Source organism: Pseudomonas orientalis (assembly GCF_001439815.1).
GTDB lineage: Bacteria > Pseudomonadota > Gammaproteobacteria > Pseudomonadales > Pseudomonadaceae > Aquipseudomonas > Aquipseudomonas orientalis.
The window spans coordinates 112,515-169,200 of sequence record NZ_JYLM01000008.1 but is presented as its reverse complement, the minus strand read 5'-3'; the positions used below and the strand labels follow the sequence as shown (position 1 = coordinate 169,200).

The following is a 56,686-nucleotide window of genomic DNA, read 5'->3' as shown; positions in this document are numbered from 1 at the left end:
GAGTTATCAACATGGTCAAAGCAACTTCCGCATCAACCGACACCCGTGCAGACTTCCTCAGCGAAGACGCCCTGCTCCACCGTCGTGCCATCGACTACTACCTCAAGGCCTCCGCCCCGGATGCGCCGATTTTTATCCTGAATGACAACCTGAGCTTCGAAGACGCCCTGGCCCATGCGGCGAGTTGTTGCATTGCGCGGTGGAGACGGCCCACGCGTCGGGTGAGGTGATGAAGGCGCCGCAGCGGGCGGTGATGCATTTGGTGGAGATGGCGAAGGGGGTGGTGGATCAGGCGTTGGAGTGTGCGCAGGCTCGATAGGCGCCGCATAACTAAATGTGGGAGGGGGCTTGCCCCCGATTGCGGTGTATCAGCCAGCTTATTTGTAGCTGGCCCACCGCTATCGGGGGCAAGCTCCCTCCCACATTTGGATCGTTGGTGTTCTTGAGAGTGTGGCGGGTTCAGAACCCGCGATGTTTCTTCAGGTGCTCATTGATCTTCGCGGCAGGCACTTTCTGCAAGGTGCACAACAGGTCGTGGGACAGTTCGCGCAGGCCGTGGGTCTGGCGCAGTTCCCGCGCCAGGTGCGCCGTCAGGTTGGCGGCCATCTCGGCATCCGCCAGCGCCCGGTGAGCCTGGCCGGTGTGGGGCAGTTGGGCGTAGCTGTTGAGGGTGCCGAGCTTGTGGTTCGGTGCCGCCGGCATGAGGCGGCGGGCCAGCAGCAGGGAGCAGGCGAATTTCTGCAGGCGGGTGCGGCGGATCAGGCCCAGTTCAAAGTCCCAGAACTTCTGATCGAACGCGGCGTTGTGCGCCATCAGCGGCGTGGTGCCGACGAACTCATTGACCTCGTTCATCACCCGCTCGGCCGGTGGCGCGTTGCGCAGCATGGCGTTGCTGATGCCGGTGAGTTGCTCGATAAAGCCTGGCACGCGCACGCCGGCATTCATCAGGCTCTGGTAGCGGTCGACAATGTGCCCGCGCTCAAGGATGACCACGCCAATTTCCGTGGCCCGGCAGTGGCTGCTCGGGGTGATGCCGGTGGTTTCAAAGTCGATGACCGCTATACGTTCCAAACCTGTTCCAACTCCGTTCAACGTTCTATTTGAGCAACAACGCGCCTTCGATCGGCACATAGCGGCTGGCGGCGCGTATCAGCGAGTTGGCGGTCAGCCCCGGCACGCCGTAGGCCACCGCTTGCACGCCATGTTTGTGGATGATGCGCTCGAGCAGCATGTCGAAATCTCCGTCGCCGGAAGCCAGCACCACTTCGTCGACGTGGTCGGCGGCGTCCATGATGTCGAGGGTGATGCCCACGTCCCAGTCGCCCTTGGCCGAACCGTCGCTGCGCTGGATATAGGGCTTGAGCTTCACGGTAAAGCCGAGGTTGCGCAGGATCTGCTGGAACTGCTGCTGCTTGCTGTCGCCACGGTCGATGGCGTAGGCGTACGCCTCGACGATCTGCCCATGAGCGCTGATATCAGCCCACAGCGCCGCGTAGTTGAAGTGGCAGCCGTAGGCCTGGCGCACGGTGTAATAGAGGTTTTGCACATCGGCGAACACTGCAATTTTCTTCACCGCACTTCCTCACTGACCGCCAGGCGCCAGCGCCCGGAAAGGTTGCCAGTATGCCAGCCATGGGGAGGTTTCCGGGAAAAAATCAGACCGGGGCGACGCAGCGCCCCGGGTCGAGCGGGTCAGACGAAGGAATCGTCGTCGTCAAAGGCGGAGGAGTCGTCGGAGTAATCACTGTCGGCCACGCTGTCCGTGTTATTGCCGCCCCAGTTGTCATTACCGGCGAACTTCTGGTCATCGTTGCCCCAACCACCTTGATCACTGGCCGGCGCCGGTTGTTCGATGATCTCTTCCACCACCTGCGGTTGCTGGTTGTGATGAAACAGGCTGCTGATGCCCTCGGCGAGCAATACACCACCGGCCACACCGGCCGCTGTTTTCATCGCCCCACCGAGGAACCCGCTGCCGGCTGGCGCGGCGGCAGCCGATTGTGGCGGCGCTTGATAATTTTGCTGCGGCGCCGGCTGATTGAACGATGGCCGCGCCGGCTCACGCCAACCGCCGCCCGAATTACCCGGCGCAGGCTGCGCATCGCGTGAACCACCGCCAAAGATGCTCGACAGGAAACCACCGCCGCTGGCCGGCGCCGCGGGTGCGGACGTGGACTTGGCGCGCTGCAATTCTTCCTGCAATTGCTGGATCTGCTGGGCCTGCTGCTTGTTCTGCGCATCCAAACTCTGCAGCGCATGCTCCTGCACCAGCAACGACTGGGTCATGTAATAGCCGGCGGCCGGTTGGCGAGTCATGTGTTCCTTGATCCGCGCTTCGGCCTGGGCGTCGCGGGGGGCTGAGTCCGTCTCGGCTTGCTGCAACCGTGAAAACAGTCCATCGATCAGGGTTTGTTCTTCGCTGTTCATGGCGACCTCGTTAGATTGCCGGTAAAAATCAGGGTCCCGCCTGACATCAGGCAAGGTACGCCCTAGTTATGGGGCTGTTACCAATTGTTTCAATGGTCTTTACTCAAGGTTTACGTTTGCTTGCGCAGGCCGGCTATCGGTTAAAGTGTGCCCCTGCTTTTCGGCCTGTGATGACTCTGATGAATCCGTTAGACGTGCTGCGCGACTCCTTCCGCTTTACCCTGCGCAACCTGGGCGCCATCGTCCAGCTGTGCCTGCCGCTGGTGATCCTCGAAGCCCTGTTGCAACAGGTGCTCGACCACATGCTGGGCCCGGAGGCCTTCAGCGGTTACAGCGTGGTGGTGGGATTGCTGGTGTATCCGTTGTACACCGGCGCCCTGATCCTGTTCCTCGACGCCCGCACCCGGGGCGAATCGCCACGTACCCGGGATGTGTGGGCCCTGGCCCTGGCCATGTGGCCGCGCTTCGCCCTGTTGACCGCCATGAGCACGCTGCTGATTCTGCTCGGGCTGTCGTTGTATTTCCTGCCGGGCCTGTGGCTGATGGTGGTCCTGGCGTTTGCCGAGTACCTGCTGGTATTGCGCGGCCTGTCGGCGCTTGAAGCGATGAAGGAAAGCCTGCGCCTGACCCGTGGGCATTTCTGGCGCATCCTGGTGTGTCTGCTGTGCGTGATGACCCCGCTGTGGCTGCTCAAGGGCGCCAGCGTGGCGGCGTATCCCGAACCCGCGCCGCTGCTGGGGCTGTTGATGGACAGCGCCCACAGTTTCCTGCAACTGTTTACCAGTGTGGTGCTGTTCCGTTTATTCATGTTGATCGGTGGCGACGCCGACGCGCGGTGATATGCTCCGTGCCTCTTCTGAAACGCACATAAGCCGAGCCGATGACCCGTTTATTGCGCATCACCCTGTTGAGCCTGCTAATGATTGCAGGCCTGTTGGCGGCCCTGATCTACAGCCTGACCTGGCGCCCGGCCGACAAGGAAACCCTGCCGGTCAGTTGCGTGGCGCCGCGCGCGCCGACCCTGCTGCCGGGGCAGGCGCTCAAGGTGATGACCTGGAACGTGCAATACCTGGCCGGCAAGAACTACGTGTTCTGGTACGACCCCCCCGACGGCAGCGGCCCGGATGAACGCCCCACGGTCGAGGACATGGCCTTCAGCCTCGACGAAGTGGCGCGGGTGATCCGCGACGAACAGCCTGACCTTCTGCTGTTGCAGGAAATCGACGAAGGCGCCAAGCCCTCCCATTACCAGGATCAGCTCGCGCTGTTGCAGGAGCGGCTGGTCGACCTCTACCCCTGCAGCACCCAGGCATTCGACTGGAAAGCCGACTTTGTACCCAGCCTGCCCATCTTCGGCAGCGTCGGACGCAAGCTGGCCACCCTCAGCCGCTACCAGATCGAACACGCCGAGCGCCTGCAACTGCCCACGGCGGATGCCAACGTCATCAGCCGCCAGTTCCAGCCCAGGCCCGCCCTGTTGCTGACTTACCTGCCGTTGAGCGACGGTGGGCAACTGGCGGTGCTCAACACACGCCTGGACGGCGGCATGCCTGGGCGCAGTGCGGTGCAGGAACAGGTGAAGGCCACCGTGAAGTTACTGGATAAACTGGAAGGCCGTGGCACGCCCTGGTTGATCGGCGGGGATTTCAACCTGCTGCCGCTGGGCCAGTTCCTGCGCCTGGATGCGCAAAAACGCGGCCAGTATTCGCCGGACAGTGAGTTGCACCTGTTGTGGGACAAATACCCGATGATCCCGAGCAACAGTGAATCCAGCGGCATCGACCGCAAGCAATGGCTGACGCACTTCCCCAATGATCCAAGCCTTGAGGGGCCGGACCGGACGCTGGATTACCTGTTCTACAGCGCGCGGATCAAGCGGGTGGAGGCCAAGGTCAGGCAGGAAGATACCTTGCGCATCTCCAACCATTTGCCGGTCATCGCCCGGTTCCTGCTGCCGGCCGCGCAATAAAATGTGGGAGGGGGCTTGCTCCCGATGGCAGTGTGTCAGTCAGTACAGCGGTTACTGATACACCGCTATCGGGGGCAAGCCCCCTCCCACAGGGGATTTCCATTGTGGCTATTTTCGGGGTTTGATCCTGGCGGTTGCTTCGGCCACCAGTGGGTCATCCGGCCAGTAGTGCTTGGGGTAGCGCCCCTTCAAATCCTTCTTCACCTCGGCATAGGTGCTGCGCCAGAAGTTGGCCAGGTCCTGCGTGACCTGCACCGGCCGCCGCGCAGGCGACAGCAGGTGCAACTTGACCACCTGGCGCCCGCCGGCAATGCGTGGCGTGTCCGCCAGCCCGAATAACTCCTGCAAGCGCACCGCCAGGATCGGCGGGTGTTCGCTGTAGTCCAGGCGTACCGATGAACCCGACGGCACTTTCACGTGCTGCGGCGCCAGCTCTTCCAGGCGTTGGGGCAGCGGCCAGGGCAACAGGTTGTGCAGGTAGCTGGAAATATCCAGGTTGGCGAAATGGCTCAGGCGCGAGACTTTGCCCAGGTAGGGCATCAGCCAGTGCTCCAGGCCGGCCAGCAAAGCGCTGTCGCTGACGTCGGGCCATTCGCTGGTGTTGCCGGCATCCAGCTGGCGCAGCAACAGCACGCGCGCCTGCCATTGGCGCAGTTCCGGGGTCCAGGGCAACAGCTCCAGGCCTTTACGGCGCACCAGGTTGACCAGTGCCTGACTGCGCGCGGCCTCGTCAAGACCTGTGAGCGGTTCACGGCTGAGCACCAGCTCACCGACCTTGCGCTGGCGTTCGGCGCGCAGCACGCCTTCGCGTTCATCCCAATCCAGCTGGTCGACGTTGCGCACTTGCTCGGCCAGCACCGTGTCGAACAGCGCCGGATCGAAATCCGCCGCCAGGTAGATGCGTTCTTCGCGCTGGCCCTGACGGCTGCCCAGGTCGGCGATCACCAGCCAGGCTTGTTTCATCAAGCTGTCGGCTTCGGCAAACAGCGCGGCGCGCCCATTGGCCAGCCGGTATTCGGCGCCACCGGGGCGACGCTGTTGGGCGACGCGGTCCGGATAAGCCAGTGCCAGCAAGGCGCCGAGCCAGCGCGGGTGATCGGGGTCGGCCACCGGTTGGCTGGCCTTGCCTCTCAGATAACCACGATACTGGCGCGCCAACTGCCTGGCCCGCTGCACCCCGCCTTGGGTGCCGCGCGCACGCTCTTCGCCGGACAACAGCGCCAGGCGACTGTGCAAATCGGCGCCGCCGCCGCGCAGGATATCGCGCTCACCCAACAAGGCGGCGACATCACAGGCCATGGCCGCGAGCCCCAGGTCCTGCCCGCGCAACAGCAAGTGGGCGATACGCGGATGGGCCGGCAATTGGGCCATCTTCCGGCCATGGGCGGTGAGCTTGTCGTCATCCAAGGCGCCGAGGCGCACCAGCAGATCCTGGGCCTGGGCGTAGGCGGCGGTCGGTGGCACATCGAGCCATACCAGTTGCGCGGGCGTCACGCCCCAGCGCGCCAGTTGCAAGGCCAGGCCCGCGAGGTCGGCGGCGAGGATTTCCGCACTGCCGTAGGCGGCCAACCCGTCGTGCTGGTCCTCGGACCACAAGCGATAACACACCCCCGGCTCCAGACGCCCTGCCCGGCCGGCACGCTGGGTGGCGCTGGCGCGGGAGATGCGCTGGGTGTCGAGGCGGGTCATGCCGCTGCCGGGGTCGAAGCGCGGCACCCGCGCCAGCCCGGCATCGATCACCACGCGCACGCCGTTGATGGTCAGGCTGGTCTCGGCAATGTTGGTGGCCAGCACCACTTTGCGTTGACCGACGGGCGCAGGGTCGATGGCGGCGCGCTGGGCATTGAGGTCGAGTTCACCGTGCAGCGGGCACAGCAGCACATCGGGCTGATGACCCAAGGCGTCGGACAGTTGCTGATGGACCCGGCGAATCTCCGCCTGCCCCGGCAGGAACACCAGCACGCTGCCGGTTTCGTCATGCAGGGCTTCAAGAATCGTATTCACCACCCGCGGCTCGATGAATTCCCCGGTCTGGTACGGCCGCCCCCAGCGCATCTGCACCGGGAACATGCGCCCTTCGCTACGCAGGATCGGCGCATTGTCCAGCAGACCGGCCAGGCGCTCGCCTTCGAGGGTGGCAGACATCAGCAGGATTTTCAGTGGCTGCTCGTCACGAAACAGCTCGCGGCCGTTGAGGCTCAGGGCCAGCGCCAGGTCGGCGTCGAGGCTGCGCTCGTGGAATTCGTCAAAGATCAGCAGGCCCACGCCGTCCAGCGCCGGATCGTCTTGCAGGCGACGGGTGAGAATGCCTTCGGTGACCACTTCGATACGCGTGTTGGGGCCGACTTTGCTGTCGAGGCGAATGCGGTAGCCGACGGTTTCACCGACCTTTTCACCCAGCTCGCTGGCCAGGCGTTCGGCAGCGGCCCGCGCGGCGAGGCGCCGGGGTTCGAGCATCAGGATGGTCTGCCCGGCCAGCCACGGTTCGTTCAACAAGGCCAGGGGCACACGGGTGGTTTTACCGGCGCCGGGCGGCGCTTCCAGCACGGCTTCATGGCGAATCGCCAAGGCGTCACGCAGGGCGGGTAAAACATCATCAATCGGCAACGAATTCATACTGGCTCCAAAGCAGAGCGGCGAGTATAACGGCGAACTGCCGGAGGCTGACGCGGGTCTTAAAAACACCCAATGTCCAGACTGTGAATGCAGTCGAGTGTGGGCTGGCTTGCCTGCGATGGCGGCGCTTCAGGGAAGACAGCGGTGACTGTCACACCGCTATCGCAGGCAAGCCAGCCACATTGGATCATCGGCGTCTGGCACATCTGGCTTATAGTCACCCTTACTATGTTCAGGAGACTTTTTCATGCGTATCGCTTCCCGTGTCATCGGCGGCGTCTTGGCCGTCACCCTGCTGAGCCAACTCACCGCCTGCGGTTCGATTTTCTATCCGGATCGGCGCGGCCAGATCGACGGCAAGATCGACCCGGCGATTGCCGTGCTCGATGCGGTCGGCCTGCTGTTCTATGTAATCCCGGGCCTGATCGCGTTTGGCGTCGACTTCGCCACGGGCGCGATCTATTTCGAACCGGGCAAGACCGCCCAGGTCGCGCCGGAAAAACTGCACGAAGCCATCGGCGCCGACGGCAAGGTCGATAACGTCAAGCTGCAGAGCATCATCCAGAAGGAAACCGGCCGCACCTTGCCGCTGGACGACCCGCGCCTGATCCAGTTCAAGGGCAGCGTGCAACAACTGGCGTCCCTGGGCCTGCAACCCGCCGCATAAGGACAGCCCATGACCAGCAGTCCCGAACACGCCAGGCTTCTGCGCCTGGCCACCCGCGCCTCGGTGGGCGTGGCCTGCGCGCTGATCGTCACCAAGGCCATCGCCTGGTGGTTCAGTGGCTCGGTGGCCATGCTCGCCGGGTTGACCGACTCGCTGCTCGACGGCGTGACCTCGTTGCTCAATCTGCTGGCGGTGCACTACGCCCTGCGCCCCGCCGATGATGATCACCGTTACGGTCACGGCAAGGCGGAGTCGCTGTCGGGGATGGCCCAGGCGCTGTTTATCGGCGCCAGTGCGGTGTTGATCGCGTTCCAGGCCTATCAACGCCTGCAGCACCCGGAACCGGTGGGCGCGCCCTGGCTGAGCATTGGCGTGATCTTGTTCTCATTGGTGCTGACCGTGGCGTTGTTGATGCTGCAACACCGGGTGATCCGCGAAACCGGCTCCAACGCGGTGCGCGCCGATTCGCTGCATTACCGCTCCGACCTGATGCTCAACGCCAGCATCCTGGTGGCGTTGGTGCTCGCCGGTTTTGGCTGGCATCAGGTGGACGCCTGGTTCGGCCTGGGGATCGCTGCCTACATCCTGTGGAGCGCCATCCAGATTGCCCGCGAGAGCTTTGCCGTGCTGATGGACGAGGAACTGCCGGCCGATATCAGCCAGCACATGCTGGACCTGGCCCGTGGCGTACCCGGCGTACTGGGTGCCCATGACCTGCGCACGCGAGTGTCCGGCAACCACTGGTTCGTGCAGTTGCACCTGGAATTGCCGGGAGAATTGACGTTGTCCGTGGCCCACGGCATCAGCGACCAGGCCGCCGATGCCATTCACCAGGCCTACCCGAAGGCCGAGGTGCTGGTGCACGCCGACCCGCTGGAAGTGGTCACCGGCGCCAGAGCCTAATACTGGACCTGATAGCCACGACCGCTCAGGCAGTTGCCCTGGGCCTGGCGGTAGGTTTGCACAACGGCAGGGTCGGGGGCGTAGGTGGCGGCCTGCGGGTCGAAGCCGCTTTGCTGCGCGGCCCAGCGATAACAATCGTAACCGTCCTGCTGTACCTGAGCCGGCGACTGCCCATTGGCAGGGTAGGCCACCACGTTATAGCCGTTGCCTTGCGGCGCAGGCGGAGGCACAGGCACTTGCGCCGGCGGTTCCACCACCACGTATTGCTGGGTGTTCTGTTCGTAGGCGTAGTAGGCGCCAGCCGCCAGAAACAATAGCGAACCGCCCACCCAGACTTCACGCGCGTAGTCCGGCAAATACTGCACACGGATACCATACGGCGGCCTCACCACCACATAGCGCGGGCCTTGCGGACGGTACCAGTAGCCGCCGGAGAAAAAGTAATCCTGGCCGCGATACGGCACGCGGTAATTGCGCTCCGGGAAGCGGTCGACGATATAGCCTGGGCGATACTGCGGGCCCGGGCCCCAGCCGTTGCCATGCCCGTCGGGGCGGCCAGGCCAGCGGTTATCCCAACGGTTATCATTGGGATGACCATTGTAGCCGGGGCGCGAACCCGGACCGCCAGCCTCCCAGTGCCGGTTGTCGTCATTGCGCCGGGGAATGTCGCGGTAGTAACCCTGGCGCGATTCCTGGGTCTGGCGCACGGTATCGGGCCGGCCCTGGATCGGCAGGTTGTTCGACGGCTGCGGTTGTGGCCGCCCCGGTTCATTGACCGGCGGTCGCCCTTGCCATTGATCGCCGCCATTGTGGCCGCCGCGATCAACCTGCGGGGCCTGCGGGCGCGGCTGGTTACTCTCCGGGCGACCTGCGCCTTCCGGCCCCCGCTCATGCTGGCCACCGCCCTGTGGCCGCGGCCCCTGGCCCGGTGAGTTATCGCGCTCGTCGGCCATTACCTGCGTGCTGACGCTGACCACCAGCAAACCAACACCTGCCATACGCCAGATGCGCTTCATGCTTTTCCTCACTGCGGGTTAGGGCTTGTTCATGAGACTGGGAAAGCCTCGCCCGGTTCTGAGACAGGTTATCAGTCACGAGAACTATTTTCTTGAACGCAAAAGAAAAGGGGTGACCCGTCGGCCACCCCTTAAGAATTTCGTCCTGGCTCAACGCTTTTGACGTTGGCTCACCTCACGCTGTCTTGTGGACAGTGTGCAGCCTGGAGGCCGGCTCAACCCTGCTGGGGTGGCGGCCGCAGCGGGCCTGATTGGGCGGGCTGCAGTGGACTGTTGTCCAGGCGGTGATTCTGTTGATAAAGATACAGGCACCCGCCCGACGGATGATTGCGAAGATTGCGTCAATAAACAGTGCTTGCGCAATTTTTAACCCTTCATGGATAATTCACCGCAATAGTTACGACAAAGGCTAACCCAATGAGCAAGCTTGACCGATACGACCTGAGTATTTTGGCGGAATTGCAGCGTGACGCGCGGATCTCCAACCAGGAGTTGGCCGAGCGTATCGGCCTGTCGCCTTCGCCCTGCTCGCGCCGGGTCAAGCAATTGGAAGACGACGGCTACATCGCCCGCCAGGTCGCGCTGCTCGACCGCAAGATGCTTGGCCTGAGCCTCACGGCCTATGTGCTGATCGGTATGGACCGGCATACACCGGAACGTTTCGAGAATTTCGAAGCGGCCATCCGCACCTTGCCCCAGGTGCTGGAATGCAGCCTGGTGACCGGGATGGACGCCGACTATCAGTTGAAGGTGGTGGTGCCGGACATGGATCACTACCAGAAGCTGTTGCTGGGGCATCTGACCCGGATTGAAGGCGTGACCAGCGTGCGTTCCAGCTTTGTGCTCAACCAGGTGCTCAACAGCACCGAACTGCCCCTGACCCACCTGCGCACTTAAGATCAATGAAGGTCAAATGTGGGAGGGGGCTTGCTTGTTGTAGGAGCGAGCTTGCTCGCGAAAAACTCACAGGCACCGCGTTCATTCAGAAAGCACGCGTTGTCGTTGACGTTTTTCGCGAGCAAGCTCGCTCCTACAGAATCAGGGAAAGCCCTCCTACCACATTTGGATTGCACTTCGATCCAGGTCAATGTTGTGCCGGTGACGCTGCCGTATACTTCCCGCCTGCCTTTGTAGGAAGCGCCCATGAACAACATCGACCCCGCCCTGTTCGAAGAATGGATGATGACCGGCCTGGTCACCCTGCTGATTATCTTCATGGGCTTTATCGTCTGGGACCTGGCGAAGAAATCCAAGGCCGGGCGCTTTGGCTCGTTCATTCTGTTTTTCGTGCTGGGCCTGGGCGTGGCCGCGTTCATCATCAAGAGCGTGGTGATTGGGCTGATCGAGTCCGGCGCCTTATAAACGTGCCGGCACGGCCTTCCATTGGCCCTGATCGAGGCCGTCGATCGACCAGTCACCAATCCGCACGCGCACCAGGCGCAACGTCGGCAAGCCCACTGCCGCGGTCATGCGCCGCACCTGGCGATTACGCCCTTCACGAATCACCAGCTCCAGCCAGTGAGTGGGCACGATTTTGCGAAAGCGCACGGGCGGGTTGCGCGGCCATAATTCGGGTTCTTCCAACTGCCGCGCCTCGGCGGGCAAGGTCATGCCGTCGTTGAGCTCCACGCCGTCGCGCAGGCGTTGCAGTTGTTCTTCGGTCGGTTCGCCTTCGACTTGCACCCAGTAGGTTTTTGCCAGCTTGTGTTTGGGATCGGCAATGCGCGCCTGCAACTGGCCATCATTGGTCAGCAACAACAGACCTTCGCTGTCACGGTCCAGGCGGCCGGCCGGGTAGATACCGGGGATATCGATAAAATCCTTGAGGGTCGCGCGCCCGCCTTCGTCACTGAACTGGGTCAGCACATCGAAAGGCTTGTTGAACAGGATCAGCTTCGGCTCGGCCGGCGGCGCCTTGGCGACACGGCGCGGGCCTGCATGCGGGGGTTTCACGCCGGGGCGGCGCGCATCGGGACGGGTGGGACGGGACATGGCAACGGGACATCTAACGGTCAGGACCGACAATGCTAGTGGCCTGACCGCTAAATGACCATCCCCACCGCTTAGCGGAACGGCGGTTCGTCGAAGCTGCGCAGTTTGCGCGAGTGCAGCGAGTTGAGTTCGGTGCGCAGCAGGTCGACGGCCTCGATGCCGATCTTCAAGTGCTGGCTGACGGCGCGCTCGTAGAACGCGTTGGCCGAACCCGGCAGCTTGATCTCGCTGTGCAGCGGCTTGTCCGACACACACAACAACGTGCCGTACGGCACACGCAACCGGTAACCCTGGGCGGCAATGGTGCCGCTTTCCATGTCCACCGCCACGGCGCGGGACAGGTTGATCAGCGGCCGTTCCTGGGCCCAGCGCAGTTCCCAGTTGCGGTCGTCGTAGGTCAATACGGTGCCGGTGCGCAGGCGTTTTTTCAGTTCGTCGCCTTTTTCGCCGGTGACTTTAGCCGCTGCTTGCTGAAGCGCCAGTTGCACTTCGGCCAGGGCCGGGATCGGGATGTTCGGCGGTACCACGCGGTCGAGAATCCCGTCGCGACGCATATAGGCGTGGGCCAGTACGTAGTCGCCGATGGTCTGGGATTGGCGCAGGCCGCCGCAGTGCCCGATCATCAGCCAGCAATGCGGGCGCAGCACGGCCAGGTGGTCGGTGATGTTCTTGGCGTTGGAGGGGCCCACGCCGATATTCACCAGGGTCACGCCATGGCCGTCAGTGGCCTGCAGGTGATAGGCCGGCATCTGGTAGCGATGCCAGACCACGCCCGCGGCAATCGCCGACGCTTCGCCGTGGTCCATGCTCTTGTCGATCACCACGTTGCCCGGCAGCACCATGCGGATAAAGCGTGGGTCGCTGCGCAGTTGCTCCAGGCCGTGCACGATGAACTGGTCAACATAGCGGTGATAGTTGGTCAGCAGAATCCACGGCTGCACATGGCGCCAGTCGCTGCCGGTGTAGTGCACCAGGCGGCGCAGGGAAAAGTCCACGCGCGCCGCGTCGAACAGGGCCAGGGGCAGCGGGTCGGTGTTTTCCCAGTCATAGAGACCGTCGGCGATGCCATCGGTGGCGGCGGACAAGTCGGTGCTGGGGAACACGCGGGCCAGGGTCGCGGCGGTTACGCCGGAACCGGCCAGTTCGTCGCCCTGCTCCACCACATACGGGTACGGAATGTTCTGCTGGCTGACGCCCACTTCCACCGTCACAGTGAAGTCGTGCATCAGCGGCACCAGTTGCTCCAGCAGGTACTTACGGAAAGCCGCCGGATGGGTGACGGTAACGCTGTAGGTCCCCGGCAGTTGCACCTTGGCATAGGCCCGGGTGGTCTGTGGGACTTCGCCGTGGCAATGGTAGGTCAGGCGCAGTTCCGGATAGCGAAACAGCGCGCGTTGTTCGGCGTCGGGTTCGACGCGGTCCTTGAGGTATTGCTTGAGGGCTTGATTGAGCGCGCCAGTCGCACGCTCATGCAGGGCCGCCAGCCGATCCACGGCTTCTTCAGCGGTTTGAACGACAACAAAAGCTTCGGTCACGGTAAGCATCCTGTGTTCTGGACTTGCAGGCCTTTATCTTGCCTGTATCCAGGCTTCACTGAAACAGTCGGATTGGAATGCTGTTAATAATGTGGGAGGGGGCTTGCCCCCGATAGCTGAGTATCAGCCACCAGATGTATTGGCTGACACACCGCTATCGGGGGCAAGCCCCCTCCCACACTTGACCGCGTTTATTCAAGGAGATGGCGGGGTTGAACGGGCGACAAGCGCTTCCACATCCACCCCACGCGGCAAGGCGCCGTAGACCCGACCGGACGACGCCCCCAACCGACTGGCCACAAACCCATCGCTGACCGCCGCATTACCGGCCTCCAGCAGCAGCTTGGCCTGCAACGCCAGGGCGATATCCTCGGTGAGCTGGCGGGCGCGGTATTGAATATCCTGGGTGTCCATAAACGCTGACTTCAACTGTTCGATGTGCCGCGCCAATTGCCGGTCCCCATGCCCGTCACCCAGCTCGACAAACAACGCCTCCAGCACACCCGGTTCCTTGGACAATGCCCGCAGCACGTCCAGGCATTGCACGTTGCCGGAACCTTCCCACGTCGAATTCACCGGTGCCTCACGGTACAGACGCGGCAGGATGCTGTCCTCGACATAACCCGCACCGCCCATGCATTCAGCGGCTTCGTTGATCATGGCCGGCGCCCGTTTGCAGATCCAATACTTGCCCACCGCCGTCACCAGCCGGGCGAACTTGGCTTCCTGCTCATCCTCCAGGTGATCCAGCGCCCGGCCCATGCGCAGGCTCAAGGCCAGGGCCGCCTCGCTCTCCAGGGCCAGGTCGGCGAGCACGTTCTGCATCAGCGGTTGTTCGCTCAGCACGCGGCCACCGACCGAGCGATGGGCGCAGTGATGGCTCGCCTGGGTCAATGCCTGGCGCATCAACGCGCTGGAACCGACCATGCAATCGAAGCGGGTCATGGCGACCATCTCGATGATGGTCGGCACGCCGCGCCCCTCTTCACCGATCATCCAGGCCAGGGCGCCGCGAAACTCCACTTCACTGGAGGCGTTGGAGCAATTGCCGAGTTTGTTCTTCAACCGCTGGATGTAGAACTCGTTGCGCGTGTCATCCGGGCGATGCCGGGGCAACAGAAAACAACTCAGGCCCTTGTCGGTCTGGGCCAGGGTGAGGAACCCGTCGCACATCGGCGCCGAGCAGAACCATTTGTGGCCGACCAGTTCATAGCCCTGCCCCGGACCGCCCGCTCCCACCGGGTAGGCGCGGGTGGTGTTGGCGCGCACGTCGGTGCCGCCCTGTTTTTCGGTCATGGCCATGCCGATTGTGGCACCGCTCTTGTGGGCAATGCCGACATTGCGCGGGTCGTATTGGGTGCTGAGAATCTTCGGCAGCCAGAGGTCCGCCAGCTCGGGTTGCAGGCGCAGGGCCGGGACGCAGGCGAAGGTCATGGTCAGCGGGCAACCGCTGCCGGCTTCGGCCTGGGTGTGCAGATAAGTCATGGCGGCGCGCGCCACGTGGGCGCCGGATTGCGGATCGGTCCACGGCAGCGACGGCAGGCCATGCTCGACGGCGGTGCGCAGCAGTTCGTGGTAGGCCGGGTGAAACTCCACCAGGTCAATCCGGTGACCATAACGGTCATGGCTGCTGAACAGCGGCTTGTTCTGATTGGCCAGGAAGCCGGCTTCCATCAGCGGCCCGCCGGCCAATGCACCATAGGCATCGATACGCGACTCGGCCCAGCCGGCGCCAAAGCGACGCGCCCACTCTTGCAGGGGCAGGTCGATGCGATACAGGTTGGTACCGTCCAGGGACGGGGGCTGGTTGGTGACGTCGTGGGTTTCGGCAAACCGGTGCAGGTTCATGACGGGCCTCCTGGAAAAAGGCCACGTCATCGAGGCCTTGATTTCAGTTAAGCACCGTCACCGGCGTTAAAAAAGTGGCATACGCGCCGAATGCACGGCGCTTTCGCCCTCTTGCGGACACAGCACAAGGCGCTCCAGCGTGGCCTGCAAGGCTTCGAAACGCACCGGCTTGGCCAGGTGCTCGCTCATGCCGATGCCATGGCAGCGCTCACGGTCTGTGACATTAAGTGCAGCGCTCATGCCAATCACCGGTAACTCACCGCAGCCCGGCAAGGCACGAATCTGGCAGCACAACGAGAAGCCGCCCTCAGGCACATCCAATATCACCGCATCGAACCTGTGCTCCTGCAAGGTCGTCAGTGCAGCCGGGCCGCCATCCACGGCTTTGACCCGGTAACCCAGTTTGAGCAGCATGCCCCGCACCGCCAGTTGCACCACGCTGTTGTCGTCCACCAGCAGCACCGTGCACTCCTGCGGCGCGCGTTGTGCAGGACGCGACTGCCCGGCCGGCTTGGGCTCCGGCGGCATCGGCTTGACGTCCACTTCCAGCTGGAAGCGACTGCCCTTGCGTGGCTCCGAATGGTGGGTGAGACGCCCGCCCACCAACTCGATCAACTGCCGGCAAATCGCCAGGCCGATGCCCAATCCACCGTACTCGCGGGTCATCGAACCGTCGAGCTGGAAGAAGCGTTGGTACAGCGTGGCTTCGTCAAGGAAGGCGAAGCCGATACCGGTGTCGGTCACGATAAAGCTCAGGTGCAAGCCGCCATCGGCTTGGGGGATGCCCACCACGCGCAGGCGCACCGCGCCGTGGTGGGTGAATTTGAAGGCGTTGTCCAGCAGGCAATCCAGGCACTGAATCAGTTTGTCGGCGTCGCCGATCACGCGGTCCGGCACGGCATCGGCGACGTCAATGGAAAACTCCAGGCCCTTGGCCTGGGCGCTGGGGGTGAACTGTTGGCGCAAGGTTTCCAGCGCGCCGCGCAGGCCGAAGGCCTGGGGCTGCGCAACCAGGCGGCCGGCCTGCAATTCGGTCAGGGTGAGAATGCCGTTGACCATGCGCATCATGTCCCGCGCCGAACCGGCGGCGGTTTGCTGGTACTGCGCCAGGTCGTCGCCCAGGGATTCGGTTTGCATCAGTTCAAGGGAGCCGATCACGCCGTTCATCGGCGTGCGTAACTCATGGGTCAAGGTGGCGAGAAATTCATCCTTGAGCCGGTTGCTGCGGGCCAGTTGCTGGTTGAGCACTTCGAGCTTCTGGCTGGCATCGAACAGGATCTGCGCCTGCTGCTCGCGCATACCGTTGATGCGGTCGGCCAGGGCCAGGGACAGCAGCGCGACTTCAATGGCCGAGCCGATCTGGCTGGCATACATCGTGAGAAAGACGTTGGGCAAGTAGCCCAGCACCATCAGCGTATTGACCACGCCTCCGAGTAAAAACGCCGACCAGGCAATGATGAAATAACGCGCCATGCGCTGGCCGCAATACCAGGCTTTGATCGCGGTCACGAAGATGGTCACGGTGAATACCAATGCCAGGCCGGTGGCCAGGCGCAGGGCCACCGCGTAGCTGGTCAACAGCGCCAGCGCCATGACCAGCCCGCCACAGGCGGCCAGCGCCAGCAGGATGCGGTCGAGCCAGCGGCTGTGTTGCGCGGTGTGCAGGAAACTGCGCGCGAACAGGCTGCCGAACAAGGCGGCCGCGCCGATCAGAAACGGCACCGCCGCATTCGCCCACCACGGGTTGTTCGGCCAGAAGTATTCCACCGCCACGCCATTGACCGAGAGTTGGTACAGGCCAAACGAGGCGATGTAGAGGATGTAATAAAGGTAGCTGGTGTCGCGCACGCTCAAATAAATGAACAGGTTGTAAATCAGCATACCCAGCAACACGCCGTAGATAGCACCCAGTACATACAGGCGCAGCGGCTGCTCTTCCATATAGGCGGTGCCGGCCCAGAGGGTCAACGGCGCCTGGATCGAGCCCTGGCTTTGCAAGCGCAGGTAGACCGTCTGCCGCTGGTCGGGCACGAAGTTGAGCTTGAACAGGTAGTTGCTCTGGCGCACCTCGCGGCTGGAAAACGGTAACGCGCTGCCGGTGCGGGTGGTGAGGCGATAAGTGCCGGTGCCGTCGTTCTGGTACAGATCCAGGCGATTGAGCGGCGGGTAAGCCAGCTCCAGAAACCAGCTGCGCGGGGAGCGCGGGTCAACGGCGGTGTAATGCAGGTTGACCTTCAGCCAGAACACCGAGTGCGAATAACCGGCATTGAGGGTGGCTTTGTCATGGGTCTTGAATTGAGCGGCGTAGGCCGGGGAGCTGACATCGGCAATGGTGAGGGCGCCGGTGGGGTCTTCGAGCACTTGCATGACCCGGCCCAACGGCAGGCTTCGGGTGCTCTGATTGAACTCGACGGCGCCCGCCAGCAGCGGCAGCCCGCACAATAATAAAATCAGCAAATAGCGCATAGAGCCCCAGCGTGGCCTGACCGGTTATGGCAAAAAGCTCCCCCATTCCTTTTGAGAAGACGTACACCGGCAATACAGTAAGGTGTTTGGATCCACTCTAGCATAGCCGGTAAAGGCCATTGGACACCATTGGAACTATTTTTCGGATGGCCCTGGAACGTGGCTTTCAGCGTATTTGCAGGCCTTTTTCCGCCACCGCAAAAGCGTCTGCCCAGGGCACTATTCACCTATCGTCGGACGGCCACGCAAAAAGCGTTTGGTGGTAAGCTCGCGCTCCATGAATATCTACAGCTCTCGCCCCGTTGTTCTCTGTCTCTCCGGCCATGATCCCAGTGGTGGCGCCGGCTTGCAGGCAGATATAGAAGCCCTGCTCGCCCAAGGCTGCCACGCCGCCACGGCCGTCACCGCGCTTACCGTGCAGAACACGGTCAATGTCAGTGACTTTCGTGTGCTCGACCGCGAGTGGGTGCTGGCCCAGGCCAATGCCGTGCTCGGCGACTCCGAAGTCGCGGCGGTCAAGCTGGGCATGCTGGGTTCTACCGCCATGGTCGACACCGTGGTCGAACTGCTGCAGGCGCACCCGCACCTGCCGGTGGTCTGCGACCCGGTGCTGCGCGCCGGCGGCGGTGGCAGCCTGGGCAAGGATGAAGTCGGCTATGCGATGCGCGAGCGGCTGTTGCCCCTGGCGCTGATCGCTACGCCCAACCTGCCCGAGGCGCGCATCCTTGCCGAACTGCCCGAAGGCAGCGCCGACGAATGCGCTGAAAAGCTGTTGCCCTACATCAAGCACCTGCTGATAACCGGTGGCCACGGCGATGAGCACGAAGTGCACAATCGCCTGTACAGCCGCGACGGCAGCCGCCATACCTATACGTGCCAGCGTTTGCCCGGCAGCTATCACGGCTCGGGTTGCACCCTGGCCAGCACCCTCGCCGGGCGAATCGCCCAGGGCGAAGGGTTGGTGAGCGCGGTGCAGTCGGCGCTCAACTACACCTGGCGCACCCTGCGTGACGCCGAACGACTCGGTCAGGGCCAGTTCGTGCCTCGCCGTCTGCCGCTGGATTTCTGCTCTTAATACCGAGAGGCCTGCCCGATGAAACTACGTGGCCTTTACGCCATTACCGACAGCCAACTGTTGGCCGGCAAATTCCTCGCCTACGTCGAAGCGGCGTTGGACGGCGGCGTGACATTGCTGCAGTACCGCGACAAGAGCAGCGACGAAGCGCGCCGTCTGCGCGAGGCGCAAAAACTGCGGGAGCTGTGCTCGCGCTACAAGACCCAGTTGATCATCAACGATGACGCCGAACTGGCCGCGCGCCTGGGCGTGGGCGTGCACCTGGGCCAGACCGACGGCCCGCTGACCCCGGCCCGGGCGCTGCTCGGCTCCAAAGCGATCATCGGCGCCACCTGCCACAGCCAGATCGAACTGGCCGAACAGGCCGCGAAGGAAGGCGCCAGTTACGTCGCCTTCGGCCGCTTTTTCAATTCCACGACCAAACCCGGCGCCCCGGCCGCCAGCGTTGAAATGCTGGCCGATGCGCGCAAACGCCTGCACCTGCCCATCTGCGTGATCGGCGGCGTCACCCTGGAAAACGCCGAACCGCTGGTGGCCCACGGGGCCGACCTGCTCGCCGTGGTGCACGGCCTGTTCGGCGCCGACAGCACCCAGGAAGTCACGCGCCGTGCCCGTGCTTTCAATGCCCTTTTCAAGATTTGATTTCAGAGAGACTCCCACCATGTCCCGTTCCGAAACCCTGTTTGCCGATGCCCAGAAACACATCCCCGGCGGTGTGAACTCCCCCGTGCGTGCGTTCAAGAGCGTGGGCGGCACGCCGTTGTTCTTCAAGCATGCCGAAGGCGCTTATGTCACCGACGAAGATGACAAGCGCTACGTCGACTACGTCGGCTCCTGGGGCCCGATGATCCTCGGTCACAGCCATCCGGACGTGCTGGACGCCGTCCGCCAGCAATTGCAGCATGGCTTGTCCTACGGTGCGCCGACCGCGATGGAAACCGAGATGGCTGACCTTGTCTGCTCGATCGTGCCGTCGATGGAAATGGTGCGCATGGTCAGCTCCGGCACCGAAGCCACCATGAGCGCAATCCGCCTGGCCCGTGGTTTCACCGGTCGCGACAGCATCATCAAGTTCGAAGGTTGCTACCACGGCCATTCCGACAGCCTGCTGGTAAAAGCCGGTTCCGGCGCGCTGACCCAGGGCGTACCGAGTTCGGCCGGCGTGCCGGCGGCGTTCGCCAAACATACGCTGACCCTGCCGTTCAACGACATCGCCGCCGTCGAGCAGATGCTCGCTGAAGTCGGCCAGGACGTTGCCTGCATCATCGTCGAGCCGGTCGCCGGCAACATGAATTGCGTGCCACCGGCCCCGGGTTTCCTCGAAGGTCTGCGCGAGCAGTGTGACAAACACGGCGTGGTGCTGATTTTTGACGAAGTGATGACCGGCTTCCGCGTCGCCCTCGGTGGCGCCCAGGCGCACTACAGCGTCACGCCGGACCTGAGCACCTTCGGCAAGATCATCGGCGGCGGCATGCCGGTGGGCTGCTTCGGCGGCAAGCGCGAGATCATGCAGCACATCGCCCCGCTGGGCCCGGTCTACCAGGCCGGCACGCTGTCGGGTAACCCGCTGGCGATGGCGGCCGGCCTGACCACCCTGCGCCTGATCAGCCGCCCGGGCTTCCATGCCGAGCTGACCGACTACACCACCCGCCTGCTGGACGGCTTGCAAGTGCGCGCCGACGCCGCCGGTATCCCGTTCGTTACCACCCAGGCCGGCGGCATGTTCGGCCTGTACTTCAGCGGCGCCGACGACATCGTCACCTTTGATGACGTCATGGGCAGCGATGCCGACCTGTTCAAGCGCTTCTTCCACCTGATGCTCGAAGGCGGCGTGTACCTGGCGCCGAGTGCCTTTGAAGCGGGCTTCACGTCGATCGCCCATGGCGAGGCCGAGCTGAAGCTGACCCTGGATGCTGCCGAGCGTGCCTTCGCGGCCCTGAAATAAATGACGGCAAACACCTGACGCTGCCCGTGTCGGCGTCAGGTTTGCTACTTTGCCTACAGAGATTTCCCGGTTTTTTGAAGAATTGCCCTGCAATCCGGCAGATAACTTGCCCAAGCAGCAGAAAAACGAGTAAAGACTTTGTAAGCAGAGGCCTGCTTATTTCATAATGCGCGCTTATTGGACTCCCCGAGGGTCCGCGCGCCCCGTCAGAGGTAAGTCGATTCCCATGAAACGCACCGGCCGCACCCTGGTTCTGGGCTGCCTGTTGCTCCTTCAGCCGCTGCTGGCGCATGCCCAAGCAGGCGGCAACTCGTTGTTAATCCCAGCGATGGGTCGTTGCACCCTCAATACCCAGCCGGACACCCAGGCCGAAGCCCTGAGCGCGTGCCAGAAACAGGCTGACGAAGGGGATGCGCAAGCGCAATACGAGTTGGGCGAGTACTACCACGACAGCAAGAACCCCGCCGTCGACCTCAACAAAGCGTTGAGCTACTTCGAAAAAGCTTCGCTGCAGGGCCACGCCCAGGCGCAATTCCAGCTCGGCAACATGTTCTTCCGCGGCGAAGGTGTGCCGGCCAATAACGTGCAGGCCTACATCGTGCTGAAAATGGCAGCAGTCAACGGCGCCGAAGACGCCCTGGACACCGCCGACGAAGTCGCCGAGCACATGCAGCGCGATGAACTGGAAGTGGCCACCCAGGTGCTGGGGCAGATCTTCCGCAATTACCTGCAGGAACTGCAGAGTGCCGATGGGCGCTCACCCTTCTCCCCCCTGCCCTGATCACGGCGATAACAGGTAGCCCTGTCGATACGCGGTGGGCCCCGCCACATGGGCGATCGGCATACCGGCGCTCGCCATTCGGCGCACTGAGCGCACATACAAAAGCCCTTCACGCTCGCAAACCACCGGGGTCACGCCATCGGTGATCGGATCAATGATATGCGCCAGCGCTTGTCCCGCTTTGAGGTAATCGCCCACCTGCGCGCAAAATACAATCAGGCCTCCCACCGGACTCACCACCGGCTCGACCCCGGCCAAGGGTGTCGGCGGGTTCAGCAACGCCGGCGGTGGTGGCGCGGGGCCGTCAATGGCCCCGCGCAGCGTCAGGTAGTTGATCAATGCCTGACTGTCCTGGCGGGCCAGCCCATCATCCACATCGGCCACCCCGCGCAGCTCCACCGTCGCGGCAAATCCCGGCGCCGCCAATCGCCCCGGGAAACGCGCCTGCATCTGTGCCCAGAACAGGGTGTAGCAATCGTCGAACGAGTGACCGCCCGCGTCTTCGCTCATAAAACAGGCTTGCGCGCCCAGGTACCGCGCCAGCGGCTCCACTTGCGGCCAGGCGTGCGGCGCCAGGTACAGGTGCTGGACCGCCTCGAAATCACAGTGCAGGTCCAGCACCACATCGGCGTCACAGGCCAGCGCTTGCAAGACCAAGCGCATCGACTGCAGTTGCGTGGCCGGTACCTCGTCGGCAAGGGTTTGCCGCAGGGTCGAACGGATCAACTGCAGATTATGTGCAGGGTCTTCGCTCAGCCAATCCTGCACCTGATCCGCGACCTGCCGGCCGACATCGATAAAGAAGCGGTTAAAGTTCTCTCGACTGTCGTTATCGAAGCGCCCCTGTGGCACGTCCATCAACACTTGCTCCAACCCCAGCGGATTGGCCACCGGCACCAGCACCACTTCCCAGCGCAGCGCCCCGACCGCTTCCAGATGCGCCAGCCGCTGTTTCAGATGCCAGCACACCAGCATACCCGGCAGTTCATCGGCATGCAGGGATGCCTGGATATACACCTTGCCCTGTGCACCGGCCGGGCCGTAGTGAAAACTATGGATCTGCCGTGCCGTGCCGGGCACAGCCGTCAACAACCCGTGAATGTGCGTCTGCATAGCGCCTCCTATCGGCCCGCATCGAGAAAGCTCAGCCAACGCCGTTCAGCCAGGCGAAACAGGCCGACCAGAGCAAATGTGATGCACAGGTACAGGACCGCGGCCAGGCCGAAAGATTGGAAGGTGAGAAAGGTGGCAGCATTGGCATCCCGCGCGACTTTGAGTATGTCCGGCACCGTGGCGGTGAACGCCAGGGTGGTGGAATGCAGCATGAAAATCACTTCATTGCTGTAGTACGGCAGCGATCGGCGCAGGGCCGAAGGCATGATCAGGTGCACGTACAGTTTCCACCCGTCAAAGCCCAGGGACCGCGCGGCCTCGATTTCCCCGCGAGGCATCGCGCGAATGGCGCCCGCCAGGATTTCTGTGGTGTAGGCGGCGGTATTCAGGGCGAATGCAAGCAGGGTGCAGTTGAGTGCTTCGCGGAAAAACGCATCCAGCACCGGCTGCTCGCGCACGGCGGCCAGGCTGTAGATCCCGGTGTAGAAAATCAGCAACTGGATATACAGCGGTGTGCCGCGAAACACGTAGGTAAAACCCTGCACCGGCCAGCGCAGCCAGCGCCGGGCAGAGGTCCTGGCGATGGACAATGGCAACGCCAGCAGCAGGCCCAGGCATAACGAAGCGCTGGTCAGCCACAGGGTCATGGCCAGGCCGGTGATCTGCCGGCCATCGGAATAAATCAACGGCCGCCAGTATTCCTGGATGAGCTCGATCATCGTGATGACTCCTGCACACCGCCGGCGTAGCGACGCGCCAGCCAAGCCAGTACCAGGTTTGAAACACTGCTGAGCAGCAGGTACACCAGCGCCGCCAGCAACAGAAAGGCCAGCAGTTGCTGACTGCTCTTGCCCGCCACCTGAGCGACTTTCACCAGGTCCGCCAAGCCGATGATCGACACCAGCGCGGTGGCCTTGAGCAAGACCAGCCAGTTATTGCCCAGCCCCGGCAGGGCGAAGCGCATCATTTGCGGGAAGATCACATGCACGAAACTCTGGCCGAAGGTCAGCCCAAGGGCCTTGGCCGCCTGGAACTGGCCGCGCGGTACAGCCAGCAAGGCGCCGCGAAAGGTTTCGGTGAAATAGGCGCCGTAGATAAACCCCAGCGTCAGCACGCCCGCGCTGAAAGGGTCGATGTCGATGTACGCCCAGCCCAACCCGGCGGTCAGACGGCTCAAGCCGGTTTGCAGCCCGTAGAAAATCAACAGCATCAATAAGAGGTCCGGCACACCGCGTATCAACGTGGTATAGAGCTGCGCGCACAAACGCCACGTGCGCACCCCGGACAGCTTGGCCCCTGCACCGAGCAGGCCGAGGACAAGCCCCAGCAGCAACGACAACAGCGCCAGTTGCAGGGTGACCCAGACACCGTGCAATAACATCGGCGCAAAACCGCCCAGGGCTGCGGCGAATTGGGAGAAGGTCGGTAGCATGCTTTTGCCCTCGCTGGCCTTGAGGGCGGTTATTGACCGCTGAACATGTTCACGCCGGGAAAATACTGCTCTTGCAACCGGGCGTAGGTGCCATCGGCATGCAGGGCAGCCAGCGCCTTGTCCAGCAGGGCTTTCAAGCCATGGTTGCCCTTGGCGATGCCAATGCCACTCTTGGACGGCATCAGCGCGCTTTCAATGATCGGCCCCAGCACGAACCCGGCGCCCTGGGGTGAACGCAAAAATCCGCTCTGCGCTTGCTGCGCATCCTGCAGCGACGCCTGCAAACGACCGGTCAGCAGGTCGGCATACACCTGTTCCTGATCGGCGTAAGCCACCACCTTCATGCCTTGGCCGGCGAGTACTTCAAGGGCATACACCTCTTGGGTACTGCCCTGCAGATAACCGACGGCCGTGCCTTTGGAGAGCTCGGTGCCAGGACGGAACACCATGGCGGTAGGGCTGGAAAAGACTTCGGAGGAGAAATCAATGACCTTTTGCCGCGCGGCAGTGATGGTCATTGACGCCAGGATGGCGTCGATCTTGCCCGCGTTCAGGCTGGGCACCATGCCATCAAAATCACTTTCAACCCACTGGCAGCGCACATTCAAATGCGCGCAAATGGCATTACCGATATCGATTTCAAAGCCGGTCAAAGTACCCGTACTGTCTTTATACGCAAAGGGCGCGTAGTTGGGATCGGCCGCAAAACGAATCACTTTATAGTCGTTGGCCAAAAGCGATGTATTGAATAAAAACGTGGCAATTAACAGCAGGAGTATTTTTTTCATTATTGTAGTCCTCGTTATAGTTGAAACAGCTGAACTTACTGCACCTCAATCAATGGAATTTCTCGCTTTACTGTTAACGACCCCGCAGGCGCATCGAACTCGCGGGCGATTCGATGGCCTGAATACACCGCTGCCGCAATCGTGCCGGGCGCCACGCAGTCGCCGATCAGCGCCAGCGTGCTGATACCCGCCGCCTGTAACCGTTCGGGTGTGTTATTCAATGCCTGATACAACGCCTGTTCAGGCGCTCGAGAGGTCACCAGCAGCACGGATGCGGCGCCAATGAACCGTGTGCGCCCGGTGTAGACACAGCCCGTCATCATCCCTTCCGGCATGGCCCGGACCAACGTATGGGACGGCAGCAGGGTGACATTCAACTCCATCAAACGGCGCTGGATACGATGCTGCTCAAGGGTGTTATGGGTCCAGGCCGCCACATCCGCCGCCGGGGTGACGAAGATCACCTCCACGCCTCGCGCCACCAGGTGTTCGGCCAGCACGCTGCCCATGTAATAGTGGTCATCATCGAACAGCAGCACCGGCGAAGCCGGCAGCACGCCCGCCATCAGGTCGTCCGGCGTCAGCACCGGCAGGCACTCCAGGCCCGGCAATGCCTGGCGCAAGGCGCGCCCCAGGCCGTCACGTCGCCACTGTGAGCCGGTGGCGATAAAGACATGCTCGGCGGCGAAATCCAGCACATCTTCGGCCTGCAAGTGACTTTCCCGATAAATCTCCACCGAAGGCAGCCGGCTCAAGGCGTCCAGCCGATAATCGATGACCCGCGCCCAACTCGCCAACCCCGGCAGCCGCGCTTCCAGCGCGACACGCCCGCCCAGGGTGCGCAGGCTGTCGACGAGCGCCACGTCCATCCCGCGCGTGCCGAGGATCCGCGCGCACTCAAGCCCTGCGGGCCCGGCGCCGACCACCAGCGCCCGACCGGGCCGGTGTGCGTGCTCGACCGACTCGGGATGCCAGCCACGCCGCCACTCCTCGCCCATGGTCGGGTTCTGCGTGCAACGCAACGGCGTGCTGGTGTGGTCGCCGCTGACACACACATTGCAGCCGATACACTCGCGAATCTCCTCGGCGCGCCCTTGATCGATCTTGTTCGGCAAAAACGGATCGGCAATCGAAGGACGCGCGGCACCGATCAGGTCCAGCACGCCACGGCGTACCAGGGACACCATGGTGTCCGGCGAAGTGAAGCGCCCGACGCCAACCACCGGCTTGCGGGTCAGCGCCTTGAGTCCCAACAGGAAAGCCTCCTGATAGCCTTCGCCGGCAAAGCGCGCCGTCACGCTGTCGTTGGACCAGTCGGCGACATTGACGTCCCACAGGTCCGGCAGGTCCGCCAGCATCGAGAAGATGTCGGCACCTTCGCCCTCGCGGCTGAGGCCGTCGGCCGTCTGCTCATCCACCGCCAGGCGGACCGCTACGGCACAGCGGTCGCCCACCGCATCGCGGGTGTCTTCGATCAGTTCGCGCAACAGTCGCACGCGATTTTCCAGCACTCCGCCGTACTCATCCGTGCGCCGGTTATTGCGCGGCGTGAGGAAATGGAACGGTATGCTCAGGTCGTGCCCGGCATACACATAGATGATGTCAAAACCGGCCTCACGTGCGCGCAGGGCTGCCGCCCGATGCAGGGCGCGCAACTGCTGGATGTCGGCACGGCTCATGGCCCGGGCCTGCACCGGGTCATAACTGCGCACGGGCGTATTGGACGGCGCCCAGGGAATTTCGCGGCTGTATCGGTTGGGCGCGGAGTAACCGTTGAACGCCAGCTCTACGCCGGCCAACGAACCGTGCCGGTGCACCGCCTCGCACATCCTCGCCAGCGCCGGAATGTCGCGCTCATCCCATAACCGCGCCTCGATATACGGAGAGAACTCGCTCAGCGGGCTGATTTCACACTCTTCGGTGCACACCACACCCCAGCCGCCCTCGGCCTTTATCCCGCGCATGCGGGCCATGGCCGAGGGATGCACATGGCCCATGCCATTGCAGTGGGGAACTTGATAAAAGCGATTACGGGTACGAACCGGGCCTATTTGTACCGGCTCAAACAGAATGTCATAGCGAGGATCGCGCACAGGGCTACTCCCGAACAGGTAAGTTCGTTAATGACGGCGTGATAAAAACTCGGTGCTAATGAATGGCGTGATTCAACGGAATTGAATCGGGGGAATTTTGAGGTTTGCTTGGAGGCTTATTTATTATTGATATAGTCATGACGCCCTCTCCGAATAAACAAAATTTGCTATTTTTCAAACAAAATGTCTATGCACAAGAGGGCAGTTTCGGAAATGCCCTACAAATTAGTTGAGCGTCACTTCTCCGGCATCGGCATCGGAAACGGCATCACATTGCTGGTGCCGCGCGCCTCGCTGATCTTCGGCGTGCCCAGGCGCTCGACTTCATCGATGCGCACGATCGAATGCATCGGCACAAAGCTGCGCACCACGCCTTCGAACTGGGCCTTGAGCTTTTCTTCGCCCGGGTCGACGACCAATTGGGTACGCTCGCCAAAGACGAACTCTTCCACCTCCAGGAAGCCCCACAGATCACTTTGATAGATCTGCTTGGCGTACATTTCGAACACCTGGCCCTGGTTGAGGAAAATCACCTTGTAGATTGGAGCTTCACGTTTGGTCATGGCGGGCGAGCAACACATCGCGGATATAAAAGAGGGCGCGAACTATAGCATGGCACCCGATGCACAGCGCTAGGAACCAATGGGCATGCCCCCTATAATGCGCGGTTCTTTACCACCAGTTGACGATTCCCATGGCCAAGAAGCTTTACATCGAAACCCACGGTTGCCAGATGAACGAGTACGACAGCTCGCGCATGGTCGATCTGCTGGGCGAACACCAGGCCCTGGAAGTCACCGCCCGCGCCGAAGATGCCGACGTGATCCTGCTCAATACCTGCTCGATCCGCGAGCGGGCCCAGGACCGTGTGTACTCGCAGCTGGGCCGCTGGCGAGAATTGAAACTGGCCAACCCGGACATGGTGATCGCCGTCGGCGGCTGCGTGGCCAGCCAGGAAGGCGCCGCGATCCGCGACCGCGCGCCCTATGTCGACGTGGTCTTCGGCCCGCAGACCCTGCACCGCCTGCCGGAAATGATCGACGCCGCGCGCCTCACCAGGCTGCCGCAAGTGGACGTGTCGTTCCCCGAAATCGAAAAATTCGACCATTTGCCCGAGCCGCGCATCGATGGCCCAAGTGCCTATGTGTCGGTGATGGAAGGCTGCAGCAAGTACTGCACCTTCTGCGTAGTGCCCTACACCCGTGGCGAAGAAGTCAGCCGGCCGTTTGACGATGTGCTGGCGGAAATCATCCACCTGGCCGAAAACGGCGTGCGTGAAGTGACCCTGCTGGGCCAGAACGTCAACGGTTACCGTGGCCAGACCGACGACGGGCGCCTGGCGGACCTGGCGGAGTTGATCCGCGTGGTTGCCGCCGTCGATGGCATCGAGCGTATCCGCTACACCACGTCGCACCCGCTGGAGTTTTCCGACAGCCTGATCCAGGCCCACGCCGAGGTGCCGGAGCTGGTCAAGCACCTGCACTTGCCGGTGCAGTCGGGCTCGGACCGCATCCTGTCGGCGATGAAGCGCAACCACACGGCGCTGGAGTACAAATCCAAGCTGCGCAAATTGCGCGCTGCAGTACCGGGCATCTGCATCAGTTCGGACTTTATCGTCGGTTTCCCCGGCGAAACCGAGAAAGATTTCCAGCAGACCATGAAACTGATTGAAGACGTCGGTTTCGACTTCTCCTACTCGTTCGTCTACAGCCAACGCCCGGGCACCCCAGCGGCGGACCTGCCGGACGAAACCCCGGAGGCCTTGAAAAAAGAACGCTTGAATGCGCTGCAACATCGGTTGAATCAGCAGGGTTTCGAGATCAGCCGACAAATGGTCGGCTCGATCCAGCGCATCCTGGTGACCGATTACTCCAAGAAAGACCCCGGCGAACTGCAGGGCCGTACCGAGAACAACCGGATCGTCAACTTCCGCTGCGACAACCCGACCCTGATCGGCCAGTTTGCCGATGTTCACATCGATGCGGCGCAACCGCACTCGCTGCGCGGCTCGCTGGTGCAATAAATACGGGAGGGGCCTTGCCCCCTGTAGGAGCGAGCTTGCTCGCGAAAAACCTCAACGATAACGCGTGTTACCTGAATAAACGCGGCGCCTGTTGGTTTCTCGCGAGCAAGCTCGCTCCTACACTGGTTAGTATTGGAGCTTGCTCCCTCCTCTCACATTGGATCCATGCAACATTCCGATGACGTAAGTGCTTTCGTACCCGCGCCACTGGCGTTATTCTCTGTTTTACCTCAACAGCCAAAGGGCGGCTAAAAGCGACCTTGAACGCACCTACCGTAGAACCCCATCGTTTTCTCCTCGAGCCGTTTGAGGCTCGCCGTTTCGCCAACCTGTGCGGACAGTTCGACGAGCACCTGCGCCTGATCGAACAACGCCTGAGCATCGAGATCCGCAACCGCGGCAATCAGTTCGAGCTCATTGGTGAACCCCAACACACCACGTCTGCGGAAAACCTGCTGCGTCGCCTCTACCGCGAAACCAAGGGCAGTGAGCTGTCGCCGGAAACGGTGCACCTGTACCTGCAGGAATCCGCCGTGGAAGACCTGGCCAACAACCCGGTGGCCGAAGCCAGCGTGGCCCTGCGTACCAAAAAAGGCATGATTCGCCCGCGCGGCTTGAATCAGCAGAAGTACGTCAAGGAAATCCTCGGCAACGACATCAACTTCGGCATCGGCCCGGCCGGCACCGGCAAGACCTACCTGGCCGTGGCCTGTGCGGTGGATGCCCTGGAGCGCGAACAGGTTCGCCGCATCCTGCTGGTGCGCCCGGCGGTCGAAGCGGGTGAAAAACTCGGCTTCCTGCCCGGCGACCTGGCCCAGAAGATCGACCCGTACCTGCGCCCGCTCTACGACGCACTCTACGAGATGCTCGGCTTTGAATACGTGGCCAAGCTGATCGAGCGCCAGGTGATCGAGATTGCCCCGCTGGCCTACATGCGCGGTCGCACCTTGAACAATAGCTTCATCATCCTCGACGAGAGCCAGAACACCACGGTCGAGCAGATGAAGATGTTCCTCACCCGTATCGGTTTCGGCTCCACGGCCGTGATCACCGGTGACGTCACCCAGGTCGACCTGCCCAAGGGCACCAAGTCGGGCCTGGCCCAGGTGATCGAGGTGCTCAAGGACGTACCGGGTATCAGCTTCACACACTTCATGCCCAAGGACGTGGTGCGCCATCCGCTGGTGCAGCGCATTGTCGAAGCCTATGAGCGCTTCGATCATCGCGACGACGCACCGACCAGGGACACGCGCCGCGATGCTTGAGCTTGACCTGCAGCTGGCCACCGAAGCATCCGTCCCCAGCGAAGCGCAGTTTCGCCAATGGTGTGCGTTGGCCTTGCGCCAGCGCACTGCCGACTCGGAACTGACCATCCGTCTGGTGGATGAGCCCGAAGGCCGAGCGCTGAACCACACCTGGCGTCAAAAGGATTACGCGACCAACGTGCTGTCCTTTCCCGCCGACGTACCGGACGAGCTGCTGGATATCCCGCTGCTGGGCGACCTGGTGGTCTGCGTCGAGGTGGTGGAACGCGAAGCGCGCGAACAAGGCAAGGAACTTGAGGCCCACTGGGCCCATCTAGTCATCCACGGCTGCTTGCATCTCTTGGGTTACGACCATATAGACGATGACGAAGCCGAGGAAATGGAAGCACTGGAACGAACGTTGCTTGCGGAACTGGGTCACCCTGACCCTTACGCAGACGACGAAAACTGATCAACACACAACTGTCATATCAAAGGATTTAGAGTAATCGCTATGAGCGAAGACCGATCGAGCAACGGGCAAAAGTCATGGCTGGGTAAACTGACCCAGGCTTTTGCCCACGAGCCGAAAAACCGCCAGGAGCTGCTGGAGCTGCTGCGCGAGGCCCACCAGAACAAGTTGCTGGACAGCGAAGCGCTGGCCATCGTCGAAGGTGCCATCCAGGTGGCTGACCTGCAAGTACGCGACATCATGGTGCCGCGCTCGCAAATGATCAGCATCAGGGCGACCCAGACCCCACGGGAATTTCTCCCGGCCGTGATCGACTCGGCGCACTCGCGCTACCCGGTGATCGGCGAAAGCCATGACGACGTCATGGGCGTCCTGCTCGCCAAGGACCTGCTGCCGCTGATCCTCAAGGAAAACGGCGACAGCTTTAACATCAAGGACCTGCTGCGTCCGGCCACCTTCGTGCCTGAATCCAAGCGCCTGAACGTGCTGCTGCGCGAGTTCCGCGCCAACCACAATCACATGGCCATTGTGATCGACGAATACGGCGGTGTGGCGGGCCTGGTGACTATTGAAGACGTGCTGGAACAGATCGTCGGCGACATCGAAGACGAACACGACGTCGAAGAAGACAGCTACATCAAGCCACTGCCCAGCGGTGACTTCCTGATCAAGGCCTTGACGCCCATCGAGAACTTCAACGAGTTCTTCGACAGCGAGTTTTCCGACGATGAATTCGACACCGTCGGCGGCCTGGTGATGAGCGCGTTCGGGCACCTGCCCAAGCGTAACGAAACCACCGAGATCGGCGCGTATCGCTTTCGCATCCTGAATGCCGACAGCCGTCGCATCCACTTGATCCGCCTGACACCTATTGCCCGTTAAGGACTGAAATGCGCCGTCTGATCGCACCCGGCTGGCCCGGTAACCTGCTGGCCGTGGTGGCCGGCGCCATCACTACCCTGGCGCTGGCGCCGTTCGATATCTGGCCGCTGGCGCTGGTGGCGGCCGGTCTGTTCTATATCGGCCTGCGTGAGCTGACACCGCGCCAGGCCCTGGGCCGGGGCTGGTGTTTCGGTTTCGGCCTGTTTGGCGCCGGCACCAGCTGGATCTATTACAGCATCCACCACTTCGGCGGCGCGTCGGTGCTGCTGGCGGGTTTCCTGATGCTGCTGTTCACCGCCGCCATCGCCTGGTTTTTCGCCCTGCCCGCCTGGTTGTGGGCGCGCTGGCTGCGCCGCAATGAAGCGCCGTTGGCCGATGCGCTGACCTTTGCAGCATTGTGGGTCGGCCAGGAAGCCTTTCGCGGCTGGTTCCTCACTGGTTTCCCGTGGCTGTATTCGGGCTACAGTCAACTCGACGGTCCGCTGACCGGCCTCGCGCCGCTGGGCGGGATGTGGCTGATTTCGTTCGCCCTGGCGCTGACGGCAGCCCTTTTGTGCAACCTGCCGCGCCTGCTGGCGGGCAAGCGCAACAGCTTTATCGCGGCCGGCCTGGTGCTGCTCGTCGCGCCGTGGGCCATCGGCCTGGCGCTCAAGCATCATGCCTGGACCTCGCCCTCCGGCCCGCCCTTGAGCGTGGCCGCCATCCAGGGCAACGTCGAACAAAGCGTGAAGTGGGACCCCGAGCAACTCAATGCGCAACTGGCGCTGTACCGCGACATGAGTCTGAGCTCCAAACGCGTCGACCTGCTGGTGTGGCCGGAAACCGCCGTACCGGTACTCAAGGAATCGGTCGAAGGCTACCTGGGCATGATGGGCAAGTTCGCCGCCGAGCGTAATAGCGCACTGATCACCGGGGTACCGATTCGCGAAGAGGTGCGCCATGAGAAGCGTTACTTCAATGGCATCACCGTGGTCGGCGAAGGTGACGGCACCTACCTCAAGCAAAAGCTGGTGCCTTTCGGTGAGTACGTACCGTTGCAGGATATGCTGCGCGGGCTGATCGCCTTCTTCGACCTGCCGATGTCGGACTTCGCCCGGGGGCCTTCCGACCAGCCGATGCTTCAGGCCAAGGGTTACCAGATTGCGCCGTTCATCTGTTATGAAGTGGTGTACCCGGAATTCGCCGCCGGCCTGTCGGCCCAGAGCGACCTGCTGCTGACGATCAGCAACGACACCTGGTTCGGCCGCTCGATCGGCCCACTGCAGCACCTGCAGATGGCGCAGATGCGTGCCCTTGAAGCCGGCCGGTGGATGATCCGCGCCACCAACAACGGCGTGACCGGCCTGATCAACCCGTTCGGGCAGATCACCGCACAGATCCCGCAGTTCGAGCGCGGCATTCTCTATGGCGAGGTGGTGCCGATGCACAACCTGACGCCTTACCTGCAATGGCGGTCGTGGCCGTTGATCATCGTGTGTCTGCTGCTGTTCGGCTGGGCGCTGCTGGCCGCCCGGATGGCCAAAACCGTCTAATTGAGCAAACACAAAACAATGTGGGAGGGGGCTTGCCCCCGATTGCAGTGTGTCAGTATCAGATGTACTGACTGACACTCTGCTATCGGGGGCAAGCCCCCTCCCACATTTGTCCTGCGGTGTTACCTGTAGAACAACCGATACCCCATCTGCCCCACCGCCTCATTGATCAACTGCCCGCTCTGCCACACCGACTTGACCTCCGGCATCCACCCGCCGAGCGGTCGACCGTGATCCACGCCCAGAAAGCCCACCGGCCCGGGCACCACGGTGAAGCCGGCCTTCTCGAAACTCCACACCGAACGCGGCATGTGCCAGGCCTGGGTCACTACCACCACGCGCTTGATGCCCTGGGGCAACAGAATCTCGGCGCTCATCTGCGCGTTTTCCCAGGTGGTGCGGCTGCGTTCTTCCTTCCAACGCACCGTGACGCCGAAGTCATCCTGCATCGACACCGCCATCAGCTCTGCCTCGCTGGGCGGCGTGCCGTAGTGCAGACCACCGCTGGTCAGCACCGGCAATCCGGATGCCTTGGCCAGACGCGCCGCGTAACGCTCACGCTCCAGGCCGATGCCGGTGGGCTGGTCGGAGCCCCACGCTATGTCGCCACGCTCACGACCGGAGCCCAGCACCACAATCGCATCGGCGCGCTGGGCCAGGTTTGCCCAGTCCTCGCGGGCCAACGGCGGCGCGGTCTCCAGGGCGCGTGCGCCCCACTGCACCATCACCGGCAGGCTGATCAACCACATCCCGCCCAACCCCAAGGCAAAGCAACACCCGGCCAGGCGCGGGCGACTGCGGCGAAACCACCAGGCAAGCGCCAGCAACAGCAGGAAAATACCGGGCGGCAACAACAATTGTTTAATGAAATAACGAAAAGGCATCGGGCATCTCCAAAGATGCCCGAAGCCTAGATGCAACGGGGTTCAGCAACAATCCTTACCAGCCTGTTTTGTAAAGATTAACGGTAACGCGGGGGTCATTTGCACCGTATGGACCGGACATTTTCCCGGCCGCGACTGGCCGCCAAGTCCTTCAACCAAATCACCTTGGCCGAACGAGACGGCTCGTGGACCGGCGGGGAAGCCGGCCCGTGAGCGGCGCGTTGGTGGTGCAATTCCAGATAGCGCCTGATCAGTTCAAGCTCTGCCTGGCTCAAGCCTCGCAACTCCAGTTCCAGAGGCCGTTCATCACGCAATCGGCCTGCGGTTCTTGCGGCATCCAGTGCCCGACCCAAACGGTCGATCAGTCCTTCGTATAACTGCGGTTTCGTCAAAGTTCGCTGCGATTCAGCCATCCCCTCACCTCATTGAAGAAATACTTGCTCCCCAATAAACAGCGTAGCCCCCGTGGCCGCGCCTGCCCGGTGCCGCGACAGACGGCCTGGCCTGCGCAATCAGGGTTTCCCTCGATAGAGTGGGGTCATGTATGCTACGGCGCTTCCTGTAACTCCACTTCCCGCAGGGTTTGGGCATGGACGCGCCGCTTTCCGGTGTCGCTCAACCTGAACGTTGCACCGAAGAGGATTAGGCCACCCCCTATTCAGTTCAAAAGTAGCCATGCACGAACACTACCAGCCCCGTGAAATAGAAAATGCCGCACAAACCTTCTGGGACGAGCAAAAGTCCTTTGAAGTCAGCGAACAGCCAGGCAAGGAGACGTTCTATTGCCTGTCGATGTTCCCTTACCCCAGCGGCAAGCTACACATGGGGCACGTGCGTAACTACACCATCGGCGACGTGATTTCCCGCTACCAGCGCATGCTCGGCAAGAATGTTCTGCAACCCATGGGTTGGGACGCCTTCGGCATGCCGGCGGAAAACGCCGCGATGAAAAACAACGTGGCGCCCGCCAAGTGGACCTACGAAAACATCGCCTACATGAAAACCCAGCTGCGCAGCCTGGGCCTGGCGGTGGACTGGTCCCGCGAAGTGACCACCTGCAAGCCGGACTACTATCGCTGGGAACAATGGCTGTTCACTCGCCTGTTCGAAAAAGGCGTGATCTACAAAAAGAGCGGCACCGTGAACTGGGACCCGGTCGACCAGACCGTACTGGCCAACGAACAGGTGATCGACGGTCGCGGCTGGCGCTCCGGCGCGCTGATCGAAAAACGCGAAATCCCGATGTACTACTTCAAGATCACCGCCTATGCGGATGAACTCTTGTCGAGCCTCGACGATTTGCCGGGCTGGCCTGAACAGGTCAAGACCATGCAGCGCAACTGGATCGGCAAATCCAAGGGCATGGAAGTGCAGTTCCCGTACAACGTCGACTCGATCGGCGAAGCGGGCGCACTCAAAGTCTTCACGACCCGTCCGGACACCCTGATGGGCGCGACCTATGTCGCGGTGGCCGCCGAACATCCGCTGGCCACCCAGGCCGCACAGAACAACCCTGAGCTGCAGGCGTTCATCGCTGAGTGCAAGGGCGGCAGCGTGGCCGAAGCCGACGTCGCCACCCAGGAGAAAAAAGGCCTGCCGACCGGGCTGTTCGTCGAGCACCCGTTGACGGGCGAGAAATTGCCGGTCTGGGTCGCCAACTATGTGCTGATGCATTACGGCGATGGCGCTGTAATGGCAGTACCGGCTCACGACGAGCGCGACTTCGAATTCGCCACCAAGTACGACCTGCCGATCAAGTCGGTGGTGCGCACCAGCGCGGGCGACACCAGCCCGGCCCCGTGGCAGGACGCCTATGGCGAGCACGGCGAGCTGATCAACTCCGGCGAGTTCGACGGCCTGGATTTCCAGGGTGCTTTCGACGCCATCGAAGTTGCCCTGATCAAGAAAAACCTCGGCGCCTCGCGCACCCAGTTCCGCCTGCGCGACTGGGGCATCAGCCGCCAACGCTACTGGGGCTGCCCGATCCCGATCATCCACTGCGAAAGCTGTGGCGACGTACCAGTACCGGAAGAGCAACTGCCGGTCGTCCTGCCCGAAGACGTGGTACCGGACGGCGCCGGTTCGCCACTGGCGCGCATGCCCGAGTTCTACGAGTGCAGCTGCCCGAAATGCGGCCAGCCTGCCAAGCGTGAAACCGACACCATGGACACCTTCGTCGAGTCCTCGTGGTACTACGCCCGCTACGCCTCGCCGCACTATGAAGGTGGCCTGGTGGAAAAATCCGCAGCCGACCACTGGTTGCCGGTGGATCAGTACATCGGCGGTATCGAGCACGCCATCCTGCACCTGCTGTACGCACGCTTCTTCCACAAGCTGATGCGTGACGAAGGCCTGGTCAGCTCCGACGAGCCGTTCAAGAACCTGCTGACCCAGGGCATGGTGATTGCCGACACTTATTATCGTCGCGAAGCCAATGGCGCCTACACCTGGTTCAACCCGGCGGACGTCGAACTCGAGCGTGACAGCAAAGCCAAGGTCATCAGCGCCAAGCTCAAATCCGACGGCCTGCCGGTGGAAATCGGCGGCACCGAGAAGATGGCCAAGTCGAAGAACAACGGCGTCGACCCGCAATCGATGATCGATCAGTTCGGCGCCGACACTTGCCGCCTGTTCATGATGTTCGCCTCGCCGCCCGACATGAGCGCCGAATGGTCCGACTCCGGCGTCGAAGGCTCGCACCGCTTCCTCAAGCGCGTCTGGCGCCTGGCCCAGGCCCACGTCAGCCAGGGCTTGCCGGGCAAGCTGGACGTCGCGGCCTTGAATGATGAGCAGAAAGCCATTCGTCGCAGCACCCATCTGGCTATCCGCCAGGCCAGCCAGGACGTAGGGCAGAACCACAAGTTCAACACCGCCATCGCCCAGGTGATGACGCTGATGAACGTGCTGGAAAAAGCCCCGCAGGCCACGGCACAGGATCGCGCATTGATCCAGGAAGGCCTGGAAACGGTCACGCTGCTGCTGGCGCCGATCACGCCGCACATCAGCCATGAACTGTGGAACTGCCTGGGCCACAGCGGCGCCGTCATCGACGCCCGCTGGCCGGTGCAGGATGACAGCGCACTGGTACAGGACACGCTGCAGCTGGTGATCCAGGTCAATGGCAAACTGCGCGGCCAGATCGACATGCCGGCCAGCGCCAGTCGTGAAGACGTCGAGGCGGCTGCACGCTGCAACGAAAACGTGCTGCGCTTTACCGAAGGCCTGACGATCCGCAAAGTGATCGTAGTGCCTGGAAAACTGGTCAATATCGTCGCCAGCTAAATCGGATCGGGCGCAAGGCTCAAGCCCTGCGCCGAACTAAACCTTCAGGGCCTCGATAAGGCCCGCCTGGTTTCAAGGGGAGCAACAACATGATCAAACGCAATCTGCTGGTAATGGGCCTGGCCGTTCTGTTGAGCGCTTGCGGCTTCCAGCTGCGCGGCACCGGCACCAATGAATTGTCGCTCAAGGAACTCGACGTCAGCGCACGTAACGCCTACGGCGAAACCGTGACGCAACTGCGCCAGAGCCTGGAAAACAGCGGCGTGCACGTCTATAGCGGCGCCACCTACAAGCTGAACCTGGTCGATGAGCGCGAAACCCAGCGCAACATCAGCTACGCCAGTGCCGGTCGCGCTTCCGACATCGAGTTGGCCACCACCGTCAGCTTCGAAATACAGGGCCGCGATAACTTGCCGCTGATGGGCGACAAGATCCAGGTGCAGAAAGTCGTGAGCCACGACGGCAACAACCTGGTGGGCTCGGACTCCGAGATCCTTCAGGCGCGCAAGGAAATGCGTCGTGATCTGATCCAGCGCATGATGACTCGCCTGCAACTGCTGACCCCGGAAAAACTCGCGGAACTGCAGCAGATCGCCGACAACAAGGCCAAGGCTGACGCCGATGCCCTGAAGGCTGCGCAAGAGTATGAAGACAACACGCCGAAACAGTCGCCTGTTGAAGTACCTGTCGAGTAAGCTAAACGGGGCGCTTCTGGCGCCCCGTTCGCCCTGCCTATGAAACTTGCCCCCGCCCAACTCGCCAAACACCTGCAAGGTGGCCTCGCGCCTGTCTATATTGTCAGCGGCGATGACCCGTTACTGTGCCAGGAAGCGGCCGATGCCATTCGCTCGGCGGCGCGCCAGCAAGGTTTCGATGAACGCCAGGTGTTCAGTGCCGACGCCAGTTTCGACTGGGGAACGTTGCTGCAAGCCGGCGCGAGCATGTCGCTGTTCGCCGAAAAACGCCTGCTGGAACTGCGCCTGCCCTCGGGCAAACCGGGCGATAAAGGCGCGGCAGCGTTGATGGAATACTGCTCGCGCCCTGCTGAGGATACGGTGTTGCTGATCAGCCTGCCCAAGCTCGATGGCAGCGCGCAGAAGACCAAATGGGGCAAGGCGCTGGTGGAAGGCCCGCAGACCCAGTTCATTCAGATCTGGCCAGTGGACAGCAGCCAGCTGCCGCAATGGATTCGCCAGCGCCTGTCGCAGTCAGGGCTGTCGGCCACGCAAGAGGCCGTCGAGCTGATCGCCGCAAGGGTCGAAGGCAACCTGCTGGCTGCCGCCCAGGAGATCGAAAAGCTCAAGTTGATGGCCGAAGAGGGGCAGATCACCGTCGAAACCGTGCAGGGCGCGGTGGCTGACAGTGCGCGGTTCGACGTATTCGGGCTGGTGGATGCGATCCTCAATGGCGAACCCGCCCACGCCTTGCGTATGCTCGAAGGGCTGCGTGGCGAGGGTGTGGAACCGCCGGTGATTCTCTGGGCCCTGGCCCGGGAGCTGCGGGTACTGGCTAATATTGCGTTGCAGTACGGCCAGGGCACGCCGCTGGACAAATGCTTCAGCCAGGCCCGGCCGCCGGTGTGGGACAAGCGCAAGCCCCTGATGAGCAAGGCCCTGCAACGGCACTCGGCGCAACGCTGGGCGCAACTGTTGCTGGAAGCGCAGCGCATCGATGCGCAGATCAAGGGCCAGGCGGCCGGTTCGCCGTGGATGAGCCTGAGCCGCTTGTCGTTGCTGATGGCCGGCCAGCGCCTGGCGTTGCCTGCCGAGTAACGCGTCTATCAGCAACACTGCAGGTCCAATGTGGGAGGGGGCTTGCCCCCGATGGCAGTGTGTCAGGATCATATATTCCACTGATACACCGCTATCGGGGGCAAGCCCCCTCCCACATTTTGACCGTGTAACTTCCTGCAGATTGCCGGGCTTTACAGCGGCCCAACTTCGGCAGATGATTTGCACCGCTCCATTCCACACCCAAGCGAGAGAATCCATCATGAGCAAAAAGCCATCCAAGCATGGCCCGAACAAGGCCAAATCCATCATCGCCCAGCCACTGTTCCGCAGCCGTCAGGAACGCGCCGGCAAGGGCAAAGGCAGCTACCGCCGCGAAGCCTTCCAGTCTAACAGCTGGGAGGCTTCTTACTTTCTGGCGGCCTGAAGGCAAGCGCCCCTCTGGCATGATAAGGTCTGCACTTGATTTGTAACCCCCTGGACCTGTGCATGCCCTCTAGTCTTTCCCGTCGCTGGCACCTTCGCCAGTTGATTGCCGCCTCCAGCCTCATTCTGCTTGTCGCCTGCGCGGAAAAACCCACCGCCGCGGACGCTCAACCCCTGCCCACGGTCAAGACCGTACCGGCCGTCGCGCCGGCCGTTGTGGCACCTTTGGCGGTGGATAACCTGGACATCCAACCGACCCAGACCTTCGCCGAATGGCAGGCTGGTTTTCGTGCGCAAGCCCTGCAAGCCGGGATCACGGCTGAAGTCTTCGATAACGCCTTCGCCGGCGTCAGCCCGGACATGGCCGTGATTCGCGCCGACCGCAGCCAACCGGAGTTTTCCCGTCCGGTGTGGGAATACATCGATGGCGCGCTGTCGCCGCTGCGCGTGCGCAACGGCCAGGCCTTGCTGGTCAAGTACGCCGAGATCCTGCAGCGCATCGAAGAGCGTTATGGCGTTGATCGCCAGGCGCTGGTTTCGGTGTGGGGCATGGAAAGCAACTTCGGCCAGTTCCAGGGCAATAATTCGGTGATCCGCTCCCTCGCGACCCTGGCCTACGAAGGCCGACGCCCGGCGTTTGCACAGGCGCAACTGCTGGCGGCGCTGCAGATCATCCAGCATGGCGATATCCCGGCCGACCAGATGAAAGGCTCCTGGGCCGGCGCGATGGGCCAGACCCAGTTCATCCCCACCACCTACAACACCCACGCCGTGGACTTTGACGGTGACGGGCGCCGCGATATCTGGAACAGCCCGGGTGACGCCCTCGCCTCCACCGCCCATTACCTGCAAAGCTCCGGTTGGCAGAAAGGCCAGCCGTGGGGCGTTGAGGTGCAGCCACTGCCCTCGGGCTTTGACTATTCCCTGGCCGATGGTGGCGTCCGCAAGACCGTGGCCGAATGGCTGAAACTGGGCATCCAATTGCCGCCCGGCACGAGCCTGCCGGCCAACGTCGAGCAACTGTCCGCCGCCCTGCTGCTGCCGGCCGGCTACCGCGGCCCGGCGTTCCTGGTACTGGACAACTTCCGCGCGATCCTCAAGTACAACAACTCGTCGTCCTATGCGCTGGCCGTGGGCCTGCTGTCGGAGCGCTTTGGTGGCGGTGGGGTGATTCGCGGGAGCTGGCCAAAGGATGAGCTGCCGCTGAGCCGCTCGCAGCGTATCGACCTGCAGACGGCGCTCAGCGCCAAAGGGTATGACGCGGGCAATGCCGACGGGATCATCGGCGCCAACACGCGCAAGGCGATTCGGGCGGCGCAGCAAGCGTTGGGCTGGCCGGCGGATGGGTATCCGACGGTGAAGTTGCTGGAGGCGCTGCAAAGCCGATAGATTGGCTTAGGGCAACTACCGCCATCGGGGGCAAGCCCCCTCCCACATTTGACTGCATTCCAAAGGGTACAGGGTCCAATTGTGGGAGGGGGCTTGCCCCCGATGGCGGTTAGCAGCAGCCAGTGCATTCAGCGGCTGAACACCACATCCTGCTCCAGCACCACCCGCTGTTCCCCCGCATCCAACCGCACCCGCGCACCCATCGGCAGCGTCAGGTTCGGATCGCAATGCCCACTGCGCCAGCCAGCCAGCACCGGAATGCACAGCGGTTCGAAGGTCTGTTTCAACAGTCTTTCAAGCGCTACCTGATCCACACCGGCCACATCCCCCACCAACACCCCCGCGAGCTGAGCCAGCTTGCCCGCCAAACGCAGGTGCGTCAGCAGGCGGTCGATGCGGTAAATCGGCTCATTGACGTCCTCGATAAACAGAATGATACCTTCAGCGTCAATTTCGTAAGCGGTGCCCATCACCGCCGCAATCATCGATAGGTTACCGCCCAGCAAGCGCCCGCAGGCGATGCCTGGCTCGATCGTGGTCAACGGATAAGCCACCGGGTGCGCCAGCACACTGCCGGCGCCCAGCTGACCACGCAACAGGCTGAACAGTGAGGATTCGGTCGGCTGTTGCTTGTCGCCCAGCAGGTCTGCATTGAGCATCGGCCCGTGAAATGTCACAAAGCCGGCGTAACGGTTGATGGCCAAGTGCAAGGCGGTGATGTCGCTATAACCCACCAAGGGCTTGGGGTTGGCGCGCAGCAGGCCGAAGTCCAGTGCGTCGAGCAGCCGTGGCGTGCCGTAGCCGCCGCGCAGGCAGAAGATGGCATCGATTTCGGGGTCGGCAAAGGCGGCGTGAAGGTCGCGCAGGCGCACTTCATCGCTACCGGCGAGGTAGCCGTCGCGCTCGTAGACGCCTGGGAAGATTCGCAGTTCGTAGCCACGGGTGCGCATCCATTGCCCGGCTTTTTCGACGTCCAGCGCGGCTGGGCCGGCGGGGGCGATCAGGCCGATGGTGCCTTCGAGGCGCAGTGCAGGTACGGCGGCGGTCATGCACAATTCTCCCTGATATGACGCATAACGAAATGTGGGAGGGGGCTTGCCCCCGATAGCAGAGTGTCAGTCTTCACATTTGAGACTGTTACACCGCAATCGGGGGCAAGCCCCCTCCCACATTGGATCTGCGGTGTTGCACAGACCTGTGTTACGAAACCAGACTCGCCTTGACCAGCTTGGCCTGTTCATCGGCGTGGTACGAAGACCGTACCAGCGGGCCCGAGGCGACGTTCTTGAAGCCCATCTTGTAGCCTTCCTCGGCGAACCAGGCGAAGATATCCGGGTGCACGAAACGCTGCACCGGCAGGTGGCTGCGGGACGGTTGCAGGTATTGGCCCAAGGTCAGCATGTCGATGTCGTGCTCGCGCATGCGCTTCATGACTTCGATGACTTCTTCGTCGGTTTCGCCCAGTCCCAGCATCAGGCCGGACTTGGTCGGAATGTGCGGCATCATCTGCTTGAATTTCTGCAGCAGGGTCAGCGACCACTGGTAATCCGAACCCGGGCGCGCGGCCTTGTACAGGCGCGGCACGGTTTCCAGGTTGTGGTTGAACACATCCGGCGGCTCGGCGGCGGTGATTTGCAGCGCCACGTCCATGCGCCCGCGGTAGTCGGGCACCAGGGTTTCGAGCATCACGTTGGGCGACAGCTTGCGGATTTCGCGGATGCAGTCGGCAAAGTGCTGGGCGCCGCCGTCACGCAAGTCGTCACGGTCGACCGAGGTGATCACCACGTATTTGAGTTTCAGGTCGGCGATGGCGATGGCCAGGCTTTGCGGCTCGTTGACGTCCAGCGGCTTCGGCCGGCCGTGGCCCACGTCGCAGAACGGGCAACGACGGGTGCAGATGTCACCCATGATCATGAAGGTGGCGGTACCGCCGGAGAAGCATTCGCCCAGGTTCGGGCAGGACGCTTCTTCGCACACGCTGTGCAGCTTGTGCTTGCGCAGCAGGGCCTTGATACGGTCGACTTCCGGCGAGACCGGGATACGCACGCGAATCCAGTCAGGCTTTTTCGGCAGTTCGGTGGTCGGAATGATCTTCACCGGGATGCGTGCAACCTTCTCGGCGCCGCGCAGCTTGACGCCGGCTTCCACCTTGGCACGCGGGGCCGGGGCTGGACGCTCGGTGATGTCCAGCGTCGGGATCATGGTTTGCACAACATCAGTAGTCATATCAATCGATTCCGCCCGTCAGGGTCGTCTGCTCAGCATAGTCGAGGTGTTTGACGAGCTGCGCGCGCAGCCGGGCACTTACCTCGGCAAATTCTATGGGTGTGACATGGTCGCTCAACTGGGTCATCGCCAGCCCCGCATAACCGCACGGGTTGATCCGCCGGAACGGCGCCAGGTCCATGTCCACGTTCAGGGCCAGGCCATGAAAGGAACAACCGTGGCGAATGCGCAAGCCGAGAGACGCGATTTTCGCACCATCCACATACACACCGGGTGCATCGGGCTTGGCCGCAGCGGTCACGCCGTAACTGGCCAACAGCTCGATCAGGCAAGCCTCCATGCGGCTGACCAGATCACGCACGCCAAACCCCAGCTTGCGCACATCCAGCAACAGATAGGCAACCAGTTGGCCAGGCCCATGGTAAGTCACTTGACCCCCTCGGTCGACCTGCACCACCGGAATATCACCCGGCAGCAGCAGATGCTCAGCCTTGCCGGCCTGGCCCTGGGTGAACACCGGCGGGTGCTCGACCAGCCAGATTTCATCCGCTGCCGCGCTGCCGCGCTCATTGGTGAAGCGCTGCATGGCGTGCCAGACGGGCTCGTAGTCCATCCGGCCGAGCTCGCGAAAGCCCAGGACATGCGACATCACAGCACCATGTGCACGAAGCCGGTGGCCCGCAGTTCGCTGTTGATGTCGTAGAGCTGGTCTTGCCCGATTGCAACGATGTGCAATTGGATCGTGGTGTATTTGCCTGTGGAACTGGATCGCTCGTCCACACGCTGATCATTGATCGTCGCGTGCTTACGCACAATCTCGAGGATCAAATCTTTGCGGCCTACGCCGGTATCGCTGATGATCTTGATCGGATAGTCCACCACCGGGAATTCGATCTTTGGCGCCTTTACTTCGGTATCGGTCATGGCGTAACGGCCTCGTAAGCGTAAGCCTTGGCGACAACAAAGCCCCGCGTCGGATCAACGCGGGGCTTTGCAGGTGCACACTATCAGTTGAACAAGCCGTAGAAGAATAGACGGATGCTATCCCACACGCGGCGGAAGATACCACCTTCGTCGACGGCGTCCAGTGCGATCAGGTCGGCGCTGTGCACGACCTTGTCGTCCAGCTTCACTTCAACCTTGCCGATCACATCACCCTTGGCGATTGGCGCAACCAGTTGCGGGTTCAGGGTCATGCTGGCGGCGAGCTTTTTCAGCTGGCCTTTGGGCATGGTCAGGGTCAGGTCATCAGCCAGGCCAGCCTTGACCTGGGAGGTCGCGCCCTTCCAGACCGGTGCAGTCGCAAGCTCGGTACCCTTCTGATAGAAGGTCTGGGTTTCGAAGAAGCGGAAGCCGTAGGTCAGCAGTTTTTGCGTCTCGGCCGCACGGGCCTGCTCGCTGTTGGTGCCAAATACCACGGCGATCAGGCGCTGGCCATCACGCACGGCGGACGACACCATGCAGTAGCCGGCTTCGTCGGTGTGGCCGGTTTTCAGGCCGTCGACGGTCTTGTCGCGCCACAGCAACAGGTTGCGGTTAGGCTGCTTGATGTTGTTCCAGAAGAATTCCTTCTGGGAGTAGATGGCGTAGTGCACCGGGTCGACACGGATGATGGCGCGGGCCAGGATCGCCATGTCGTGAGCCGACGAATAATGCTCAGGGTTCGGCAGGCCGGTCGGGTTCATGAAGTGGCTGTTGGTCATGCCCAGGTCACTGGCCGTCTTGTTCATCATGTCGGCGAACGCGTCTTCGCTGCCGGCGATGTGCTCGGCCAAGGCTACGCTGGCGTCGTTGCCGGACTGGATGATGATGCCGTGCAGCAGGTCGCTGACCGTGACTTGCGAGCCGACCTTGATGAACATGCGCGAACCGCCGGTACGCCAGGCGTTCTCGCTGACGGTCACCGGATCGTTCTCGCCGATCTGGCCGCGACGGATTTCCAGCGTCGCGATGTAGGCAGTCATCAGCTTGGTCAGGCTGGCAGGCGGCAGGCGCACGTCACCACCGTTTTCGACCAGCACGTTGCCACTGGCGGCATCCATGAGGACCCAGGCCTTGGCGGCCAGTTGCGGGGAAGCCGGCACCATCTCAACCGCCCAGGCAGCCGGGGCGATGATCAGCGAGATAAGCAGGCACGTACGTTTGGCTAAGGTGGTGATGTTCATCCGTCTCTCGAAATTGCTTATGGAAACTTGCCCTCGCGGGCAAAACTATTCAGACAGGCCGCTTCCAGACTGTCACGTGTTCGGTTGCCCGCTCACCCCTTGCCCCTGGGTTTTTATTGTGCAACGAGCCAACAACCAGGGCTCAGGCACGCGCCTGAACCTTCAATTCTGTATTGCCTTATTCCGCGGTCACTACGCTGGGTTGCCCCAGGTTGGCCAGGCGCACGCTGTTCTGCACCTGCGCGACCTCGCTCGGCGAACCGATCGGCCCCATGCGCACACGGTGCAGGGTTTGCTGGTTACGCACGATGGAGCTGATGAACACCGGCGCACTGACCATGCCGCTCAGCTTGGACCTTAACAGTTCCGCCGCATCCGGGTTGGCGAAAGCGCCCACCTGCAGGTACTGCCCGCCCACCTTGGAAGCACCGGGCGCCGCATGGGGCACGACCACGGTGTCCGGGGCATGCTGCGCCGGCGGTGGCGTCCATTGTTCGATTTTGCCGGTCGAGGCCGTCACTTGCGGTTGCGGGGTTTGCGGCTCGTTGAGCATCAACGGCGCCGGCTTGCCACGCTGGGCCCAGTACTGCGCCGGGTCGATGCCTTCGACTTTCACCCGGGCGGTGCCGACTTCGGCGTAACCGAGTTTCTTCGCAGCGGCATAGGAGAGGTCGATGATCCGGTCCGAATAGAACGGTCCACGGTCGTTGACCCGCAGAATCACGGTGCGGTTGTTGTCCAGGTTGGTCACGCGCACGTAGCTGGGCAGCGGCAGGGTCTTGTGCGCAGCACTCATGCCGTACAGGTCATACACTTCGCCATTGGCGGTGTTCTGGCCGTGGAACTTGGTGCCGTACCAGGACGCCGTGCCCGACTGTACGTAGGTCCTGGATTCCTGCAGCGGGAAGTAATTCTTGCCCAGCACGGTGTAGGGGTTGGCCTTGTAGGGGCCGGTGTGCAGGGTCGGTGTGGCGTCCGGGATCTTCGATACATCCACATCCCACCACGGCGCGCCATCCTTGTGCGCACGATTGATGTCCAGGCCCGGCTGGGCGCGAACCACCGCGCCACCGGCCTTTTTGGCCGGCGCACGGTTCGGCGTCGTGGAGCAACTGGCGACCAGCAGGGACAACGCGGCGAACGCCACCAGCTTGAGCGGTTGTTTGAACGGCGATACCCGCATTACTTGTTGCCCCGTGCTTGAACCAGCTCGTCTGACAGCTGATGCACGGCCATGGCGTACATCACACTGCGGTTATAACGCGTGATTGCGTAGAAATTCTTCAGGCCCATCCAGTATTCCGGGCCCTTTTCACCTTCGAGGCGGAACGCCGTCACCGGCATGTCATCGCGTGGCGCATTCTGACTCGACCAGCCCAGCGCTCGCAACTCCCCGACGGTCTTCACCGGGTCGATCCCCTGGGTCAGGCCTTCGTCGGCACGCTCGCCCGTCACATCGGCGCGCACGACCACCGGTTCTCCGCCGATCCAGCCGTGGCGCTTGAAGTAGCTGGCCACGCTGCCGATGGCATCGTCGGGGTTGCTCCAGATATTGATATGCCCGTCGCCGTCGAAATCCACCGCGTAGGCGCGAAAGCTGCTCGGCATGAACTGCGGCAAACCCATCGCCCCGGCATAGGAGCCCTTGAGGGTCATCGGGTCGACCTGTTCTTCGCGGGCCAGCAGCAGGAATTCGCGCAGCTCCTTGCGGAAGAACTCGGCGCGCGGCGGGTAATCGAAGCCCAGGGTCGACAAGGCATCGATCACCCGGTAACTGCCGGTGTTGCGCCCGTAGAAGGTTTCAATGCCGATGATCGCGACGATCACCTGGGCCGGCACGCCGTATTCCTGCTCGGCGCGGGCCAGTACCGCCTCGTGCTGGCGCCAGAAGTCCACGCCCCGGGCCACACGGGCGTCGGTGAGGAACATCGGGCGATATTCCTTCCACTGCTTGACCCGCTCGGCGGGGCGCGAGATGGCGTCGAGGATCGCCTGCTTTTTGCGGGCCTCGCGAAACACGCCCATCAGCTGTTCACCGGCGAAACCGTAGTCGCGGGTCATCTCACCGACAAATTCGGCGACCTGAGGTGAGCCGTCGTAGTCACCGGCCTGCACCTCCTGCGTGGCGCCCAGCAGCCCGATCAGGCCCATCCAGGACGCATGCCGAGTGGCCCAGCCGCGCATTACTTGCATTGACATCTTCACCTTATTCAAACCTGAGCGATCCATTTGCGATGCGTATGAATCGACATCAAAACCCCAAACGCTGACAGCAATGTCACCAGCGAAGTTCCGCCGTAGCTAATGAATGGCAACGGCACCCCAACCACCGGCAGCAGGCCACTGACCATACCGATGTTGACGAAAACATAAACAAAAAAAGTCATGGTCAGACTGCCGGCCAGCAACTTGCCGAACAGTGTCTGCGCCTGGGCAGTAATCACCAGCCCGCGCCCGATCAGCAGCAAATAGATCAGCAGCAGCGCGCAAATGCCTACCAGGCCGAACTCTTCGCCCATCACTGCGATAATGAAGTCGGTGTGGCTTTCGGGCAGAAAGTCCAGGTGCGATTGGGTCCCCAGCAGCCAGCCCTTGCCGAACACGCCGCCGGAGCCGATCGCCGCCTTCGACTGGATGATGTTCCAGCCGGTGCCCAGCGGATCGCTCTCCGGGTCGAGGAAAGTCAGGATCCGCTGCTTCTGGTAGTCGTGCATAAAGAAGAACCACATGGCCACCGCCACCGGCACGGCGGCGGCCAGCACACTGAGAATCCAGCGCCAGCGCAAGCCGCCCATGAACAGCACGAACGCGCCCCCCGCCAGGATCAGCAACGAGGTACCGAGGTCGGGCTGGCGCACGATCAGGATGAACGGCACGCCGATCAGAATCAGGCTGATCCCCACATGCTTGAGCTGTGGCGGCAAGGTGCGCTTGGACAGGTACCAGGCGATGGTGGCCGGCATCAGGATTTTCATGAATTCCGACGGCTGGAAGCGAATCACCCCCGGAATGTTGATCCAGCGGGTCGCGCCCATGGCGTTGTGGCCCATCACGTCCACCACCACCAGCAGCAGAACCCCGGCGACATAACCGAGCGGCACCCAGCGCGCCATGAAACGCGGCTCGAGCTGGGCGATCACCACCATCGACAACAGCCCCAGGCCGAATGACGACGCTTGCTTGATCAGCAGGTCCCAGTTCTTGCCGCTGGCCGAATACAGCACGAACAGGCTGCCGGCCGCCAATATAAGCAGCAGCACCAGCAGCGGGCCATCAATGTGCATGCGTTGCAACAACGTCGCACGGCGACGCATCACATCTTCACTGGAGAGGATGCGGTCAAAATTACTCTTCACGGGCCGTAACCTCGGGGCTTGAAGGGGGGCCGCCATATTCGGGCTTGAGCTTGCCGTCAGGGCCAAGCAGCCACGCATCCATGATCTGGCGCACCACAGGCGCGGCCACACCGGAGCCGGACTCGCCGTTCTCCACCATCACCGCCACCACGATTTTCGGGTCATCGGCGGGGGCAAAGCCGACAAACAAGGCGTGGTCACGGTGGCGCTCCTGAACCTTGGAGCGGTCATATTTCTCACCCTGCTTGATCGCGACCACCTGGGCGGTACCGCTCTTGCCGGCGATGCGGTATTGCGCGCCGAGCGCCGCCTTGCGTGCGGTGCCGCGAGCGCCGTGCATCACCTGCTGCATGCCGTGATTGACCTTGGCCCAGTCGGAAGGGTCGCGCAGCACGATGTCGGGGATCGGGTTCTCATCTACCGGTTTCTCGCCCTCGATGGTGCGGGCCAGGTGCGGACGGTTCCACACGCCCTTGTTGGCTACCAGCGCAGTCGCCTGGGCCAGTTGCAGCGGGGTGGCCTGCATATAGCCCTGGCCGATGCCGAGGATCAGGGTTTCGCCAGGGAACCATGCCTGGCGGCGCGTCGCCCGCTTCCATTCCCGTGACGGCATCAGGCCCGGAGACTCTTCGAACATATCCAGGGAGACCTTCTGACCCAGACCGAACTTGCCCATGTAGGCCGACAGGCGATCGATCCCCAGCTTGTGGGCCAAGTCATAAAAATAGGTGTCGTTGGAGCGCATGATGGCGGTATCCAGGTCGACATAGCCGTCACCGGAGCGGTTCCAGTTACGGTATTTGTGATCGTAGTTGGGCAGCATGTAGTAGCCGGGGTCATAGACCCGGCTCGACGCGGTGACCACGCCCGAATCCAGGCCGGCAATCGCCACCGCCGGCTTGATGGTCGATCCCGGCGGATACAGGCCGCGCAACACGCGGTTGAACAGCGGCCGGTCGATCGAATCGCGCAACTCGGCGTAGGCCTTGAAGCTGATGCCGGTCACGAACAGGTTGGGGTCGAAACTTGGCTGGCTGACCATGGCCAGGACTTCGCCGGTCTTCGGGTCCAGCGCCACCACCGCACCGCGGCGACCGCCCAGCGCCATTTCGGCGGCTTCCTGCAACTTGATGTCCAGGCTCAGCACGATGTCCTTGCCCGGCAATGGATCGGTGCGCTTGAGCACGCGCAGCACGCGGCCGCGGGCGTTGGTCTCGACCTCTTCGTAACCCACCTGGCCGTGCAGTTCGGGCTCGTAGAAACGCTCGATGCCGGTTTTGCCGATGTGATGGGTGCCGCTGTAATTGACCGGATCGAGGCTTTTGAGCTCTTTCTCGTTGATGCGCCCCATGTAGCCGACCGAGTGGGCAAAGTGCGGCCCCTGCGGGTAATGCCGCACCAACTGCGCCACCACCTCCACGCCCGGCAGGCGGAACTGGTTCACCGCGATCCGCGCGATCTGCTCTTCGTTGAGCTCGAACAGGATCGGCACCGGCTCGAAAGGCCGGCGCCCCTGCCTCATGCGCTTCTCGAAAATCACCCGGTCTTCCGGTGTCAGTTGCAGCACCTCGACAATCACGTCGAGCACCTGCTGCCAGTCGCCGGAACGCTCGCGGGTCATGCTCAGGCTGAAGCTGGGCCGGTTATCCGCCACCACCACGCCATTGCGGTCGAAAATCAGCCCACGGGTCGGCGGGATCGGCTGCACATGCACCCGATTGTTTTCCGACAAGGTGGAGTGATACTCGTACTGGATCACCTGCAGGTAATACAGACGGGCGATCAGCACCCCAATCAATGCCACCACCATGACCGCGCCAAACACCACGCGCGCGCGTACAAGACGTGCGTCTTTCTCGTGGTCCTTGATGCGGATCGGCTGGGTCATCGGGGGCAGCGCAGACTATTTGTGATAAGGGTGCCCGGACAGAACTGTCCAGGCGCGATACAGCTGTTCACCGATCAGAATCCTTACCAACGGGTGCGGCAGTGTCAACGCAGACAACGACCAGCGCTGGTCAGCCCGCGCACAGACTTCCGGCGCCAGCCCCTCGGGGCCGCCGACCATGAAGTTGACGGTGCGCGAATCCAGGCGCCAGCGGTCCAGTTCCACCGCCAACTGCTCGGTGCTCCAGGGCTTGCCGTGCACTTCAAGGGTGACGATGCGCTCGTTGGGGCCGACCTTGGCCAACATGGCTTCGCCTTCCTGACGGATAAAGCGCGCCACGTCGGCGTTCTTGCCCCGAGTGTTGAGCGGTATTTCCACCAGCTCAAGCGACAGCTCGGCAGGCAGACGCTTGGCGTACTCGTGCCAGCCCTCTTCCACCCACTTGGGCATGCGTGAACCGACAGCGATCAGACGCAGGCGCACAGCCGTTCCTTATTCCTGATCTTTGTTGAGCTTGTCGAAGTGCGCGTGGCCCACTTCCGGGCTGTGGTGCTTGCCATCGGCGGCACGACTCTGCTCGGCGCCTTTCCACAGACGTTCCAGGTCATAGAACTGGCGGGCGTTGGAGGTCATCATGTGCACGATCACGTCGTCCATGTCCAGCAGCACCCAGTCGCTGTCGCCCTTGCCTTCTTCACCCAGCGGCTTGACGCCCTGGGCCTTGACGGCTTCGCGCACCTTGTCGAGCATCGCGCCGATCTGGCGGTTGGAGGTACCGGTGGCGATGATCATGAAGTCGGTGATGCTTTGCTTGTCGCGCACGTCCAGCACCTGGATGTCCTGGGCCTTCACGTCTTCCAGGGCCGCCACGGCGACTTTCACCAGCTCTTCGCCAGCCAGCTCCGGGCCAACGTGGGCTTCTACCGGCAGCGGCGCGCTTTTGAAGGTGCCTTTGCGCTTAACTTTGCTTACGTCTTTGTTCGTCATATAAAACTCGTTTTGCTCGTATGTTCGGGCGCTCGCTGCACAATTTTTCGTGCGTTCAAGCGCGCCTTTTCAGTTCGACGCACGGTAAAGCCCGTGCGCATCGATGTAGGCCAGGACCGCGTCAGGCACCAGGAAACGTACCGACTTACCGCTGGCCAGCAGTTGACGGATCTGGGTGGCGGACACCGCAAGCGGGGTCTGCCAGACGAATGCAATATTCCCGTTCGGCCCGGTCAGGGCCAAGGGGTCACTTACCGACCGCGCGGCCAGCAGGTTGCGCAAGGCATCCGGCGGTTCGCTGTCGGCATCCGGGCGTTGCAGAACCAGGATGTGGCAATGCTGGAGGAGTTCCTCCCAGCGGTGCCAAGAGGGCAGGCCGCAAAATGCGTCCCAGCCCAAAAGCAGAAACAACTGGTCATCGGCGGCCAACTCGGCGCGCATCAGTTCCAGGGTGTCGACAGTGTAGGACGGTTTGTCGCGCTTGAGCTCGCGATCGTCCACCACCAGCGGCGCTATACCCTCCACCGCCACCCGCACCATTTCCAGGCGCTGCTGCGCGGACACCTGCGGCGTATCGCGATGGGGCGGCCGGAAATTGGGCATCAGGCGCAACTCGTCCAGCGCCAGGGCATCCGCGACTTCCAAGGCGCTGCGCAAATGGCCGATGTGCACGGGGTCGAAAGTACCGCCGAGCAACCCGATGCGTTTAGCCATCAAGTGCGCACGTGACCGTCGCCGAACACCACGTACTTCTCGCTGGTCAGGCCTTCCAGGCCGACCGGGCCGCGCGCGTGGAGCTTGTCGGTGGAAATGCCGATTTCCGCCCCCAGGCCGTACTCGAAACCATCGGCAAAGCGCGTCGAGGCGTTGATCATCACCGAAGCGGAATCCACTTCATTGAGGAAACGCCGGGCATCGCTGAAATGCTCGGAGACGATGGCGTCGGTGTGCTTGGAGCCGTAGGTGTTGATGTGTTCGATGGCCTGGTCCAGGTCGTCGACAAGGCGAATCGACAGGATCGGCGCGGTGTATTCGGTGTACCAGTCCTGCTCGGTCGCCTCGATCACGTCCGCGCCCAGCAGCGCGCGGGTACGCTCACAACCGCGCAGTTCCACACCCTTGTCGCGGTAGATGGCAGCCAGCGGCGGCAGCACGCGCTCGGCAATGCCGACGTGCACCAGCAGGGTTTCCATGGTGTTGCACGGCGCGTAGCGGTGGGTCTTGGCGTTGTCGGCGATGCGGATCGCCTTGTCGATATCGGCGGCGATGTCGATGTACACGTGGCACACGCCGTCCAGGTGCTTGATCACCGGTACCTTGGCATCACGGCTGACGCGCTCGATCAGGCTCTTGCCACCGCGCGGTACGATCACGTCGACGAATTCCGGCATGGTGATCAACGCACCTACGGCGGCACGGTCGGTGGTTTCCACCACTTGCACCACTTCGGCGGGCAACTCGGCCACGGCCAGGCCCTGCTGAATGCAGGCGGCGATGGCACGGTTTGAATGGATCGCCTCGGAACCGCCGCGCAGGATGGTGGCGTTGCCCGACTTGAGGCACAGGCTCGCCGCATCGATGGTCACGTTCGGGCGCGACTCATAGATGATGCCGATCACGCCCAGGGGCACGCGCATCTTGCCGACCTGGATACCGGACGGCAGGTAACGCATGTCGCGAATTTCACCGATGGGGTCAGGCAGCTTGGCCACCTGACGCAAGCCTTCGATCATGTCGTCGATACGCGCCGGGGTCAGCGCCAGACGGTCCAGCAGGGCCGGCTCCAGGCCATTGGCGCGGCCGTTGGCCAGGTCCAGTTCGTTGGCGGCGGCCAACTCGGAGCGCGAAGCATCCAGAGCATCGGCGGCAGCCAGCAGGGCGCGGTTCTTCTGCGCGGTGCTCGCACGGGCGATCAACCGCGAGGCCTGACGGGCGGCGCGACCCAGGCGGGTCATGTAGTCAAGAACGGACTCAGTCATGGGTCAGGAAGTCTTGGCAAAGAGGAAAGCGGCAGATTATAGCTGTGACGCCGCCTGACTGACAGCGGTGAGGGGCGGATGGTCGAAATGAACTGTAAAAACCCGGGGTTCAGCGGTAATTAAGGTGAGAGTTGTTATGATTCCGTCACATTTAGCCGTAATAACCCTGAACGCTATGTCCAGCATGACACCCGAACTCCCCGCCAGCGCCCTCCCCGACAGCTTCTTCGACCGCGACGCCCAATTGCTCGCGCAAGAATTGCTTGGGAAAATCATTCGTCATCGCGTCGGCGAAATCTGGCTTTCAGCGCGGATTATCGAAACCGAAGCCTATTACGTGGCCGAAAAAGGCAGTCACGCTTCACTCGGCTACACAGAAAAGCGTAAGGCTTTGTTTCTGGATGGCGGGCATATCTACATGTACTACGCCCGCGGCGGTGATTCGCTGAACTTCAGCGCCCATGGCCCGGGCAATGCCGTGCTGATCAAATCGGCCTATCCCTGGGTCGATGAGATATCCGGGCCGGCGAGCCTGGCCCAGATGCTGTTGAACAACCCCAACCCCGACGGCACGCCGCGTCTCTCGCAGAAACTCTGCGCGGGCCAGACGCTGCTGTGCAAGGCGCTGGGCCTGAAGGTGCCGATGTGGGATGCCAAGCGCTTCGATCAGGAGCTGCTGTATGTCGAGGACGTGGGCCAGGTACCCACGCAGATTATTCAGACCACACGGCTGGGCATTCCCAGCGGGCGCGATGAGCATTTGATGTACCGCTTCGTCGATGCTGGCTATGCGCCTTATTGCACGCGGAACCCGCTGCGACGCGGGCAGGTCGAAGGGCGCGATTATTTTTTGATTTGAACAGACTGAACCGGCTGGAATCGATACCTGTCGCACAGAGATTTTAATGTGGGAGGGGGCTTGCCCCCGATGGCGGTGTGACAGTGGATGAATGTTTCCCTGACACATTGCCTTCGGGGGCAAGCCCCTTCCCACACTTGATGGAGTGGATTGTATGGGCCAATGGCTCGATAGCATCACCGGCTGGCTGACCCTCAACCCACAATGGCTGGCGGCGGCGGTGTTTATCGTCGCGTGCGTGGAATGCCTGGCCATCGCCGGACTGATCGTGCCGGGCACGGTGCTGCTGTTTGCGATTGCCGCGCTGGCCGGCAGCGGCGCGCTGTCCTTGAGTGAAACCCTGCTGCTGGGATTCCTTGGCGGTTTACTGGGCGACGGGGTTTCGTACTACCTGGGCCGGCATTTCCACCAGAACATCCGGCGTCTGCCCGGTCTGCGTCACCATCCCGAATGGATGAATGGCGCGGAAACCTATTTCCACAAGTACGGCATCGCCAGCCTGCTGGTCGGGCGTTTCATCGGTCCGTTGCGGCCCATGCTGCCGATGGTCGCCGGCATGTGCGACATGCCGTTCCCGCGCTTTGCGATGGTGAGCGTCCTCGCGGCGGCGGGCTGGTCAGTGGCTTATCTGTTGCCGGGCTGGGCTGCCGGTGCCGCGTTCCGCTTGCCCCTGCCCGAAGGTTTCTGGCCGGAAGCGGCGATCGTCGCGGCCTGCCTGGCGGCACTGCTGGGGCTGAGTTTGAACAGCAGCCTGCGCGGCCATCGTCGCGCCACCTTGTGGATCGGCTGCGCCAGCCTGACGTTGCTGGTCGCGCTGTTTATCGGCTACCCGCACCTCAACGATTTCGATCAGGGCCTGAGCGCACTGGTGCAGGAACATCGCAGCCCGTGGCTCGACGAGGTGATGGTGCGGATCACCCAACTGGGCGAATTCAAGAAAATGTTCGTCGCCAGCGCGGTGTTTACCGGCCTGTTGTTGCTGGCGCGACAGTGGCGTCATGCCATATTCGTCGGCGCCACGCTGGCGGGCGCCGCCGTGATCAATACCGGCACCAAGCTCTTTTTCGCCCGTGGCCGCCCGGAAATCCTGACCGACCCGCTCACCAGTTTCAGCATGCCCAGCGGCCATGCCTCCGGCGCCTTTGCGTTCTTTCTGGCGCTGGCGGTACTGGCCGGCCGAGGCCAACCCACGCGACTGCGCCTGACCTGGCTGCTGCTGGGCTGCATACCGGCCGCGTTCATTGCGTTGTCGCGGGTCTACCTGGGCGCCCACTGGCCTACGGATATCCTGGCCGGCACGCTATTGGCAATGAGCGTGTGCGCATTGAGCCTCACCCTCATTCAATACCGCAGCCCGTTGCCGGCGATGACGCAAAAAGCCTGGTGGCTGGTGTTGCCCGTGGTGGTGGCGGTGCTCAGCTTTATCGCGTTTACCGGCACCTCACACGCGTTGCTCAGGTACGCCTACTGACCTTTGGCCGGGCCGATCCAGTCCACCGACGCGCTGCGACGCTCAACCCACCGCTCGCGTCGCTCCAGCAGCATTTCATCGGCAATGTCGGCGGCGCGCTCGGCGAGGTATTCCGCGCCCCGCGTGGGATCGTGCTGGAGCAACTGCGTGGTGACGCTGACGAAATACGCGTCCCAGGCGACTTGTTCCGAGGGTGTCAGCCGAATCATGGTCATCTCCGATCATTAGGGGTGTGATCGGAAAATAGTGCAGGCCACGTCCCTGAAAGCGACGCAACAAAGTCTGATACCCGCGTCAGAGCATTCCGAATCTCAGGTGAACAGCTCACCCTGCAATTCATCCAGCAACATCTGGATCGCATCCAGCCGTTGCTGCGGATCGTCCAGCTGCAGCAGGTCGACCTTATCCGCCTCGGTGAACGGCAGCAGATACGCCAGCTGATTACTCAGGGCCTGCTGGCCCTCGGCGTGGGCGTCCATGTCCAGCGAAGCGACCATCGGGTGCTCGGCCAATGCCTGCAGCAACGCCAGCAGGTCGGCGTCCTCCTCTTCCAGCGGCTGGTCCGGCAGTTCTTCGAGCCATTGCACCTCGGCAACCAGCAACTGGTCCTTCTGGACCTCGGCATCGTGCACGCGAAAACGCCGCCCGCCCTCGACGCGAATCCCCAGCAGGCCGTTATCCTGCTGCTTGAAGTCGCGGATCAGCGCCTCGCAGCCGATCAGCGCATAGGCATCCGGAGTCAGACCGACTTCCTTGCCATCAAGGATGCACACCACGCCGAAGCTTTCGCCCTTTTTCATGCAGCGACTGATCATGTCCAGGTAGCGCGCTTCGAACAGTTGCAAATCGAGGGTGCAACCAGGGAACAGCACAGTGTTGAGTGGAAACAGCGCCAGACTCATAAAGGTTTCCTTAAACCCGGTTTATACAATCACCGACACAGCCAGCGGCAGGAACACCGCCGTAGCCACGCCCATCAAACTCATGGCCAGCGCCGCAAAGGCGCCGCATTCTTCGCTTTCCTGCAGGGCCACCGAGGTGCCGACCGCATGGGCCGTCATGCCCAGGGCCATGCCGCGCGCCTCGGGGCTGTAGACACCCAGGCGCGACAGGAACGCCGGCCCGATCATCGCGCCGGCCACCCCGGTGATCAGCACGAACACCGCGGCCAATGCCGCCACTCCACCGATCTGCTCGGCCACCAGCATCGCGATTGGCGACGTCA

Annotated in this window: 55 protein-coding genes and 1 pseudogene (1 of these 56 running past the window's edge); 23 read left to right on the top strand and 33 right to left on the bottom strand. The window is 62.4% G+C overall.

What is annotated here, in order from left to right:
* The first annotated feature begins 11 nt into the window (after window positions 1–11).
* Window positions 12–319: pseudogene (locus TU82_RS19915) on the top strand (DUF3077 domain-containing protein).
* Between the two features lie 140 nt (window positions 320–459).
* Here the strand turns inward: TU82_RS19915 and TU82_RS19910 are convergent.
* The 3 genes from TU82_RS19910 to TU82_RS19900 form a co-directional block, all read right to left on the bottom strand.
* Window positions 460–1,071, bottom strand: coding sequence for a 3'-5' exonuclease (locus tag TU82_RS19910; protein ID WP_057724934.1), 612 nt, complete (start codon window positions 1,069–1,071; stop codon window positions 460–462).
* Between the two features lie 25 nt (window positions 1,072–1,096).
* On the bottom strand, window positions 1,097–1,573 hold the full coding sequence (locus TU82_RS19905; RefSeq protein ID WP_057724933.1) for a LabA-like NYN domain-containing protein: 477 nt from the start codon (window positions 1,571–1,573) through the stop codon (window positions 1,097–1,099).
* 119 nt (window positions 1,574–1,692) lie between these two features.
* On the bottom strand, window positions 1,693–2,427 hold the full coding sequence (locus TU82_RS19900) for a DUF2076 domain-containing protein (protein WP_057724932.1): 735 nt from the start codon (window positions 2,425–2,427) through the stop codon (window positions 1,693–1,695).
* 179 nt (window positions 2,428–2,606) lie between these two features.
* Between TU82_RS19900 and TU82_RS19895 the strand changes: the two genes are divergently transcribed.
* Complete coding sequence (locus TU82_RS19895; RefSeq protein WP_057724931.1) at window positions 2,607–3,266, top strand: YciC family protein; 660 nt, start codon at window positions 2,607–2,609, stop codon at window positions 3,264–3,266.
* 41 nt (window positions 3,267–3,307) lie between these two features.
* Window positions 3,308–4,396, top strand: coding sequence for an endonuclease/exonuclease/phosphatase family protein (locus TU82_RS19890; RefSeq protein ID WP_057724930.1), 1,089 nt, complete (start codon window positions 3,308–3,310; stop codon window positions 4,394–4,396).
* A gap of 108 nt (window positions 4,397–4,504) precedes the next feature.
* On the opposite strand, the gene hrpB is transcribed toward TU82_RS19890, so the two are convergent.
* Window positions 4,505–7,012, bottom strand: coding sequence for an ATP-dependent helicase HrpB (gene hrpB / locus TU82_RS19885; RefSeq protein WP_057724929.1), 2,508 nt, complete (start codon window positions 7,010–7,012; stop codon window positions 4,505–4,507).
* A 247-nt stretch (window positions 7,013–7,259) separates the two neighbouring features.
* Between hrpB and TU82_RS19880 the strand changes: the two genes are divergently transcribed.
* Together TU82_RS19880 and TU82_RS19875 are read left to right on the top strand one after the other, a co-directional pair.
* Window positions 7,260–7,679, top strand: coding sequence for a hypothetical protein (locus TU82_RS19880; protein WP_057724928.1), 420 nt, complete (start codon window positions 7,260–7,262; stop codon window positions 7,677–7,679).
* 9 nt (window positions 7,680–7,688) lie between these two features.
* Entirely contained in the window at window positions 7,689–8,582 is an 894-nt protein-coding gene (locus tag TU82_RS19875) for a cation diffusion facilitator family transporter (RefSeq protein ID WP_057724927.1), read from the top strand.
* Here the strand turns inward: TU82_RS19875 and TU82_RS19870 are convergent.
* Window positions 8,579–9,598, bottom strand: a complete 1,020-nt coding sequence (locus TU82_RS19870) for a DUF6515 family protein (RefSeq protein ID WP_057724926.1) — start codon at window positions 9,596–9,598, stop codon at window positions 8,579–8,581. The genes TU82_RS19875 and TU82_RS19870 overlap by 4 nt on opposite strands.
* Window positions 9,599–10,015: 417 nt before the next feature.
* Between TU82_RS19870 and TU82_RS19865 the strand changes: the two genes are divergently transcribed.
* Window positions 10,016–10,495, top strand: a complete 480-nt coding sequence (locus TU82_RS19865; protein WP_003194418.1) for an Lrp/AsnC family transcriptional regulator — start codon at window positions 10,016–10,018, stop codon at window positions 10,493–10,495.
* A 255-nt stretch (window positions 10,496–10,750) separates the two neighbouring features.
* On the top strand, window positions 10,751–10,960 hold the full coding sequence (locus TU82_RS19860; RefSeq protein ID WP_025858220.1) for a DUF2788 domain-containing protein: 210 nt from the start codon (window positions 10,751–10,753) through the stop codon (window positions 10,958–10,960).
* Here TU82_RS19860 and TU82_RS19855 read toward each other — a convergent pair.
* The 4 genes from TU82_RS19855 to TU82_RS19840 form a co-directional block, all read right to left on the bottom strand.
* Entirely contained in the window at window positions 10,955–11,590 is a 636-nt protein-coding gene (locus tag TU82_RS19855) for a pseudouridine synthase (protein ID WP_057724925.1), read from the bottom strand. The genes TU82_RS19860 and TU82_RS19855 overlap by 6 nt on opposite strands.
* Before the next feature lie 71 nt (window positions 11,591–11,661).
* Window positions 11,662–13,134, bottom strand: a complete 1,473-nt coding sequence (amn, locus tag TU82_RS19850; RefSeq protein ID WP_162276151.1) for an AMP nucleosidase — start codon at window positions 13,132–13,134, stop codon at window positions 11,662–11,664.
* A gap of 186 nt (window positions 13,135–13,320) precedes the next feature.
* Window positions 13,321–14,973 carry an acyl-CoA dehydrogenase family protein gene (locus tag TU82_RS19845; RefSeq protein ID WP_057724924.1) on the bottom strand — a complete coding sequence of 551 codons (1,653 nt, stop codon included), beginning with the start codon at window positions 14,971–14,973 and terminating at the stop codon, window positions 13,321–13,323.
* 66 nt (window positions 14,974–15,039) lie between these two features.
* On the bottom strand, window positions 15,040–17,439 hold the full coding sequence (locus TU82_RS19840) for a hybrid sensor histidine kinase/response regulator (protein ID WP_057724923.1): 2,400 nt from the start codon (window positions 17,437–17,439) through the stop codon (window positions 15,040–15,042).
* A 277-nt stretch (window positions 17,440–17,716) separates the two neighbouring features.
* Here TU82_RS19840 and TU82_RS19835 point away from each other — a divergent pair, with 277 nt between their 5' ends.
* The 4 genes from TU82_RS19835 (at window position 17,717) to TU82_RS19820 (ending at window position 21,240) form a co-directional block, all read left to right on the top strand.
* Window positions 17,717–18,514: a hydroxymethylpyrimidine/phosphomethylpyrimidine kinase gene (locus tag TU82_RS19835; protein ID WP_057724922.1), complete on the top strand. Its 798-nt coding sequence runs from the start codon at window positions 17,717–17,719 to the stop codon at window positions 18,512–18,514.
* Window positions 18,515–18,532: 18 nt separating this feature from the next.
* Window positions 18,533–19,156 (top strand): thiamine phosphate synthase, encoded by a 624-nt coding sequence (thiE, locus tag TU82_RS19830; protein WP_057724921.1) that lies wholly within the window; start codon window positions 18,533–18,535, stop codon window positions 19,154–19,156.
* A gap of 19 nt (window positions 19,157–19,175) precedes the next feature.
* Window positions 19,176–20,459, top strand: coding sequence for a glutamate-1-semialdehyde 2,1-aminomutase (hemL, locus tag TU82_RS19825; RefSeq protein WP_057724920.1), 1,284 nt, complete (start codon window positions 19,176–19,178; stop codon window positions 20,457–20,459).
* Between the two features lie 226 nt (window positions 20,460–20,685).
* The gene (locus TU82_RS19820) at window positions 20,686–21,240 is read left to right on the top strand and encodes a tetratricopeptide repeat protein (protein ID WP_057724919.1); all 555 of its coding nucleotides are present in this window, start codon (window positions 20,686–20,688) and stop codon (window positions 21,238–21,240) included.
* On the opposite strand, the gene TU82_RS19815 is transcribed toward TU82_RS19820, so the two are convergent.
* The 6 genes from TU82_RS19815 to TU82_RS19790 form a co-directional block, all read right to left on the bottom strand.
* The gene (locus tag TU82_RS19815) at window positions 21,241–22,353 is read right to left on the bottom strand and encodes a succinylglutamate desuccinylase/aspartoacylase family protein (RefSeq protein ID WP_057724918.1); all 1,113 of its coding nucleotides are present in this window, start codon (window positions 22,351–22,353) and stop codon (window positions 21,241–21,243) included.
* 8 nt (window positions 22,354–22,361) lie between these two features.
* Window positions 22,362–23,072: an ABC transporter permease gene (locus TU82_RS19810; RefSeq protein ID WP_057724917.1), complete on the bottom strand. Its 711-nt coding sequence runs from the start codon at window positions 23,070–23,072 to the stop codon at window positions 22,362–22,364.
* Window positions 23,069–23,785 carry an ABC transporter permease gene (locus TU82_RS19805; protein WP_057724916.1) on the bottom strand — a complete coding sequence of 239 codons (717 nt, stop codon included), beginning with the start codon at window positions 23,783–23,785 and terminating at the stop codon, window positions 23,069–23,071. Before TU82_RS19805 ends, TU82_RS19810 begins: the two co-directional genes overlap by 4 nt.
* 29 nt (window positions 23,786–23,814) lie before the next feature.
* Window positions 23,815–24,573 (bottom strand): transporter substrate-binding domain-containing protein, encoded by a 759-nt coding sequence (locus tag TU82_RS19800; RefSeq protein ID WP_057724915.1) that lies wholly within the window; start codon window positions 24,571–24,573, stop codon window positions 23,815–23,817.
* A 35-nt stretch (window positions 24,574–24,608) separates the two neighbouring features.
* A complete protein-coding gene (locus tag TU82_RS19795) occupies window positions 24,609–26,666 on the bottom strand; it encodes an oxidoreductase (protein ID WP_057724914.1) in 2,058 nt (685 codons plus the stop codon).
* A gap of 236 nt (window positions 26,667–26,902) precedes the next feature.
* Window positions 26,903–27,229: a DUF1820 family protein gene (locus tag TU82_RS19790; protein ID WP_003194436.1), complete on the bottom strand. Its 327-nt coding sequence runs from the start codon at window positions 27,227–27,229 to the stop codon at window positions 26,903–26,905.
* Between the two features lie 131 nt (window positions 27,230–27,360).
* Here TU82_RS19790 and miaB point away from each other — a divergent pair, with 131 nt between their 5' ends.
* From miaB to lnt, 5 genes are all read left to right on the top strand, one after another.
* Window positions 27,361–28,689: a tRNA (N6-isopentenyl adenosine(37)-C2)-methylthiotransferase MiaB gene (gene miaB, locus TU82_RS19785; RefSeq protein WP_057724913.1), complete on the top strand. Its 1,329-nt coding sequence runs from the start codon at window positions 27,361–27,363 to the stop codon at window positions 28,687–28,689.
* Between the two features lie 260 nt (window positions 28,690–28,949).
* Entirely contained in the window at window positions 28,950–29,954 is a 1,005-nt protein-coding gene (locus TU82_RS19780; protein WP_057724912.1) for a PhoH family protein, read from the top strand.
* Window positions 29,947–30,405: an rRNA maturation RNase YbeY gene (ybeY, locus tag TU82_RS19775; protein ID WP_057724911.1), complete on the top strand. Its 459-nt coding sequence runs from the start codon at window positions 29,947–29,949 to the stop codon at window positions 30,403–30,405. Before TU82_RS19780 ends, ybeY begins: the two co-directional genes overlap by 8 nt.
* 42 nt (window positions 30,406–30,447) lie before the next feature.
* Entirely contained in the window at window positions 30,448–31,287 is an 840-nt protein-coding gene (locus tag TU82_RS19770; RefSeq protein ID WP_057724910.1) for a CorC family transporter, read from the top strand.
* Between the two features lie 8 nt (window positions 31,288–31,295).
* Window positions 31,296–32,819: an apolipoprotein N-acyltransferase gene (gene lnt, locus TU82_RS19765; RefSeq protein ID WP_057724909.1), complete on the top strand. Its 1,524-nt coding sequence runs from the start codon at window positions 31,296–31,298 to the stop codon at window positions 32,817–32,819.
* A 122-nt stretch (window positions 32,820–32,941) separates the two neighbouring features.
* On the opposite strand, the gene TU82_RS19760 is transcribed toward lnt, so the two are convergent.
* Both TU82_RS19760 and TU82_RS29240 read right to left on the bottom strand, forming a co-directional pair.
* On the bottom strand, window positions 32,942–33,703 hold the full coding sequence (locus tag TU82_RS19760) for a YdcF family protein (protein ID WP_057724908.1): 762 nt from the start codon (window positions 33,701–33,703) through the stop codon (window positions 32,942–32,944).
* Between the two features lie 95 nt (window positions 33,704–33,798).
* On the bottom strand, window positions 33,799–34,116 hold the full coding sequence (locus tag TU82_RS29240; RefSeq protein WP_072024055.1) for a hypothetical protein: 318 nt from the start codon (window positions 34,114–34,116) through the stop codon (window positions 33,799–33,801).
* Between the two features lie 262 nt (window positions 34,117–34,378).
* Between TU82_RS29240 and leuS the strand changes: the two genes are divergently transcribed.
* The 5 genes from leuS (at window position 34,379) to TU82_RS19735 (ending at window position 40,530) form a co-directional block, all read left to right on the top strand.
* Window positions 34,379–36,985 (top strand): leucine--tRNA ligase, encoded by a 2,607-nt coding sequence (leuS, locus tag TU82_RS19755; RefSeq protein WP_057724907.1) that lies wholly within the window; start codon window positions 34,379–34,381, stop codon window positions 36,983–36,985.
* An 89-nt stretch (window positions 36,986–37,074) separates the two neighbouring features.
* The gene (locus tag TU82_RS19750; protein WP_057724906.1) at window positions 37,075–37,680 is read left to right on the top strand and encodes an LPS-assembly lipoprotein LptE; all 606 of its coding nucleotides are present in this window, start codon (window positions 37,075–37,077) and stop codon (window positions 37,678–37,680) included.
* Between the two features lie 39 nt (window positions 37,681–37,719).
* On the top strand, window positions 37,720–38,757 hold the full coding sequence (gene holA, locus TU82_RS19745) for a DNA polymerase III subunit delta (protein WP_057724905.1): 1,038 nt from the start codon (window positions 37,720–37,722) through the stop codon (window positions 38,755–38,757).
* Between the two features lie 220 nt (window positions 38,758–38,977).
* A complete protein-coding gene (gene arfA, locus TU82_RS19740) occupies window positions 38,978–39,142 on the top strand; it encodes an alternative ribosome rescue factor ArfA (protein WP_003176285.1) in 165 nt (54 codons plus the stop codon).
* 62 nt (window positions 39,143–39,204) lie between these two features.
* A complete protein-coding gene (locus TU82_RS19735) occupies window positions 39,205–40,530 on the top strand; it encodes a lytic murein transglycosylase (RefSeq protein WP_057724904.1) in 1,326 nt (441 codons plus the stop codon).
* Window positions 40,531–40,658: 128 nt separating this feature from the next.
* On the opposite strand, the gene TU82_RS19730 is transcribed toward TU82_RS19735, so the two are convergent.
* The 13 genes from TU82_RS19730 to TU82_RS19670 form a co-directional block, all read right to left on the bottom strand.
* Window positions 40,659–41,579: a S66 peptidase family protein gene (locus tag TU82_RS19730; protein WP_057724903.1), complete on the bottom strand. Its 921-nt coding sequence runs from the start codon at window positions 41,577–41,579 to the stop codon at window positions 40,659–40,661.
* Window positions 41,580–41,730: 151 nt separating this feature from the next.
* Complete coding sequence (gene lipA, locus TU82_RS19725) at window positions 41,731–42,732, bottom strand: lipoyl synthase (protein WP_162276166.1); 1,002 nt, start codon at window positions 42,730–42,732, stop codon at window positions 41,731–41,733.
* Window positions 42,733–42,757: 25 nt separating this feature from the next.
* Window positions 42,758–43,405 carry a lipoyl(octanoyl) transferase LipB gene (gene lipB, locus TU82_RS19720; RefSeq protein WP_057724901.1) on the bottom strand — a complete coding sequence of 216 codons (648 nt, stop codon included), beginning with the start codon at window positions 43,403–43,405 and terminating at the stop codon, window positions 42,758–42,760.
* A complete protein-coding gene (locus tag TU82_RS19715) occupies window positions 43,405–43,680 on the bottom strand; it encodes a DUF493 domain-containing protein (RefSeq protein ID WP_048724650.1) in 276 nt (91 codons plus the stop codon). The genes lipB and TU82_RS19715 overlap by 1 nt, the downstream gene beginning before the upstream one ends.
* A gap of 83 nt (window positions 43,681–43,763) precedes the next feature.
* Window positions 43,764–44,921: a D-alanyl-D-alanine carboxypeptidase family protein gene (locus tag TU82_RS19710; RefSeq protein ID WP_057724900.1), complete on the bottom strand. Its 1,158-nt coding sequence runs from the start codon at window positions 44,919–44,921 to the stop codon at window positions 43,764–43,766.
* A 178-nt stretch (window positions 44,922–45,099) separates the two neighbouring features.
* Entirely contained in the window at window positions 45,100–46,104 is a 1,005-nt protein-coding gene (locus TU82_RS19705; RefSeq protein WP_057724899.1) for a septal ring lytic transglycosylase RlpA family protein, read from the bottom strand.
* A complete protein-coding gene (gene mltB / locus TU82_RS19700; RefSeq protein WP_057724898.1) occupies window positions 46,104–47,114 on the bottom strand; it encodes a lytic murein transglycosylase B in 1,011 nt (336 codons plus the stop codon). Before mltB ends, TU82_RS19705 begins: the two co-directional genes overlap by 1 nt.
* Window positions 47,115–47,131: 17 nt before the next feature.
* Entirely contained in the window at window positions 47,132–48,235 is a 1,104-nt protein-coding gene (rodA, locus tag TU82_RS19695) for a rod shape-determining protein RodA (RefSeq protein ID WP_057724897.1), read from the bottom strand.
* A gap of 31 nt (window positions 48,236–48,266) precedes the next feature.
* On the bottom strand, window positions 48,267–50,165 hold the full coding sequence (gene mrdA / locus TU82_RS19690; RefSeq protein ID WP_057724896.1) for a penicillin-binding protein 2: 1,899 nt from the start codon (window positions 50,163–50,165) through the stop codon (window positions 48,267–48,269).
* A 15-nt stretch (window positions 50,166–50,180) separates the two neighbouring features.
* Window positions 50,181–50,648, bottom strand: coding sequence for a 23S rRNA (pseudouridine(1915)-N(3))-methyltransferase RlmH (gene rlmH, locus TU82_RS19685; protein WP_003176297.1), 468 nt, complete (start codon window positions 50,646–50,648; stop codon window positions 50,181–50,183).
* A 9-nt stretch (window positions 50,649–50,657) separates the two neighbouring features.
* The gene (rsfS, locus tag TU82_RS19680; RefSeq protein ID WP_003176298.1) at window positions 50,658–51,152 is read right to left on the bottom strand and encodes a ribosome silencing factor; all 495 of its coding nucleotides are present in this window, start codon (window positions 51,150–51,152) and stop codon (window positions 50,658–50,660) included.
* A 69-nt stretch (window positions 51,153–51,221) separates the two neighbouring features.
* Entirely contained in the window at window positions 51,222–51,866 is a 645-nt protein-coding gene (gene nadD / locus TU82_RS19675; RefSeq protein ID WP_057724895.1) for a nicotinate-nucleotide adenylyltransferase, read from the bottom strand.
* Window positions 51,866–53,131 carry a glutamate-5-semialdehyde dehydrogenase gene (locus TU82_RS19670; RefSeq protein WP_057724894.1) on the bottom strand — a complete coding sequence of 422 codons (1,266 nt, stop codon included), beginning with the start codon at window positions 53,129–53,131 and terminating at the stop codon, window positions 51,866–51,868. Before TU82_RS19670 ends, nadD begins: the two co-directional genes overlap by 1 nt.
* 175 nt (window positions 53,132–53,306) lie before the next feature.
* Here TU82_RS19670 and TU82_RS19665 point away from each other — a divergent pair, with 175 nt between their 5' ends.
* Complete coding sequence (locus TU82_RS19665; protein WP_057724893.1) at window positions 53,307–53,990, top strand: DNA-3-methyladenine glycosylase; 684 nt, start codon at window positions 53,307–53,309, stop codon at window positions 53,988–53,990.
* Between the two features lie 154 nt (window positions 53,991–54,144).
* A complete protein-coding gene (locus tag TU82_RS19660; protein ID WP_057724892.1) occupies window positions 54,145–55,461 on the top strand; it encodes a bifunctional DedA family/phosphatase PAP2 family protein in 1,317 nt (438 codons plus the stop codon).
* On the opposite strand, the gene TU82_RS19655 is transcribed toward TU82_RS19660, so the two are convergent.
* The 3 genes from TU82_RS19655 to TU82_RS19645 all read right to left on the bottom strand — a co-directional run.
* Window positions 55,455–55,670, bottom strand: a complete 216-nt coding sequence (locus tag TU82_RS19655; RefSeq protein ID WP_057725055.1) for a hypothetical protein — start codon at window positions 55,668–55,670, stop codon at window positions 55,455–55,457. The two genes, TU82_RS19660 and TU82_RS19655, sit on opposite strands and share 7 nt — an antisense overlap.
* Before the next feature lie 102 nt (window positions 55,671–55,772).
* Window positions 55,773–56,363, bottom strand: a complete 591-nt coding sequence (locus TU82_RS19650; RefSeq protein WP_057724891.1) for an LON peptidase substrate-binding domain-containing protein — start codon at window positions 56,361–56,363, stop codon at window positions 55,773–55,775.
* A 21-nt stretch (window positions 56,364–56,384) separates the two neighbouring features.
* Window positions 56,385–56,686, bottom strand: the end of a protein-coding gene (locus TU82_RS19645; protein WP_057724890.1) for an LrgB family protein. The gene runs 415 nt beyond the window's last position; 302 of the gene's 717 nt are visible here — the last part of the coding sequence; its start codon lies off the right edge, out of view — the gene reads right to left on this strand; it ends in the stop codon at window positions 56,385–56,387.

Bases quoted from the DNA above. Each gene is read 5' to 3' on its own strand.
- TU82_RS29240 (WP_072024055.1), bottom strand. From the start codon at position 34,116: ATGGCTGAATCGCAGCGAACTTTGACGAAACCGCAGTTATACGAAGGA.
- TU82_RS19845 (WP_057724924.1), bottom strand. From the start codon at position 14,973: ATGAACCTGCACCGGTTTGCCGAAACCCACGACGTCACCAACCAGCCC.
- TU82_RS19870 (WP_057724926.1), bottom strand. From the start codon at position 9,598: ATGAAGCGCATCTGGCGTATGGCAGGTGTTGGTTTGCTGGTGGTCAGC.
- rodA (WP_057724897.1), bottom strand. From the start codon at position 48,235: ATGCGTCGCCGTGCGACGTTGTTGCAACGCATGCACATTGATGGCCCG.
- lnt (WP_057724909.1), top strand. From the start codon at position 31,296: ATGCGCCGTCTGATCGCACCCGGCTGGCCCGGTAACCTGCTGGCCGTG.
- TU82_RS19650 (WP_057724891.1), bottom strand. From the start codon at position 56,363: ATGAGTCTGGCGCTGTTTCCACTCAACACTGTGCTGTTCCCTGGTTGC.
- TU82_RS19900 (WP_057724932.1), bottom strand. From the start codon at position 2,427: ATGAACAGCGAAGAACAAACCCTGATCGATGGACTGTTTTCACGGTTG.
- TU82_RS19855 (WP_057724925.1), bottom strand. From the start codon at position 11,590: ATGTCCCGTCCCACCCGTCCCGATGCGCGCCGCCCCGGCGTGAAACCC.
- thiE (WP_057724921.1), top strand. From the start codon at position 18,533: ATGAAACTACGTGGCCTTTACGCCATTACCGACAGCCAACTGTTGGCC.
- TU82_RS19890 (WP_057724930.1), top strand. From the start codon at position 3,308: ATGACCCGTTTATTGCGCATCACCCTGTTGAGCCTGCTAATGATTGCA.
- TU82_RS19665 (WP_057724893.1), top strand. From the start codon at position 53,307: ATGTCCAGCATGACACCCGAACTCCCCGCCAGCGCCCTCCCCGACAGC.
- TU82_RS19810 (WP_057724917.1), bottom strand. From the start codon at position 23,072: ATGATCGAGCTCATCCAGGAATACTGGCGGCCGTTGATTTATTCCGAT.
- TU82_RS19880 (WP_057724928.1), top strand. From the start codon at position 7,260: ATGCGTATCGCTTCCCGTGTCATCGGCGGCGTCTTGGCCGTCACCCTG.
- holA (WP_057724905.1), top strand. From the start codon at position 37,720: ATGAAACTTGCCCCCGCCCAACTCGCCAAACACCTGCAAGGTGGCCTC.
- hemL (WP_057724920.1), top strand. From the start codon at position 19,176: ATGTCCCGTTCCGAAACCCTGTTTGCCGATGCCCAGAAACACATCCCC.
- TU82_RS19660 (WP_057724892.1), top strand. From the start codon at position 54,145: ATGGGCCAATGGCTCGATAGCATCACCGGCTGGCTGACCCTCAACCCA.
- TU82_RS19770 (WP_057724910.1), top strand. From the start codon at position 30,448: ATGAGCGAAGACCGATCGAGCAACGGGCAAAAGTCATGGCTGGGTAAA.
- TU82_RS19815 (WP_057724918.1), bottom strand. From the start codon at position 22,353: ATGCAGACGCACATTCACGGGTTGTTGACGGCTGTGCCCGGCACGGCA.
- TU82_RS19730 (WP_057724903.1), bottom strand. From the start codon at position 41,579: ATGACCGCCGCCGTACCTGCACTGCGCCTCGAAGGCACCATCGGCCTG.
- leuS (WP_057724907.1), top strand. From the start codon at position 34,379: ATGCACGAACACTACCAGCCCCGTGAAATAGAAAATGCCGCACAAACC.
- mltB (WP_057724898.1), bottom strand. From the start codon at position 47,114: ATGCAAGTAATGCGCGGCTGGGCCACTCGGCATGCGTCCTGGATGGGC.
- TU82_RS19715 (WP_048724650.1), bottom strand. From the start codon at position 43,680: ATGACCGATACCGAAGTAAAGGCGCCAAAGATCGAATTCCCGGTGGTG.
- rsfS (WP_003176298.1), bottom strand. From the start codon at position 51,152: ATGACGAACAAAGACGTAAGCAAAGTTAAGCGCAAAGGCACCTTCAAA.
- TU82_RS19820 (WP_057724919.1), top strand. From the start codon at position 20,686: ATGAAACGCACCGGCCGCACCCTGGTTCTGGGCTGCCTGTTGCTCCTT.
- ybeY (WP_057724911.1), top strand. From the start codon at position 29,947: ATGCTTGAGCTTGACCTGCAGCTGGCCACCGAAGCATCCGTCCCCAGC.
- TU82_RS19800 (WP_057724915.1), bottom strand. From the start codon at position 24,573: ATGAAAAAAATACTCCTGCTGTTAATTGCCACGTTTTTATTCAATACA.
- mrdA (WP_057724896.1), bottom strand. From the start codon at position 50,165: ATGACCCAGCCGATCCGCATCAAGGACCACGAGAAAGACGCACGTCTT.
- TU82_RS19805 (WP_057724916.1), bottom strand. From the start codon at position 23,785: ATGCTACCGACCTTCTCCCAATTCGCCGCAGCCCTGGGCGGTTTTGCG.
- lipB (WP_057724901.1), bottom strand. From the start codon at position 43,405: ATGTCGCATGTCCTGGGCTTTCGCGAGCTCGGCCGGATGGACTACGAG.
- TU82_RS19760 (WP_057724908.1), bottom strand. From the start codon at position 33,703: ATGCCTTTTCGTTATTTCATTAAACAATTGTTGTTGCCGCCCGGTATT.
- TU82_RS19750 (WP_057724906.1), top strand. From the start codon at position 37,075: ATGATCAAACGCAATCTGCTGGTAATGGGCCTGGCCGTTCTGTTGAGC.
- nadD (WP_057724895.1), bottom strand. From the start codon at position 51,866: ATGGCTAAACGCATCGGGTTGCTCGGCGGTACTTTCGACCCCGTGCAC.
- hrpB (WP_057724929.1), bottom strand. From the start codon at position 7,012: ATGAATTCGTTGCCGATTGATGATGTTTTACCCGCCCTGCGTGACGCC.
- TU82_RS19670 (WP_057724894.1), bottom strand. From the start codon at position 53,131: ATGACTGAGTCCGTTCTTGACTACATGACCCGCCTGGGTCGCGCCGCC.
- arfA (WP_003176285.1), top strand. From the start codon at position 38,978: ATGAGCAAAAAGCCATCCAAGCATGGCCCGAACAAGGCCAAATCCATC.
- TU82_RS19655 (WP_057725055.1), bottom strand. From the start codon at position 55,670: ATGATTCGGCTGACACCCTCGGAACAAGTCGCCTGGGACGCGTATTTC.
- miaB (WP_057724913.1), top strand. From the start codon at position 27,361: ATGGCCAAGAAGCTTTACATCGAAACCCACGGTTGCCAGATGAACGAG.
- TU82_RS19790 (WP_003194436.1), bottom strand. From the start codon at position 27,229: ATGACCAAACGTGAAGCTCCAATCTACAAGGTGATTTTCCTCAACCAG.
- TU82_RS19875 (WP_057724927.1), top strand. From the start codon at position 7,689: ATGACCAGCAGTCCCGAACACGCCAGGCTTCTGCGCCTGGCCACCCGC.
- TU82_RS19735 (WP_057724904.1), top strand. From the start codon at position 39,205: ATGCCCTCTAGTCTTTCCCGTCGCTGGCACCTTCGCCAGTTGATTGCC.
- TU82_RS19835 (WP_057724922.1), top strand. From the start codon at position 17,717: ATGAATATCTACAGCTCTCGCCCCGTTGTTCTCTGTCTCTCCGGCCAT.
- lipA (WP_162276166.1), bottom strand. From the start codon at position 42,732: ATGATCCCGACGCTGGACATCACCGAGCGTCCAGCCCCGGCCCCGCGT.
- amn (WP_162276151.1), bottom strand. From the start codon at position 13,134: ATGCTTACCGTGACCGAAGCTTTTGTTGTCGTTCAAACCGCTGAAGAA.
- TU82_RS19710 (WP_057724900.1), bottom strand. From the start codon at position 44,921: ATGAACATCACCACCTTAGCCAAACGTACGTGCCTGCTTATCTCGCTG.
- TU82_RS19705 (WP_057724899.1), bottom strand. From the start codon at position 46,104: ATGCGGGTATCGCCGTTCAAACAACCGCTCAAGCTGGTGGCGTTCGCC.
- TU82_RS19865 (WP_003194418.1), top strand. From the start codon at position 10,016: ATGAGCAAGCTTGACCGATACGACCTGAGTATTTTGGCGGAATTGCAG.
- TU82_RS19895 (WP_057724931.1), top strand. From the start codon at position 2,607: ATGAATCCGTTAGACGTGCTGCGCGACTCCTTCCGCTTTACCCTGCGC.
- TU82_RS19840 (WP_057724923.1), bottom strand. From the start codon at position 17,439: ATGCGCTATTTGCTGATTTTATTATTGTGCGGGCTGCCGCTGCTGGCG.